Source organism: Halogranum gelatinilyticum (assembly GCF_900103715.1).
Lineage (GTDB): Archaea > Halobacteriota > Halobacteria > Halobacteriales > Haloferacaceae > Halogranum > Halogranum gelatinilyticum.
Genome location: NZ_FNHL01000001.1, coordinates 1,153,152 through 1,207,516, shown reverse-complemented (window position 1 = coordinate 1,207,516; position 54,365 = coordinate 1,153,152). Strand labels below are relative to the sequence as shown.

The 54,365-nt window shown below is 66.4% G+C and carries 61 protein-coding genes (2 of these 61 cut by a window edge); 23 read left to right on the top strand and 38 right to left on the bottom strand.

All coding sequences use genetic code 11. The features are described 5' to 3' along the window. The 4 genes from BLR57_RS06245 to BLR57_RS06230 all read left to right on the top strand — a co-directional run. A protein-coding gene (locus BLR57_RS06245; protein WP_089695260.1) for an adenylosuccinate synthase crosses the window boundary here: on the top strand, positions 1-718 show its 3' portion. Its footprint begins 614 nt before the window's first position; 718 of the gene's 1,332 nt are visible here — the last part of the coding sequence; its start codon lies beyond the left edge, outside the window; the stop codon is at positions 716-718. 81 nt (positions 719-799) lie between these two features. Then, on the top strand, positions 800-1,195 hold the full coding sequence (locus tag BLR57_RS06240) for a hypothetical protein (protein ID WP_244509912.1): 396 nt from the start codon (positions 800-802) through the stop codon (positions 1,193-1,195). 98 nt (positions 1,196-1,293) lie between these two features. After that, entirely contained in the window at positions 1,294-1,476 is a 183-nt protein-coding gene (locus BLR57_RS06235) for a methytransferase partner Trm112 (protein WP_089695258.1), read from the top strand. A 44-nt stretch (positions 1,477-1,520) separates the two neighbouring features. Continuing rightward, positions 1,521-2,111, top strand: a complete 591-nt coding sequence (locus BLR57_RS06230; RefSeq protein ID WP_089695255.1) for a DUF7524 family protein — start codon at positions 1,521-1,523, stop codon at positions 2,109-2,111. Between the two features lie 49 nt (positions 2,112-2,160). On the opposite strand, the gene BLR57_RS06225 is transcribed toward BLR57_RS06230, so the two are convergent. The 4 genes from BLR57_RS06225 to BLR57_RS06210 all read right to left on the bottom strand — a co-directional run bounded on the left by BLR57_RS06225 (position 2,161) and on the right by BLR57_RS06210 (position 5,729). After that, a complete protein-coding gene (locus BLR57_RS06225; RefSeq protein WP_089695252.1) occupies positions 2,161-3,378 on the bottom strand; it encodes a DR2241 family protein in 1,218 nt (405 codons plus the stop codon). 2 nt (positions 3,379-3,380) lie between these two features. Beyond that, positions 3,381-4,259 (bottom strand): CbiX/SirB N-terminal domain-containing protein, encoded by an 879-nt coding sequence (locus tag BLR57_RS06220; RefSeq protein ID WP_089695248.1) that lies wholly within the window; start codon positions 4,257-4,259, stop codon positions 3,381-3,383. A gap of 137 nt (positions 4,260-4,396) precedes the next feature. Beyond that, positions 4,397-4,654, bottom strand: coding sequence for a hypothetical protein (locus BLR57_RS06215; RefSeq protein ID WP_089695246.1), 258 nt, complete (start codon positions 4,652-4,654; stop codon positions 4,397-4,399). A 160-nt stretch (positions 4,655-4,814) separates the two neighbouring features. Next, positions 4,815-5,729: a DMT family transporter gene (locus BLR57_RS06210; protein WP_089695243.1), complete on the bottom strand. Its 915-nt coding sequence runs from the start codon at positions 5,727-5,729 to the stop codon at positions 4,815-4,817. A 95-nt stretch (positions 5,730-5,824) separates the two neighbouring features. On the opposite strand from BLR57_RS06210, the gene BLR57_RS06205 reads away from it, so the two are divergent. Together BLR57_RS06205 and cysS are read left to right on the top strand one after the other, a co-directional pair. Beyond that, the gene (locus tag BLR57_RS06205; protein ID WP_089695240.1) at positions 5,825-6,352 is read left to right on the top strand and encodes a DUF7523 family protein; all 528 of its coding nucleotides are present in this window, start codon (positions 5,825-5,827) and stop codon (positions 6,350-6,352) included. Positions 6,353-6,416: 64 nt separating this feature from the next. Next, positions 6,417-7,904 carry a cysteine--tRNA ligase gene (cysS, locus tag BLR57_RS06200; RefSeq protein WP_089695237.1) on the top strand — a complete coding sequence of 496 codons (1,488 nt, stop codon included), beginning with the start codon at positions 6,417-6,419 and terminating at the stop codon, positions 7,902-7,904. A gap of 24 nt (positions 7,905-7,928) precedes the next feature. On the opposite strand, the gene BLR57_RS06195 is transcribed toward cysS, so the two are convergent. The 3 genes from BLR57_RS06195 to BLR57_RS06185 form a co-directional block, all read right to left on the bottom strand. Then, positions 7,929-8,582 (bottom strand): hypothetical protein, encoded by a 654-nt coding sequence (locus BLR57_RS06195; RefSeq protein WP_089695234.1) that lies wholly within the window; start codon positions 8,580-8,582, stop codon positions 7,929-7,931. A 131-nt stretch (positions 8,583-8,713) separates the two neighbouring features. Further along, a complete protein-coding gene (locus tag BLR57_RS06190) occupies positions 8,714-9,022 on the bottom strand; it encodes a DUF8036 family membrane protein (protein WP_089695231.1) in 309 nt (102 codons plus the stop codon). 190 nt (positions 9,023-9,212) lie between these two features. Further along, entirely contained in the window at positions 9,213-9,497 is a 285-nt protein-coding gene (locus BLR57_RS06185) for a DUF357 domain-containing protein (RefSeq protein WP_089695228.1), read from the bottom strand. Positions 9,498-9,663: 166 nt separating this feature from the next. Between BLR57_RS06185 and BLR57_RS06180 the strand changes: the two genes are divergently transcribed. Further along, positions 9,664-10,752: an NAD(P)/FAD-dependent oxidoreductase gene (locus tag BLR57_RS06180; protein ID WP_089695223.1), complete on the top strand. Its 1,089-nt coding sequence runs from the start codon at positions 9,664-9,666 to the stop codon at positions 10,750-10,752. Positions 10,753-10,920: 168 nt separating this feature from the next. Further along, a complete protein-coding gene (locus BLR57_RS06175) occupies positions 10,921-11,205 on the top strand; it encodes a DUF7545 family protein (RefSeq protein ID WP_089695219.1) in 285 nt (94 codons plus the stop codon). A gap of 38 nt (positions 11,206-11,243) precedes the next feature. Here BLR57_RS06175 and BLR57_RS06170 read toward each other — a convergent pair whose 3' ends face one another. After that, entirely contained in the window at positions 11,244-12,044 is an 801-nt protein-coding gene (locus BLR57_RS06170) for a ZIP family metal transporter (RefSeq protein WP_089695216.1), read from the bottom strand. A gap of 159 nt (positions 12,045-12,203) precedes the next feature. Then, a complete protein-coding gene (locus tag BLR57_RS06165; protein ID WP_089695212.1) occupies positions 12,204-12,959 on the bottom strand; it encodes a mechanosensitive ion channel family protein in 756 nt (251 codons plus the stop codon). 251 nt (positions 12,960-13,210) lie between these two features. Between BLR57_RS06165 and BLR57_RS06160 the strand changes: the two genes are divergently transcribed. The 4 genes from BLR57_RS06160 to BLR57_RS06145 all read left to right on the top strand — a co-directional run bounded on the left by BLR57_RS06160 (position 13,211) and on the right by BLR57_RS06145 (position 17,243). Beyond that, on the top strand, positions 13,211-13,513 hold the full coding sequence (locus tag BLR57_RS06160) for a MazG nucleotide pyrophosphohydrolase domain-containing protein (RefSeq protein WP_089695209.1): 303 nt from the start codon (positions 13,211-13,213) through the stop codon (positions 13,511-13,513). Between the two features lie 50 nt (positions 13,514-13,563). Beyond that, positions 13,564-13,851: a DUF7967 family protein gene (locus BLR57_RS06155; RefSeq protein WP_089695206.1), complete on the top strand. Its 288-nt coding sequence runs from the start codon at positions 13,564-13,566 to the stop codon at positions 13,849-13,851. Between the two features lie 195 nt (positions 13,852-14,046). Beyond that, the gene (locus tag BLR57_RS06150; RefSeq protein WP_089695203.1) at positions 14,047-16,140 is read left to right on the top strand and encodes an acetate--CoA ligase family protein; all 2,094 of its coding nucleotides are present in this window, start codon (positions 14,047-14,049) and stop codon (positions 16,138-16,140) included. A 23-nt stretch (positions 16,141-16,163) separates the two neighbouring features. Continuing rightward, positions 16,164-17,243: a phosphotransacetylase family protein gene (locus tag BLR57_RS06145; protein WP_089695200.1), complete on the top strand. Its 1,080-nt coding sequence runs from the start codon at positions 16,164-16,166 to the stop codon at positions 17,241-17,243. 313 nt (positions 17,244-17,556) lie between these two features. Here BLR57_RS06145 and BLR57_RS06140 read toward each other — a convergent pair whose 3' ends face one another. Beyond that, on the bottom strand, positions 17,557-18,591 hold the full coding sequence (locus tag BLR57_RS06140) for an NAD(P)-dependent alcohol dehydrogenase (RefSeq protein WP_089695197.1): 1,035 nt from the start codon (positions 18,589-18,591) through the stop codon (positions 17,557-17,559). Positions 18,592-18,683: 92 nt separating this feature from the next. On the opposite strand from BLR57_RS06140, the gene BLR57_RS06135 reads away from it, so the two are divergent. After that, complete coding sequence (locus BLR57_RS06135) at positions 18,684-19,055, top strand: hypothetical protein (RefSeq protein ID WP_089695192.1); 372 nt, start codon at positions 18,684-18,686, stop codon at positions 19,053-19,055. On the opposite strand, the gene BLR57_RS06130 is transcribed toward BLR57_RS06135, so the two are convergent. Then, complete coding sequence (locus tag BLR57_RS06130) at positions 19,056-20,159, bottom strand: M24 family metallopeptidase (RefSeq protein WP_089695189.1); 1,104 nt, start codon at positions 20,157-20,159, stop codon at positions 19,056-19,058. 110 nt (positions 20,160-20,269) lie between these two features. Here BLR57_RS06130 and BLR57_RS06125 point away from each other — a divergent pair, with 110 nt between their 5' ends. Further along, positions 20,270-21,313 carry a DUF7544 domain-containing protein gene (locus BLR57_RS06125; protein WP_089695186.1) on the top strand — a complete coding sequence of 348 codons (1,044 nt, stop codon included), beginning with the start codon at positions 20,270-20,272 and terminating at the stop codon, positions 21,311-21,313. Between the two features lie 41 nt (positions 21,314-21,354). Here the strand turns inward: BLR57_RS06125 and BLR57_RS06120 are convergent, their stop codons facing one another. Together BLR57_RS06120 and BLR57_RS06115 are read right to left on the bottom strand one after the other, a co-directional pair. Next, complete coding sequence (locus BLR57_RS06120) at positions 21,355-22,131, bottom strand: DUF8054 domain-containing protein (protein WP_089695180.1); 777 nt, start codon at positions 22,129-22,131, stop codon at positions 21,355-21,357. Between the two features lie 60 nt (positions 22,132-22,191). Continuing rightward, positions 22,192-23,523 (bottom strand): MFS transporter, encoded by a 1,332-nt coding sequence (locus BLR57_RS06115; RefSeq protein ID WP_089695176.1) that lies wholly within the window; start codon positions 23,521-23,523, stop codon positions 22,192-22,194. A 155-nt stretch (positions 23,524-23,678) separates the two neighbouring features. Between BLR57_RS06115 and BLR57_RS19295 the strand changes: the two genes are divergently transcribed. Continuing rightward, positions 23,679-23,840, top strand: a complete 162-nt coding sequence (locus tag BLR57_RS19295) for a hypothetical protein (protein ID WP_170830569.1) — start codon at positions 23,679-23,681, stop codon at positions 23,838-23,840. A 76-nt stretch (positions 23,841-23,916) separates the two neighbouring features. After that, a complete protein-coding gene (locus BLR57_RS06110) occupies positions 23,917-24,147 on the top strand; it encodes a DUF7543 family protein (RefSeq protein ID WP_089695173.1) in 231 nt (76 codons plus the stop codon). Between the two features lie 11 nt (positions 24,148-24,158). Here the strand turns inward: BLR57_RS06110 and BLR57_RS06105 are convergent, their stop codons facing one another. The 19 genes from BLR57_RS06105 to BLR57_RS06015 form a co-directional block, all read right to left on the bottom strand. Next, the gene (locus tag BLR57_RS06105) at positions 24,159-24,929 is read right to left on the bottom strand and encodes an ABC transporter permease (RefSeq protein WP_089695168.1); all 771 of its coding nucleotides are present in this window, start codon (positions 24,927-24,929) and stop codon (positions 24,159-24,161) included. After that, on the bottom strand, positions 24,929-26,017 hold the full coding sequence (locus tag BLR57_RS06100; protein WP_089695165.1) for an ABC transporter ATP-binding protein: 1,089 nt from the start codon (positions 26,015-26,017) through the stop codon (positions 24,929-24,931). The genes BLR57_RS06105 and BLR57_RS06100 overlap by 1 nt, the downstream gene beginning before the upstream one ends. A 48-nt stretch (positions 26,018-26,065) precedes the next feature. Next, a complete protein-coding gene (locus BLR57_RS06095; RefSeq protein ID WP_089695161.1) occupies positions 26,066-26,476 on the bottom strand; it encodes a hypothetical protein in 411 nt (136 codons plus the stop codon). A 78-nt stretch (positions 26,477-26,554) separates the two neighbouring features. After that, positions 26,555-27,337 (bottom strand): CBS pair associated ParBc domain-containing protein, encoded by a 783-nt coding sequence (locus BLR57_RS06090; RefSeq protein WP_089695156.1) that lies wholly within the window; start codon positions 27,335-27,337, stop codon positions 26,555-26,557. A 50-nt stretch (positions 27,338-27,387) separates the two neighbouring features. Then, positions 27,388-28,983: a DHH family phosphoesterase gene (locus BLR57_RS06085; protein ID WP_089695153.1), complete on the bottom strand. Its 1,596-nt coding sequence runs from the start codon at positions 28,981-28,983 to the stop codon at positions 27,388-27,390. Between the two features lie 161 nt (positions 28,984-29,144). Further along, positions 29,145-30,650, bottom strand: a complete 1,506-nt coding sequence (locus BLR57_RS06080) for an NADH-quinone oxidoreductase subunit N (RefSeq protein WP_089695149.1) — start codon at positions 30,648-30,650, stop codon at positions 29,145-29,147. Continuing rightward, complete coding sequence (locus BLR57_RS06075; protein WP_089695144.1) at positions 30,650-32,179, bottom strand: complex I subunit 4 family protein; 1,530 nt, start codon at positions 32,177-32,179, stop codon at positions 30,650-30,652. Before BLR57_RS06075 ends, BLR57_RS06080 begins: the two co-directional genes overlap by 1 nt. Beyond that, positions 32,179-34,215, bottom strand: a complete 2,037-nt coding sequence (gene nuoL, locus BLR57_RS06070; protein WP_089695140.1) for an NADH-quinone oxidoreductase subunit L — start codon at positions 34,213-34,215, stop codon at positions 32,179-32,181. Before nuoL ends, BLR57_RS06075 begins: the two co-directional genes overlap by 1 nt. Before the next feature lie 3 nt (positions 34,216-34,218). After that, positions 34,219-34,521 carry an NADH-quinone oxidoreductase subunit NuoK gene (gene nuoK / locus BLR57_RS06065; RefSeq protein WP_089695137.1) on the bottom strand — a complete coding sequence of 101 codons (303 nt, stop codon included), beginning with the start codon at positions 34,519-34,521 and terminating at the stop codon, positions 34,219-34,221. Then, a complete protein-coding gene (locus BLR57_RS06060) occupies positions 34,521-34,901 on the bottom strand; it encodes a hypothetical protein (protein ID WP_089695134.1) in 381 nt (126 codons plus the stop codon). The genes nuoK and BLR57_RS06060 overlap by 1 nt, the downstream gene beginning before the upstream one ends. Next, the gene (locus BLR57_RS06055; protein ID WP_089695131.1) at positions 34,898-35,158 is read right to left on the bottom strand and encodes an NADH-quinone oxidoreductase subunit J; all 261 of its coding nucleotides are present in this window, start codon (positions 35,156-35,158) and stop codon (positions 34,898-34,900) included. The genes BLR57_RS06060 and BLR57_RS06055 overlap by 4 nt, the downstream gene beginning before the upstream one ends. Positions 35,159-35,252: 94 nt before the next feature. After that, the gene (locus BLR57_RS06050; RefSeq protein WP_089695128.1) at positions 35,253-35,714 is read right to left on the bottom strand and encodes a NuoI/complex I 23 kDa subunit family protein; all 462 of its coding nucleotides are present in this window, start codon (positions 35,712-35,714) and stop codon (positions 35,253-35,255) included. Further along, positions 35,711-36,784 (bottom strand): complex I subunit 1/NuoH family protein, encoded by a 1,074-nt coding sequence (locus BLR57_RS06045; RefSeq protein ID WP_244509910.1) that lies wholly within the window; start codon positions 36,782-36,784, stop codon positions 35,711-35,713. The genes BLR57_RS06050 and BLR57_RS06045 overlap by 4 nt, the downstream gene beginning before the upstream one ends. Beyond that, positions 36,781-38,451 carry an NADH-quinone oxidoreductase subunit D gene (locus BLR57_RS06040; RefSeq protein ID WP_089695125.1) on the bottom strand — a complete coding sequence of 557 codons (1,671 nt, stop codon included), beginning with the start codon at positions 38,449-38,451 and terminating at the stop codon, positions 36,781-36,783. The genes BLR57_RS06045 and BLR57_RS06040 overlap by 4 nt, the downstream gene beginning before the upstream one ends. Beyond that, complete coding sequence (locus BLR57_RS06035; RefSeq protein ID WP_089695122.1) at positions 38,448-39,149, bottom strand: NADH-quinone oxidoreductase subunit B; 702 nt, start codon at positions 39,147-39,149, stop codon at positions 38,448-38,450. The genes BLR57_RS06040 and BLR57_RS06035 overlap by 4 nt, the downstream gene beginning before the upstream one ends. Next, positions 39,146-39,559 (bottom strand): NADH-quinone oxidoreductase subunit A, encoded by a 414-nt coding sequence (locus tag BLR57_RS06030; RefSeq protein ID WP_089695120.1) that lies wholly within the window; start codon positions 39,557-39,559, stop codon positions 39,146-39,148. Before BLR57_RS06030 ends, BLR57_RS06035 begins: the two co-directional genes overlap by 4 nt. A 200-nt stretch (positions 39,560-39,759) precedes the next feature. Beyond that, positions 39,760-40,371 carry a 5-(carboxyamino)imidazole ribonucleotide mutase gene (gene purE, locus BLR57_RS06025; RefSeq protein WP_089695117.1) on the bottom strand — a complete coding sequence of 204 codons (612 nt, stop codon included), beginning with the start codon at positions 40,369-40,371 and terminating at the stop codon, positions 39,760-39,762. After that, positions 40,368-41,648 carry a 5-(carboxyamino)imidazole ribonucleotide synthase gene (locus BLR57_RS06020; protein ID WP_089695567.1) on the bottom strand — a complete coding sequence of 427 codons (1,281 nt, stop codon included), beginning with the start codon at positions 41,646-41,648 and terminating at the stop codon, positions 40,368-40,370. The genes purE and BLR57_RS06020 overlap by 4 nt, the downstream gene beginning before the upstream one ends. Positions 41,649-41,768: 120 nt before the next feature. Beyond that, positions 41,769-43,559: a flippase activity-associated protein Agl23 gene (locus BLR57_RS06015; RefSeq protein WP_089695114.1), complete on the bottom strand. Its 1,791-nt coding sequence runs from the start codon at positions 43,557-43,559 to the stop codon at positions 41,769-41,771. Between the two features lie 166 nt (positions 43,560-43,725). Here BLR57_RS06015 and BLR57_RS06010 point away from each other — a divergent pair, with 166 nt between their 5' ends. Continuing rightward, the gene (locus BLR57_RS06010) at positions 43,726-43,977 is read left to right on the top strand and encodes a DUF8145 family protein (protein ID WP_089695110.1); all 252 of its coding nucleotides are present in this window, start codon (positions 43,726-43,728) and stop codon (positions 43,975-43,977) included. Positions 43,978-43,984: 7 nt separating this feature from the next. Here the strand turns inward: BLR57_RS06010 and BLR57_RS06005 are convergent, their stop codons facing one another. Next, a complete protein-coding gene (locus BLR57_RS06005; RefSeq protein WP_089695107.1) occupies positions 43,985-45,016 on the bottom strand; it encodes a succinylglutamate desuccinylase/aspartoacylase family protein in 1,032 nt (343 codons plus the stop codon). Between the two features lie 93 nt (positions 45,017-45,109). Here BLR57_RS06005 and BLR57_RS06000 point away from each other — a divergent pair, with 93 nt between their 5' ends. From BLR57_RS06000 to BLR57_RS05990, 3 genes are all read left to right on the top strand, one after another. After that, positions 45,110-46,441 carry an oxidoreductase gene (locus tag BLR57_RS06000; protein ID WP_089695105.1) on the top strand — a complete coding sequence of 444 codons (1,332 nt, stop codon included), beginning with the start codon at positions 45,110-45,112 and terminating at the stop codon, positions 46,439-46,441. 62 nt (positions 46,442-46,503) lie between these two features. Beyond that, positions 46,504-46,878, top strand: coding sequence for a winged helix-turn-helix domain-containing protein (locus BLR57_RS05995; protein ID WP_089695102.1), 375 nt, complete (start codon positions 46,504-46,506; stop codon positions 46,876-46,878). Further along, entirely contained in the window at positions 46,878-47,162 is a 285-nt protein-coding gene (locus BLR57_RS05990) for a DUF7521 family protein (protein WP_089695100.1), read from the top strand. The genes BLR57_RS05995 and BLR57_RS05990 overlap by 1 nt, the downstream gene beginning before the upstream one ends. 202 nt (positions 47,163-47,364) lie before the next feature. Here BLR57_RS05990 and BLR57_RS05985 read toward each other — a convergent pair whose 3' ends face one another. After that, on the bottom strand, positions 47,365-47,916 hold the full coding sequence (locus BLR57_RS05985) for a DoxX family protein (RefSeq protein ID WP_089695564.1): 552 nt from the start codon (positions 47,914-47,916) through the stop codon (positions 47,365-47,367). A gap of 162 nt (positions 47,917-48,078) precedes the next feature. Here BLR57_RS05985 and BLR57_RS05980 point away from each other — a divergent pair, with 162 nt between their 5' ends. The 3 genes from BLR57_RS05980 (at position 48,079) to BLR57_RS05970 (ending at position 51,124) form a co-directional block, all read left to right on the top strand. After that, positions 48,079-49,557: an AMP phosphorylase gene (locus BLR57_RS05980; protein ID WP_089695098.1), complete on the top strand. Its 1,479-nt coding sequence runs from the start codon at positions 48,079-48,081 to the stop codon at positions 49,555-49,557. 44 nt (positions 49,558-49,601) lie between these two features. After that, entirely contained in the window at positions 49,602-50,567 is a 966-nt protein-coding gene (locus tag BLR57_RS05975) for a ribose 1,5-bisphosphate isomerase (RefSeq protein WP_089695096.1), read from the top strand. Between the two features lie 62 nt (positions 50,568-50,629). Continuing rightward, complete coding sequence (locus BLR57_RS05970) at positions 50,630-51,124, top strand: redoxin domain-containing protein (protein ID WP_089695094.1); 495 nt, start codon at positions 50,630-50,632, stop codon at positions 51,122-51,124. Here BLR57_RS05970 and BLR57_RS05965 read toward each other — a convergent pair. From BLR57_RS05965 to BLR57_RS05950, 4 genes are all read right to left on the bottom strand, one after another. Further along, positions 51,121-51,807 carry a DUF8127 domain-containing protein gene (locus tag BLR57_RS05965; protein WP_089695092.1) on the bottom strand — a complete coding sequence of 229 codons (687 nt, stop codon included), beginning with the start codon at positions 51,805-51,807 and terminating at the stop codon, positions 51,121-51,123. The two genes, BLR57_RS05970 and BLR57_RS05965, sit on opposite strands and share 4 nt — an antisense overlap. Before the next feature lie 57 nt (positions 51,808-51,864). Then, a complete protein-coding gene (gene rbcL / locus BLR57_RS05960) occupies positions 51,865-53,112 on the bottom strand; it encodes a type III ribulose-bisphosphate carboxylase (protein WP_089695090.1) in 1,248 nt (415 codons plus the stop codon). Positions 53,113-53,178: 66 nt separating this feature from the next. Then, positions 53,179-54,102 carry a calcium/sodium antiporter gene (locus BLR57_RS05955; RefSeq protein ID WP_089695088.1) on the bottom strand — a complete coding sequence of 308 codons (924 nt, stop codon included), beginning with the start codon at positions 54,100-54,102 and terminating at the stop codon, positions 53,179-53,181. Between the two features lie 3 nt (positions 54,103-54,105). Next, positions 54,106-54,365, bottom strand: partial view of a DEAD/DEAH box helicase gene (locus BLR57_RS05950; protein WP_089695087.1) — the 3' end only. 1,726 nt of this gene lie beyond the right edge of the window; the window shows 260 of its 1,986 coding nt (coding positions 1,727-1,986); the start codon falls outside the window, past its right edge — the gene reads right to left on this strand; it ends in the stop codon at positions 54,106-54,108.

The window sequence follows — 54,365 nt, the reverse complement described above, 5'->3', positions numbered from 1 at the left end:
CGACTGCGGCGACTTCCTCTACGAGCGACGCGAGGCGGGCGACGACGTCATGTTCGAGGGCGCGCAGGGCACGCTCATCGACATCGACCACGGCAACTACCCCTACGTCACCTCCTCGAACCCGACCGCCGGAGCCGCCGCGACCGGCTCCGGTCTCGGTCCGACGGTCGTCGGCCAGGGCGAGGTCGTCGGCATCGTCAAGGCGTATCTCTCGCGCGTCGGCGAAGGGCCGCTGCCGACCGAACTCGACGGCGACGACCACGAGGAAGAGCTGGCGGACTTCATCCGCGAGAAGGGCGGGGAGTTCGGGACCGTCACCGGCCGTCCGCGCCGTATCGGCTGGCTCGACATCCCGATGCTCCGCCACGCCGCCCGCCGGAGCGGCTTCACCGGCATCGCCGTCAACCATCTCGACGTGCTGGCCGGTCTCGACGAGGTCAAAGTCGGCCACGCCTACGAACTCGACGGCGAGGAACTGAAGACGATGCCCGCGACGACCGAACGGTGGGCGGAGTGCGAACCCGTCCTGAAGGAGTTCGAGACCTGGCCCGAGGTCGACTGGGCCGCGGTGGCCGAGGAGGGCTACGACGCCATCCCGGACGCCGCACAGGACTATCTCGACTACATCTCCGAGGAGGTCGGTGCCCCGGTCTACGCCGTCGGCGTCGGCCCGGACCGCACCGAGACGGTCGAACTCGCGAACCCTTTCGACAACTGAGCGCGGCTGTCGGCTGACGGCCGAACGGTTCTCTCTTTCCCCGCCGCAATCCTCTTGCGCTCCTGACGAGTAGCTCCGGATATGTCCCTCCACGACCGACTCCGCCCGTGGCACGCGCTGATGGTCGCCGTCTTCGTCCTCGGATCCGGCCTGTCGCTGTTCCGCGCCGGCGACTACGCCGTCGCCGCCCTCTTCGAGGCCGTCGTCTCGGGACTCTTCGCGGTCGTCGTCTTCCAGTTCACCGTCGGCAACCTCTGGGGATACGCCGTCGAATACCGGAACGCGGGCGGCCGGTGGACCGACCCGGTGTTCGTCGCACCGTTCGCCGTCGCGCTCGCGCTCGCCGCCCTCGTCGCCGTGTGGACGGGCGAGCCTGTGTCCGGTGCGTGGGCGGGGTTCTGGGTCTTCGCAGTCGCCGCGGCACTCCTCGCAGTCGGCGTCTCGTTCGTCGCCGGATACCGAAATCCCGAGGCGTAGTCGAGGCGTAGATGAGGCGGACGACAGTGTCGCCCGCGCGGTCGGCCGCGCGCTCCGAACCCCTACGCTTTTGACCGTTCCGTCCGTCGCTTCGGACAATGAAAGAGTCGCTGATGGACATCATCTGCTGTCCGATGGACAAACACGACCTCGACCTCGAAATCGACGCGCAGGACGACGACGAAGTGCTCGAAGGGACGCTCGTCTGCACGGAGTGCGGCGAGCGCTACCCCATCGAGGACGGCATCCCGAACCTGCTGCCGCCGGATATGCGCGACTAGATACGCCCTGAACCTTTTTCGTCCCGCACCGTGACTGCAGAGACGTGTCACCAGCGTTGACCGTCTCTCTCAACCGCGACCGACTGCACGACGTCAGCGTCGCGCGGAGTTACACCACGGACGACGCGTTCTACGTCGAACTGGACAACGAGGGCGAAGCCGTCCACATCCATCTGCATCTCGACGACACGCTCTCCAGAGTCGCCCGCCTCGAGGCGGGTAACCACTACGTCGAGGCGGGCGGCACGGCGGCCGTCCGCGTCGACGTCGACACCGCCCGCGTCGCCGAACCCGTCTCCGGGATACTCCGGATCGTCACGGGCTACGGCGCGGAGGAGGCGACCGTCGAGGTGACGGTCGAACCCTACACGGAGGAGAACCACTCGGTACAGGTCGACGAGTCCCTCGGGACGCCGCGCGCGACGCGCCACAAATCCGAACCCGAGTCGGTCTCGCTCGCCGACCGCCTCGGCGACGCGCCCGGGACAGGGAGCGTGCCGCTCGTGGTCTTCGCGCTGTTCGCGATCACGCTCGCGATCGCCGTGGCCGTCGTCCTCAACAGCACGGCCGTCTTCATCGGTGTCGGCGTCGTCATCGGCGGCGTGCTCGCGGCACTCGCCATGCAGCTGTTGTGAGTTGTGAGTCGCCGAAAACCAAAACCGCGGTCGCCGCGAGACGGCCGCTTCAGTCCTCGTCCGCGTCGTCGGCCGCGTCGCGCTCGGCGTCGCCGTTCGTCTCCTCGTGTCCGTCGTCGACGACCGTCGGCGTCCCCGAGAGGTTGCCCTCCTCATCGAACCGCTTGGCGCGGAGGAACCGCGTCCGGTAGCGGTTCGCGCCCTTGTAGATGTCCGCCTCACGGATCTCGTCGGCGCGGCCGTCGGCGACCGCGTCGATGACGTCTTCGACCTGCTCTTTCTCGCTCTCGGTCAACTCGAACTCGTAGGTCTTCGTCTCCTCGCCTTCGAGACGCGTCCACTTGCGCGAGGCGGAGATGACGAGCGAGCAGGGTTCCCGGCAGGGGAAGACGCCGTCGCCGCCGTCGACAGCGAGTTCGGTGTCCTCGTCGTACTGCCACTCGCGGCGTTTGATACACTGTGAGTCGTCACAGCAGGCCTCGGCGACCCAGTCGACGTGTTCGTGGCCCTCGCCGCGGTTCCACGTCTTGACGACGCCGTAGATGCCCGACTGGCGGCCGATGGTCTCCTCCCAGTGGGTGACGTCGAGGTCGCCGTGGCGTTCGAGGTTCCAGTTGACCACAGTGGCCGGATAGATGACGTCGTCGACGGCCTCGAAGACCTGCCGTTGGTCGAGGTCGGTGAGGACCCAGCCGGTCTGGAGCGTCGGGGCGGTCCTCAGCGGGCGGTAGCGACCCCGGTCGTCGTGTTTGACCAACTCGCGGAGGTCGAGCGGGTCGGTGTAGCTGTCGAGTTCTTCGGCGGCTACCTCCGCGTCGTCGACGTGACGAATCTCGTACACTCGCGCGCCCTCATCGCCAAGCGTCGCCGTGATGCGAATCTCACCCCATTCGTGGGTGATGCCCTCCCGGAGCGACTCGTAGCGCCCCGGCACGTCCGTTTCGGTCTGGTCGGCCAGCTCCAGCCAGCGGAGGAACCCCCGCCGGTGGTGGTGGTCCTCGCCGACGTCGACGCCGCCTTTCAGTTTCGAGCCGCCGACGACGTGGGTCCAGAAGTACCAGTTGGTGACGTACGCCTCGTACTGTTCGGCCGCGTCCTCGAACTCGCCCTGCGAGAGCCCCGACTGTTCGCCCTCGGGCGTCCCGAAGCTGTAGCCGCCGTCGCGGTCGTAGTCCTCGTCGCCCGCGTGGACGTAGAGCCCGTCGAACTGGACGCCTGGGCCGTCCTCGGCCGCGTCGCGGAGTGCCGCGAGCTGTGTCGCCTGCATGGTTAGTCCCCCATTGCGGGCTGGCTCCGGGTCCGTTCACGGACGGTCTCGATTGCCGCGGCCACGTCGGCTCCGGCGTCGGCGGCGCGTTCGAGGACCACGTCGGCCATCAGCGGCTCCGTGCCGACCGCGCCGGCGTACCAGATGCGGTGGCCCTCGACGAGCGCGGGCACGTCGTAGCCCTCGCGGTAGTCGTCGGTCAGCCCCATGTCCTCGGGGATGTCCTCCTGGGTGTGGAAGCCGTCGGCGATGAAGAGGGGGACGACGACGACGTCTTCGGACTCGAAGAAGTCGGTCACGTCGTCGACTTCCGGCTCCTCGTCCATGTAGAGCGCGCGGACCTCGTCGAAGCGGTCCATCCCGGCGATACGGTCGGCGTGGTACTCGATTGCCTTCGCGGAGTTCTCGTTGCGCTCGGTCCCGTGGCCGACGACCGCGAGGCCGAAGCCCGGCCCGACGTCGGGGTCGCCCGTCACCGTCTCGGCGCGGCGGACGATGACGTCCGTCATCGACCCGTGGGTGCCGACCGGGCCGCAGTAGACGACCTGTTGGCCGGTGTCGCTCGCGGTGAGCGTCGTGTAGTCGGCCGAGAGGCCGTCGGAGTCCCACTCGGAGACGTCCCAGCCCTCGAGGCGGAGTTCGCGCGGGATGACCTGCTCGGTGAAGTAGCCCTCGCTGACGAACAGCGGGACGACGTACACCGTGTCGCTCTCCACCGTCCGGAGGACCTCCCGCAGATGCGGTTCTTCCTTCCAGAAGCCGACTTTGACCTCGTCGAACGCGCCCGTGGCGCGGATGGTGTCCGCGTGGGCGTGTGTCGGCGTCGACGAGTCCGGGTTGAGATGCGACCCGTGGGCGACGATGACCAGCGCTTGACTCATGGTCGAACCAAGGGACGGCCGCGTCTTAGTGACTTCGCAAAGCGAGGGAGAGAAGCGGCAGAGACCGCCGGAGCGGCGTCCGGGCGACGAGCGTTCCCCCCGGGTCGGTGTCGAGAGTGCGACACCGGGCGCACGGGTCAGGCGTCGACACAGACGCTCGTCTTGGGGACGCAGACGCGACGGGTCCGCCCGAGTCGGCGGCGGTGGTCGAGCGCGACCGTCGTCGCCACCGCGGCCACGAGCATCCCCACCGCGACGGCGGCGACGACGAGCGGATAGTCGACGGCGACGAGGACCGTCAAGACCCCACCGAACAACACCGCAGTTGCGGCCACCAGCTGGCCGAAGCCGTACACCGAGTTCGGGACCGTCGTGGTCGGGTTCGTCGGTGTCATCACAGATAGAGCGTCGACGGCCACCCGCATAACTGTCATCTGAATGTTGCTTCTGTATGCGAACTTACTGAAACACAGTTGAGTCGGCGGGACGTCAGAGAGACGGGATTGTCGGCGAGACGTCGGAGAGGCGGGACGTCGGCGGTGGTCGGAGAAACCGTCAGTCGGCGGGCTGTGGACTGCCGGAGACGAGGTTCGCGATCTCCTCGCGCTTGAGCAGGACGAAGCCCACGAAGACGACGAGGAAGCCGACGACGGTGAGCGGCGTGATGGACTCGCCGAGGAGGAAGACGCCGGCGACGGTGGCGACGATGGGGACGAGGTAGGCCACGAGCGACGTCTCCAGCGCGCCGCGCATCTCCAAGAGCGTGAAGTAGATGAAGAAGGCGACGGCGGTGGCGAAGACGCCGAGATAGAGCACGGCGACCTGTGCTTGCAGCGCGCTCGGGAGGACGAGCGACTCGCCGAGAACGAGACTCGTCGCGTGGAGGACGACGCCGCCGACGAGCATCGACCAGCCCGAGAGGGCGGCCTGCCCGAGCGTCGGCTTCGCGCGCTGGACGAGCACGCCGCCGAGCGCGACGCTGACGACCTGCCCGAGGATGAGCAGCCGGCCGGTACCGTCGCCAGCGAGCAGGTTCGCCGGGTCGGGCCGCACGATGAGCCCGACGCCGACGAAACCGACGAGGATGCCTACCGCGCCGACCGGCGAGAGCCGTTCTTGGGGCAGGATGGCGAGTGCCCACAGGCTCGTCACGATAGGACCGAGACTCTGCATGATGGCCGCAACACCACTGGGGACGGTCTGTTGGCCGACGAACAGCAGGCCGTTGCCGGCAACGAGAAAGAGGCCGCCAGCGAGAACAGCAAGAAGGTTCGAGCGGTCGGTCGGCCGCCAGTCGGTGCCGCGGGCGAGGGCGGCCGCGAGCAGCAGGACGGCGGCGATGTCGTACCGGAACGCCGCGAAGAGCACTGGGTCGAGCGACCGCAGCCCGATGTCGATGGCGGGAAACGAGAAGCCCCAGAGGGTCGCGAGGAGCGCGAAAAGACCGACAGTGGCGAAGCGGGAGTTCACGGCGGCCCTACCGGATGTGGAGGGTTAGGGCTCACGGTTGCGGCCGACTCAACCAGCCCGCCGGATTTTTCTCGGCCGCGGCGAATCGCTCGCCTATGTCACTCGCTGCCGACGCTCGCGACGCCGTCCGCGCCAATCCCTTCCTGCTCGACGCACTCCGCGCGGGCGTCGTCAACCACACCGCAGCCGCCGACTTTCTGGCCCTCGACGGCGACCGCGAGGCCGTCGCCGCCGCGCTCCGGCGGTTCGCAGCCGACCTCGACGACTACGAGACGAGCGAGCGGGACGTCCGTGTGACCATGCAGAGCCGTGTCGGCGTCGTCAGCGTCGTCGACGGTGGCGAGCACGGCGAGAGCGACGCTGCCGACGACACTGACACCGACCCCCTGCTCACGCTCGGCGGGGTTGCCGTCGCCGACGGCGATAGGGAGACGGCCGTGTTGGCGACGGGCGAGGTCGACACGGCCGGGCTGCGGGCGGTGCTCGGTCGGCTGGCCGCCGCCGACGTCTCGGTCTCGGCGGCCGCCGTCGCCGGTGATACGCTCCTCGTCGTCGTCGGCCGCCGCGACGGCGCGAACGCGCTCCGGCTGGTCGAGGACGCGCTGTCGGCCGTGGCGGGCTGAGCCGCGTCGACGCCGTCGCACACCTTCAACACATTCAAGCGACGGGCGGAGGAACCTTCTCGCGATGACACTGTCCGTGACCAACACGCTCACCAGAGAGCGCGAGGAGTTCAGGCCCGGAGACGACGACGACGTCCTGCTCTACGTCTGTGGCCTGACGGTCTCGGACGACGCCCACCTCGGCCACGCCCGCGTCTGGACCCACGCCGACGTGATGCACCGCTGGCTGGAACACGAGGGCTACACCGTCCACCACGTCGAGAACTTCACCGACGTCAACGAGAAGATCGCCGCCCGTGCTGGCGAGGACGAGCTGGGAGGGGACGAGGCGGCCGTCGCCGAACACTTCATGACGTCGGTGATGGGCGATATGCGCGGACTCAACCTCAAGCGCGCGGAGGTCTACCCCCGCGTCTCCGAGCACGTCCCCGAGATCATCGACCTCATCGAGACGCTCATCGAGAAGGGCTACGCCTACGAGTCCAACGGCTCGGTCTACTTCGACGTCACGGAGTTCGCGGACTACGGCAAGCTCTCGAACCAGCAGGTCGACGAGATGGAGGCGCAGGGCGAGGCCAGCGAACGGAGCGAGAAACGTCACGCCTCGGACTTCGCGCTCTGGAAAGCGGGTGCGGTCTCGCCCCACGACGTCGAAGAACACCGCAAAGACGGCCGCCCGGTCGACGAGAGCCAGGAGTACGGCGAGACGTGGGAGTCGCCGTGGAGCGAGGGGCGGCCCGGTTGGCACATCGAGTGCTCGGCGATGTCGATGGCGCATCTCGGCGACACCATCGACATCCACGTCGGCGGCCACGACCTCGTCTTCCCGCACCACGAGAACGAGATCGCCCAGAGCGAGGCCGCGACGGGCGAGCAGTTCGCGCGCTACTGGCTCCACACCGGTCTCTTGGAGACGAAAGGCGAGAAGATGTCGTCGAGCCTCGGCAACTTCTTCACCGTCTCGGGCGCGCTGGAGGAGTTCGGCGTGAACGTCGTTCGGACGTTCTACCTCTCCACCGAGTACGGTTCGAAACAGACCTTCTCCGAGGCGGCGATGCAGGAGGCCGAGGAGCGGTGGTCGCGGCTGGACCGCGCCTACGACGCCGCCGTCGCCGCCTGCGACAGCCTCGACGCCCGCTCGAAAGTCGAAGACGCGGACCTCCGAGCCGCGGTCGACGCGACCCACGAGCAGTTCCGCGAGGCGATGAACGACGACTTCAACGTCCGCGAGGCCATCTCGGCACTCCTGGAACTCGCCTCAGCGAGCAACCGCCACCTCGAAGACGCCGAGGAGTACGACTATCAGGCCCTCCGCCGGACGGTCGAGACGTTCGAGGAACTCGGCGGCGAGGTCTTCGGCCTGACGTTCGGCGATTCGTCCGCAGAGGGCGACGTCTCGCTCGCGGGCGACCTCGTCGAACTCGTGCTCGACGTCCGCGAGGAGGAGCGCGAGGCGGGCAACTACGAGCGTGCCGACGCGCTCCGCGACGCACTGGTCGACCTCGGCGTCGAGGTCGAAGACAGCGACGATGGGCCGACTTACCGGCTCTGAGGACGTCGGACGTCACTGCGCCCGTCAGGACTCGTTTTCTTCGGACTCGAACACCAACTGTCCGCTGTCGGCGATGCGGATCGTCCGGCCGAACGCACCCGACTTCGACGCCTGGAGCGTGAACTGACACCGGAGCGCCGGCGGGAACGGGTCGGTGACGGGGTTGACGACGACCGGGGTCAGAATGGTGCCCTCGGTGTCGACTCCCCGGTGCTCGACGACGAGTTCTCGGCGCGTGGCGTGCCGTTGGAAGTAGACGCAGAAGTCCTCCCACTGACCGGGTGGAGTCACCCGATACGTCACGTCGCCGTACCGCTGGTGGTAGTCGGTCGGCGTCGAGATTCGAGCGCGGTACCAGTCGAACTCGAAGTCGTTGTCGAGGTCGAGCGAGGCGTTGAACTGGAACAGCGTCGGGTCCGGCGTGTCTGCGTCACCGTCGTCGAGGCGTCGCTGGAGACGGAGCGCGGCGTACCCCGTCCGGTACTCGGCGGACGCTGTCTGGAAGTCCCACGCGATTCGCTCGGAACTGTCTTCGAACTGTGTCGTCGTGAGCCGGTCGTGTTGCTCCGGAACCGACCCGGCACAGCCAGCGGTCGCGGCCGTGAGTCCCGTTGCCAGCGTCGAGAGGAGTCGTCGGCGTGAGGTTCGTTCGGTTCGGCCGTCGTCTGTGGAGGGCACAGGTAGTTGTCACGTCACGCGTCCGGAAGAAAAGGCTGGGTTCGTTCGGTTCGGCCGTCGTCTGTGGAGGGCACAGGTAGTTGTCACGTCACGCGTCCGGAAGAAAAGGCTGGGTTCGTCGTTTCGGACGCTCAGTCCCAGGTGACCCACAGCAGGAACGCGAGACCGACGGCTTCGAGGACGGGGAGGACCATCATTCCCTGCCACGCGATGTCGGGCACGGCGGCGCTGGAGAACCACACCGAGAGGTCGGGGTCGACCATGTAGATGTAGAGTGCGAAGCCGTTCTCCAGGAGGAGGAACACCGAGAACAGCAGAAGCCCCAGGGTGTGCTTCGAGCGGAACTCCAGGTAGTTGCGGACCCAGACGTATCCGAGTCCCACCAGGAGCAGGAGGTTCAGGCCGTGGCTGACCCGCGCGATATCGAACCAGAGGCTCATCTCGTCTTGTCTTGCTCTTTCGCAGGTATATACACTTTCCCAACTCTCTCCAAAATCCGAGGTTCGTCAGCGAACTGTCGCGAGAACCGTCGGTACGGTTGTCGCGGTCGCGCCGGGTCCGGTCGGTCGGCAGGTCGCACGGGTCGCACGTGGTGTGGGGCGGCCCCTCGGCGACGCGGGAACGCGACGCTCACATCGTGAAGAGATGGCTGTCGTCGGGAATCGAGAAGAGTCCCATCCGGACGCCAGCGTCGAGCCAGCCGTAGCCGTAGGAGAAGGACGCGAGCGCGTTGACGAGGTCTTCAGCCTCGCGGAAATGTCGGCCGTCGCGGAGGTAGGATTCGGCCATCTCCAGCACGTCGGCGGCGGCGGCACCGAGCGGTGTCTCCGGCGGGACGACGACCTCGGCTTCGTCGAGGGCGTCGGCGAACATTTGTTCGTAGCGGTCGGTCTTCTCTGCGAGGTCCGCAGGCATACTCTGGCGGACCCGTCCGACCCTGGTAAGGACTTCGACCGGGACGCGGACAGGTGGCGACAGGGGGGAGAGACGTCGTCACGCGGCGTCGTGGCGCACGGTTCCGATGACGGAGACGCTGCCCGACAGCGCAAGGTAAATACCGTCCGCTCGCAAAATATCGTCCATGTCTGACGACGCTTCTCGCGAGACGGCCGCCACCGACGGCGGCGTCGTCGAGCACCGGAAACTCATCATCGCCGGGACAGGGATCTCGGGGCTGACGGCGGCCATCTACGCCGCCCGCTCGAACAACGAGCCGCTCGTCTTCGAGGGCACGGAACCGGGCGGACAGCTCACCCTGACGACCGAAGTCGACAACTATCCGGGCTTCCCGGAGGGCATCTCGGGTCCCGAACTCGTCAACAACATGAAGACGCAGGCCAAGCGCTTCGGTGCGGAGGTCAAAAACGGCGTCCTCAAGTCCGTCGACGACTCCAGTCGACCGTTCCGCGTCGAACTCACGAACGGCGACGTCTACACGGCCGACGCGGTCATCGCCGCCTCGGGTGCCAGCGCCCGGACGCTCGGCATCCCCGGCGAGGACGAGCTGATGGGCTACGGTCTCTCGACGTGTGCGACCTGTGACGGCGCGTTCTTCCGCGACCAGAAGATCATGGTCATCGGCGGCGGCGACGCCGCGATGGAGGAGGCCAACTTCCTCACCAAGTTCGCGTCGACGGTCTACCTCGTCCACCGCCGCGAGGAGTTCCGCGCCGAGGACTACTGGATCGACCGCGTGCAGGAGAAGGTCGACGAGGGCGAGATCGAACTCATGCTCAACACCGAGGTCACGGAACTCCACGGGACGCCGGAAGACGGCGTCGACCACGTAACGATGGTCCGCAATCCCGAGGGCCACCCGTCGGACAAACTCGACGACCCCGAGACGGAGGAGTTCGAATTCGACGTCGGGGCCGTGTTCTACGCCATCGGCCACACGCCGAACACCGAGTATCTCGAAGGAACGGGCGTTCAAATGGACGACGAGGGCTACGTCAAGACCAAGGGCGGCGACGGCGGCGGCCAGACCGCCACCGACGTCGAGGGTATCTTCGGCGCGGGCGACGTGGTCGACTACCACTACCAGCAAGCTATCACGGCCGGTGGGATGGGTTCGAAGGCCGCCATCGACGCCGACGACTACCTCGAAAACCTCGAACGCGCGGCGAAGGCCGCGGCGAACGAGCCCGCGGCAGCCGAGTCGGACGACTGAGCGTCACAGGCGTCACAGGCGACACGGTCTTCTCTCTTTGTCGATGCCTCGCCGTGAGCTTTGAGCGGCAGCCACTCGTTTCTCAGTTCGGTGTCGTGCTCCGGCGACCGCGCACGCTGTCCGCTCGATTCCCACAGACCCTTTAGGTTCCATCTCCCAGTGCAAGCTATGGTAGACACCGAGACCTACACCATCGAAGGACCGAACGGCGACACCGACAGCATCGAGCTTCCCGAGGGACTCGTCGACGTGCTCTCCGAGCAGGGCGAGGAACCGGCCTCCGTCGTCGCCGAGATCACGCTGCTCTCGTTCGTCCAGCGCGCCCACACCATCGTCCACCACGCCGAGGGTGAGGTCCCCGAGGACCTGCTGGAGATCAACGAGAAGGCCGAAGAACTGTTCGAGGAGCGCTTCGGCGTCTCCTTCGCCGAGGCGACGGGCCACGACCACTAGTCGGATAATTCGGCTGGACGAGTCCAGCCACAGCGCGCTCAGATGAACGCGAGCGGTACCATCACCGCGACGCCGACCGCGAGACCGGCTCCGAGTTCTGTTCTGCCGCCGCCGGGGACGTTCTCGCCGAGTTCCAGTGCTTCCGGGATGAACTCGGAGATGACGAGATAGACCATCGCCCCCGCAGCGAAGCCGAAGCCGAACGGGAGGAACTCCCGAGCGATGCGGACGAAGTAGAAGGCGATGACCGCGCCGATAGGTTGGGGCAAACTCGAGAAGACGGCCCACCAGACGAGTTTGGGATTCGAGACGCCCATCGAGCGGAGCGGAATCGACACCGCGACGCCCTCGGGCACGTTGTGGATGGAGATGGCGACGGTCATGAAGATCGCGAGGATGGGAACCGAGAGACCGAGTAGCGAGACGCCACCCTCCAGTCCGAGGTCCGCGAAGGCGACGCCGACGGCGACGCCCTCGGGGAAGCTGTGGACCGTCAGGATGCCGAGGATGAGGAGCAGTTTCCGGAAGTCGGCCTGCTCGTACTGTCGCGGCGAGGCCTCTGCACCCTCGATGACGCGGTGGGCGACGACGACGAGCACGACGCCAGCGAGAATGCCGAGTCCCAACTGGGCCGGCGTCCCGTTCGCGAGACCTTCCGAGACGAGTCCGAACAGCGACGCCGAGACCATGATGCCCGAAGCAAGCCCCCAGAGGACGACGTTCCACCGGTCGCTGATGTCGCTGACGAGGAAGAAAGGAATCGCCCCGAGACCAGTCGCCAGCGCGGTGATGAGACCGGCAGCGAAGACGAATACGAGATTTCCGAACTCGACTGCCATGGTCTCTCTTGACCGTCGCCGGGGATAAGTGTTATCAGTAATGTGATAGTTTTGGCGCGCCTAATATCCTGTCAGTGGGTGTGGATGCACATCGCAAAGATAGTTCGGTGGCGCGGCGCGGACACCACGCACGAAGCGTGGCCCGCACCGACAGTCGGCTCAGTCCTCGTCGACGATACCGCCGTCGGCCTGTGCCGCGCCGCCGGGACCGCCGGAGCCGCCGGAAGCGTACTGCGCGCCTTCGACCCAGCCCTCGATGTGGCCCGCGACGTAGTCCTTTCCACCCCAGCCGAGCGCGATACCGACGCCGATGGCGATGGCGGCCGCGAGCCCCCACGCCAGCGCGGTCCCGAAGGTCTCCAGCAGGGAGACGTCGATACCCATCGTGCTCAGGCCGATGACGACGGCGACGAAGTAGAGGAACATCCGGGTCCCCGCCGCGAACGCGTTGGTGTACCGCGTCTGGGTCGCCGCGCGGGTCCGCGTGATGGTGTCACCGATGAAGTCGGCGACGACGAAGCCGACGACAATCACTAGGAGACCGGCGATGAACGCAGGCAAGTAGGACGCTGCGGTCGAGATCCACTGTGAGAACAGCGGGACCGCGAGCACGTCGGCGGCCGCGAGGAACGAGATGGCGAAGACGAACCATTTCGCCAGCGACCCGAACGACTGTGAGACGGCGCGTTGGCTGCCACCCATGATACCGCCGAGCGGTGTCGCCATGACCGCCTTGTCGAGTTCGATACGGTCGGCCAGACGCGCGACGAGTCGCGCCGCGCCGCGGCCGACGAGCCAGCCGACGAGGAGGATGAGGAGCGCGCCGACGAGCCGCGGGAGGAACGCGAGCAACCCGCTGATGGTCTCTTCCAAAACGCCCGGAATCGTCACTTGCAGTGTGGTGTAGTACGGCATAACCGTCCACTAGAACGTTGGAAACGCGAATATATTCACACCATTCTCCATACAAATAAATGTACTGTGATTCGGACCTGTCGGAGCGGTGTTCGGTGTCGTCAGCGAGACCGACCTGTGAGGCGGACAGTCCGGCGCGTCGTCGACTGCTGAGTCACCTCTTGCCGAGCAGTGTGGCGATTCGGTGACTGTGGTCGTTCTATCACACCGGAACGTACTTTCCTGCGACGTGTCACCAGTCCCAACGGACGATGAAAGAACAACGACAGGTCGCGGCGTTCCTGGACGAACACGACCTACACACGCCTCCCGCGTACAGACTGCTCGACCTCGCGGCAGAGGTTGGCGAACTGGCGGCGGACGCGACGGCGTCGAGTGACTACGGTGCCTCGCCGGACGCCCTGGACGTCGAGCGCGACGAACTCGGCGACGCCCTGTTCGCCCTGCTCGCGCTCGCGGACGAACTCGACCTCGACGCTGGCGAAGCCCTCGACGAGTCGCTCGCAAAGTACGAAGACCGACTCGTGGAGACGGGGTCGGCCGGGTCCACGTAGTGTCTGTTTCTCGGTGACACTTTTCTGTGTCGTCGACGAACTCCGTAGTGATGGACTCCGACGCCCCCGCCGAGACTGTCCGAGTCTGGCTGGTCGAACGGACCTACTCGGACGACGAGCAGAACATCGTCATCCTCGTCTACGCGACGCCGGACGGAGAGCACTACCTCCGCAAGGAGCGGGCACTGACGAGCTTCGACGACGCCCGCGACACCACTGCCGCTATCGACGCCAAGCCGCGCGCACTGGGGACTGTCGACGACCCGGAGACGCGCGCCGAGTACGCAGCGAGCGCGAAACGGACTCGGGAGCAGTACGCAGCCGACGACGTGGTGTGAGGCGGCCACGGCACCCGGCACCGACGAGTCAGTCGGCTGACTACAACCTCGGCCCGTTCTTCACAAACCGGTCGGGGAACCGACCGTTCGGTGGACAAACATCCCGATTGTTCGGGCTACTGTGGTGTGATGACAAGCTCCGTGAGAGGGCGGACACACAGGAATTTATGCGCGTACGGGAGGAAGGTGCGAACGATGGGAGACCTATCCGAGTTGTTCGCACCGCGGCGGGTTGCCGTCGTCGGTGCGACAGAGCGTGAGGGGTCGGTCGGCCGCGCCATCGTCGAGAACCTCATGGAGGATTTCGACGGCGAGGTCGTACCGGTCAACCCCAAGTACGACGAGGTGTTCGGCCTCCCGGCCGTCGCCGACGTCAGTGAGAGCGATGCCGACCTCGCGGTGGTCGTCGTCCCGCCCCACATCGCCGTGGACGCGGTCCGGCAGGCTGGCGAGGCGGGCATCCAGAACGTCGTCGTCATCACCGCCGGGTTCGGAGAGACCGGGAGCGACGGAGCCGCCCGTGAGCAGGAGCTCACCGAGGTCGCCGCGGAGTACGACCTCAACCTCGTCGGGCCGAACAGTCTGGGAATTATGAGCACGCCGAACGGCATGAACGCCACTTTCGGTCCCGAGAACGCCAGCCCCGGCAACATGTCCTTCATGAGCCAGTCGGGTGCGTTCATCACGGCCGTCCTCGACTGGGCGAACGACGAGGGCATCGGGTTCAAGGACGTCGTCTCGCTGGGCAACAAGGCCGTCCTCGACGAGTCGGACTTCGTCGACGCCTGGGGCGCAGACGGTGAGACCGACGTCGTCATCGGCTACCTCGAAGGCATCGAGGAGGGCCGGAAGTTCATCGACACGGCTCGGGAGGTCACGCAGGACACGCCGATCGTCCTCGTGAAGTCCGGCCGCACCGACGCCGGGGCGCAGGCCGCCTCCAGCCACACCGGCACCATCGCCGGCAGCGACCAGGCCTACGAGGCCGGTCTCGAACAGGCGGGCGTCATCCGCGCGGAGTCCGTCCAGGAGCTGTTCGACTCCGCGCAGATGCTCGCCAACCAGCCGCTGCCCGAGGGCGAGGAGATCGCCATCATCACCAACGCCGGTGGTCCCGGCGTGATGTCGACGGACGCCGTCGGCGACTCCAGCCTCTCGATGGCGAGTTTCTCCGACGAAACACTGGAGGAGTTCTCCGAGAAACTGCCGGCGGAAGGGAACATCTACAACCCGGTCGACATCGTCGGCGACGCCGACAACGACCGGTTCCGCGACGCGCTTGACATCGCACTGGCCGACGAGAACGTCGGCATGGCACTCGTCTTGACCTGTCCGACGGCTGTCCTCGACTACGAGCAGTTGGCCGAGGACACGGTCGAACTCCGCGAGGAGCACGACAAGCCCGTCGCGGCCTGTTTCATGGGTGGCGAGCGCGTCAAGCCCGCCGCGACCATCCTGCAGGACTCGGGCATCCCGAACTACTTCGACCCGTCGCGTGCGGTGTTCGCGCTCGACGCGCTGGCCGACTTCAAGGACATCAGCCAGCGGACGTACGACGAGCCGACCGAGTTCGACGTCGACAGAGAGCGCGCCCGCGAGATTCTCGAATCCGTCAAGGGCCGCGACGACACCCGCCTCGGCGTCGAGGCGATGGGCCTGCTCGACGCCTACGGCATCGAGACGCCGCAGGGCGAAATCGTGGACTCGCCCGCGGACGCGCTCGACGTCGCCGAGAACATCGACGGCGGCGTCGTGATGAAGATCGTCAGTCCGGACATTCTTCACAAATCCGACATCGGCGGCGTCAAGGTCGGTGTCGAGGACGGAGAGGTCTACGACGCTTACGAGGACCTCATCACCCGCGCACGGAACTACCAGCCCGACGCGAACATCATCGGCGTGCAGGTCCAGGAGATGGTCGACCTCGACAGCGGCGTCGAGACCATCGTCGGCATGAACCGCGACCCGCAGTTCGGGCCGCTCTTGATGTTCGGTCTCGGCGGCATCTTCGTCGAAGTGATGGAGGACACGACGTTCCGTGTCGCGCCGGTCTCGGAGAACGAAGCCTTCGAGATGACCGAGGAGATCGACTCCGCGCCGTTGCTTCGCGGTGCCCGTGGCCGCGACCCCGTCGACATCGACGAGATCACCGAGACCATCCAGCGGCTCTCGCAGCTGGTCACAGACTTCCCGGCCATCCTCGAACTCGACATCAACCCGCTCGTCGCGCTGCCCGACGGTGCACAGGCGGTCGACGTCCGACTGACCGTCGACCCCGACGAACTATGACCACTCCCACCCACGATTCAGCCATGAACACGCTACTCGTTACCTCGACTCAGGACAGCACCGGAAAGACAGCCGTGACCCTCGCGCTCGGCCTCCTCGCACAGGAACGCGGTCTCGACGTCGGCTACATGAAGCCGAAAGGGACCCGTCTGCAGTCGAACGTCGGCAAGACGCTCGACCAGGACCCGATGCTCGCCCGCGAACTGCTCGGTCTCGACGCCGAGATGCACCAGATGGAACCCATCGTCTACTCGCCGACGTTCGTCGAAGGTGCCATCCGCGGCCAGGAGAGCGGCGACGAACTCGCCGAAATCGTCCGCGAGAACTACGACCAGCTCGCCGCCGACAAGGACCTGATGCTCGTCGAGGGTGCCGGCCGTTACACGACCGGCGGCATCATCGACCTCACCGACCCCGAGATCGCCGACCTGCTCGATGCGGGCGTCGTTCTCGTCGCCGACTACACCCAGCCGGGTGACATCGACGAGGTGCTGGCCGCTGCCGACGACATCGGCGACCGGCTCGTGGGCGTCCTGTTCAACCGCGTCTCCGACTCGGTCTACGACGAGCTGGAGACGGAAGTCGTCCCGTTCCTCGAGAACCGCGGTGTCGACGTCCTCGGCGTCCTTCCCCGCAAGCGCGAACTCGCTGGCATCACTGTCAACGACCTCGCGAAGGACCTCGGCGCGGACGTCGCGACCAACGTCCCGACCGACGCCTTCGTCGAACGGTTCCTTGTCGGCGCGATGGGCGGCGACGCTGCCCTGCGCTACTTCCGGCGGACGAAGGACGCGGCGGTCATCACGGGTGGCGACCGCTCGGAGATCCACACCGCGGCACTCGAAGCTCCCGGTGTGAAGGCACTCATCCTCACGGGCGGCCACCGGCCACCGGCCGCCGTGCTCGGCAAGGCAGAGGAGAAGGGCGTCCCCGTGCTTCTCGTCAACGCCGACACGATGTCCGTCGTCGACCGCGCGGAAGAGCTGATTCACAGCGGACGCACCCGCGACGAGGAGACGGTCGGTCTCCTCCGCGATCTGCTCTTCGAGCACGCGGACGTCGACGCGCTCGTTCCGGCGGCGGCTGCGGACGACGACGAATAGATTTCACTCCTCTTCGGTTTTTCAGGGTCGGGAGCGACGGCACTGGGCGGCAAGAAAGCGAACAGACGACGCTTTGTCGGCACGCGAGGCAGTGTGTCGTGCGACCGCAGACCGCCACGCGGTGAGACTCAGACCATGAAGTGGCTGGTCCCGTTCTCACGTTTCAACCTTCGGGGGAGCCAGCTCACGCGACGGTGAAGGTTCATATGCGAACGAGCGGCCACCGACGGTGTGCGCTGAGACGGACGGTGGAGCGTTTCGCGGTTGTGTGGGACACCGCTTCACTGGTCGACGGTCCCACCTGTTCGCTCTGCTAGTCGTCGCCGAGGCGAATCATTCCCTTTACTGTCTCTGGATTCTGTGCTCGCTGGAACGCCGCGTCGACCGCCTCGAGCGTGGCGTCGAAGTCGATGATTCCCTCGACGTCGACAGCGCCGTCCGCGAGGAGATCGATGGCGGCGGGGTACGTGTTCCGGTAGCGGAACGAGCCGAAGACGTCGAGTTCGTTGTCGATGATCTCGTTCGTGTCGAGCGGGACCTCGCCGTCCGGGGCGAGACCGACGAGGACGACCGAGCCACCGCGCCGCACGGCGTCGAACGCGCCCTGGACTGCGGGTGGCGCGCCGGAGGCTTCCACCACCACGTCGACGCCCCGACCATCGGTCGCAGCGTCGACCGCTTCGGCCAGGTTCTCTTCGCTCACGTCGATGACCGTGTCCGCACCACGTTCCTCGGCGAGTGCGAGTTTCTCCGGGACGACGTCGGAGACGATGATGTCGGTCGCGCCCGCCGCGCGAAGCACTTCCATCGCGAGCAGGCCGATAGGACCACAGCCGGTGATCAAGACCGAGTCGCCGACGCCGACGTTCGCTCGTCGGGCAACGTGGACGCCGACTGAGAGTGGTTCGACGAGCGCGCCCTCGTCCAGGGAAACGCTCTCGGGGAGTGCGTACGCGAAGTCCGCGGGCCACGCGACGTACTCGGCGAACGCGCCGTCGTCCGGCGGCGTCGCCATGAACGTCACGTCCGCACAGAGGTTGTACTCGCCGCGAGCGCAGTGCTCGCAGCGTCGGCAGGGAACCCCCGGTTCGAGTGTCACGCGCTCGCCGACACGGCTCTCGTCGACGTGTTCGCCGACGGCGACGATCTCGCCCGCGCTCTCGTGGCCGAGAACCAGCGGGCTGTCGACGACGTAGTCGCCGATGCGGCCGTGTTCGTAGTAGTGGACGTCGGAGCCGCAGATACCGACCGAAAGGATCCGGACGAGCACCTCATCGTCGTCCGGGGTTGGGCGGTCGCGCTCTTCCAGGGTCAGTTCGAGGTCGGGTGAGAGGACGGCGACACGCATAGCTATGTGCGCGACGGCACACGCCATAAACGTACGTGACGGATATGACGAGTCGCCCGTAGTTCCAAGTCCGTCGGCAGCGAAAGAGCGGTATGGCTGCCGTGAAGCGGACGCTGTTCAAGTTCCGACTGGGAGACGATGCCGAACCCGAGACCGACACACCGACGACAGACGATTCGGCTCCGCTCTCGTTCGAGGAGGAGACGGAAGCCCGTCAGGGGCCGCCCTACGCGTGGCTCGGTCTCGGTGCCGTCTCGCTCGCTGGACTGGCTGCGTCGGGATACAAACTCGTTCAGTATTGGAAGTCGGCGAAGGAGACCGCGAGGACCGAAGAACCGTGGCGCGTCGACGCGGCAGAGTCACGGGTTCCGGACGACGCTGGAACCGCCTCGCTCGTCGGCCTGCTCTTCGTCGGTGGTCTCGCCGCGGTCGGAAAGCGGCTCGAACGCGACAGTTGGGAGTGACTACCGCCAGCCGCGGTCGGTGTCGTTCAGTCGCTCACAGCCGTCGTCGGTGACGACGACGAGATCTTCGATCCGCACCCCAAACTCGCCCGGGAGGTAGACGCCCGGCTCGACGCTGAACACCATCCCCGGTTCGAGTTCGACTTCGCTGCCGGCGACGATGTACGGCTCTTCGTGAACGTCGAGACCGACGCCGTGACCCGTCCGGTGGATGAACCGCTCGCCGTAGCCAGCCGCGTCGACGACGTCGCGAGCGGCGGCGTCGATTTCGCCCGCAGTCACGCCGGGTTCGACGGCGGCGACGGCGGCGTCGTGGGCCTCCCGGACGACGTCGTGGACCTCGACGAACTCGTCGTCAGGGTCGCCCGCGAAGACGAGCGTCCGCGTCTGGTCGGAGGGATAGCCGTCGACACGTGTCCCGAAGTCGAGGACGACAGGGTCGCCCGCCTCGACGACGCGCTCGCCGTGGCTGTGGTGAGGCTTCGCCCCGTTGGGACCGGAGCCGACGATGATCTCGAAAGAGGCTCCGGAGCCTCCGGCGTCGGTGAGCCGCCGTTCGATGTCGGCTGCGAGTTCGGCCTCGGTCATCCCGACGGCGTCCTCGCCGAGGCTACGGAGTTCGTCGACGACATCGTCGGCGACGGCTCCCGCGCGCCGGAGCGCGTCGAGTTCGGCGTCGTCCTTGCGGAGCCGCAACGGCGCGACGACCTCGCTCGCGAGGCCGAACGTCGCATCCGGGAGGACCGTCCGGAGGTCCTGTGTGAACTGCGCCCACATCGTATCGTCGACGAGCAGGTGGCCCCCGGCGAGGTCGAGCTCGGCGGCGACCGCTCGGAGATGCTCGCGCGGATCGTCCTCGTCCGCCCAGGTCCGAAGCTCGGGAATCCACGACGCCTCACGGATCTGCTCGGCGTAGAGGTCGGGAACGAGAAAGACTGGCTCGCCCTCGGCGGGGACGAAGAGCAGCAGATGTCGCTCGGCGGGGTCCTCGCTGAAGCCCGAGAGATAGAACAGGTTCTGGCTGGGGAACAAGACGAGTGCGTCCCCTGCCCCCTCGCGGAGGCGCGCCTGACAGTCGCGGGTTCGGCGTTCGAACGGTGTCATAGCCGGTGGTTGCACACCGGGGTCAAAAGAGCTAGCGACGGCGACGGCGGAGTCGTCTCCCCGGTGTCGACAGCGTGTTTTTGTCTCTCCGCCGCGTCTAGTCAGGGGCTATGTCCTGGTACGCCCTCTCCGCACTCGGCGACGCCCGTGACGCGACGAAGTCACTGCTCGTGCCCGTCGACCGCGGCCGGTGGCTCCGGCTCGCTCTCATCGCCTTCTTCGTCGGCGGTGTCGGCGGCGGTGGGGGCGGCGGTGGCGGCCAGTCAGTCAACGTCTCGAACGGGGACTTCTCCGGGCAGTTCCCGGGTGGAATCCCGACGGGTGAACTGCCACCGGTCCAGTCCATCGCCGCCGTGGTCGCCGCACTCGTTCTCGTCGTTCTCCTCGTCGCGCTGATTCTCGTCGCCATCGGCTCCGTGATGGAGTTCGTCTTCGTCGAAGGCGTCCGCACGCGCGACGTCCGTATCCGCGGCCCGTTCCGTACCTACCTCCGGCCCGGTCTCCGGGTGTTCGGATTCAGAGTGCTCGCCGGGCTGGGCATCTTCCTCCTCGTCGCGCTGCCGATCGCCGGAATCGTGCTGGCGGGAGTCACACTCTCGCCCGCGTTGCTTCTTCTGGCGATCCCGATCGCCATCCTCGTCGGTATCGTCGGACTCGTCGTCGGCGTCGTCCTCCAGTTGACCGTCGACTTCGTCGTTCCGGCGATGCTCGCCGAGGACCGTGGTGTCCTCGACGGCTGGCGGCGGCTGTGGCCGATACTGCGTCGCGAGTGGGAACAGGCGGCACTCTACGTGCTCGTCCGGTACGCACTCGGCATCGCCGCGGCCATCGCCGTCGGTCTCGTCGTGGTGCTTCTCGCACTCGTCGTCGCGCTCCCGTTCCTCCTCGTCGGGGGGCTGCTCTACGCCCTCCTCGTCGCGCTCGGCGGGCCGGGACTGGCGGGCTGGCTCGCGCTCGGCTTCGTCGGTCTCCTCTACGGGCTGGCCGTCGTCATCGTGAGCCTGTTCGTGCAGGTGCCCGTCGTGACCTACTTCCGGTACTACGCGCTGTTCGTGCTCGGAGAGTTCGACGAAGGGCTCGACCTCGTTGCGACGTTCCGCGCCACCGACGAGAGCGAGAACGGCGACGGTGCGTCGCCAGCGGCGGCAGGGTGAGAAGAGAACGGGAACGCGCGCCCAGGTGCGTTCAGGAGCGTTTACTGTTCGACTTCCATGACGCGGGCGTCACACGCCGTACAGTCGTAGGTGACGACCTGTCGCGTCCGGCAGCAGGACTCGACGGTCTCTTCGCTGAACGCGAGGGGGGCCTCACAGTCCGGACAGTTCTCGACGAAGATGCGCAGTCCCGCGAGCAGATGCCCCTGCTCGATTCGGTCCAGCGCGTCCCAGTTGTCGGCGCGCCGGCGGAGAAGCGGGACGGCCGCCACGTCGGCGATGAGCGCGGCCGTCGACGGCCAGCGCGCGGCCACCTGTTCGCCGTCGAGGACGCGACAGACCGAGGTGCCGCCGTCGACGCTCGGGTCCTCGAGACCGAGCAGGTCGCCGACGCGCCGGTCGAGGTCGACGCGGACGCGGTCGATCTCGGTCCGCCACGCCGTCTCGAACTCATCGGTGATGCGCAGATCCTCACCAGCCGGTTCGACGGCACCGACCGCGAGGAGCTGTGCCTCCACGTCGAGGTCGGTGTCGAGCGTCGCCGTCGGCGTCTTGTCGAACTTCCGGAGGAGCCAGTCGGGGAAGTACTGTTTCGTCAGCGTCGGCGTCCCGGGGACGAGATAGCCACGGAGGTAGATCGCGAGCAACGAGACCGACGCGACGACGAAACCGACGAGCGGTGTAGCGACGACGCTGGCGGCGACAGCGAGGACCGCTGCGATGACGACGTTGACAGCGGTACAGGGAGTACAGCGGTTCTCACCGGTGTACTCCGGCTGTCTGAACCGGGCGAGACCGGTTCGTTCAGTCAGTGACATGGTTGAAGAGAAATGAGTCGAGACACAAATACGTATCGCCGGTTCGGACGGCGGCCGACGCTACTCGGCGTTGCCGTCGGCATCGCGCTCCGGCGGCGTCAGTGCCGCACGGTCGCCCGAGAGCAGCAGGGCGACGATGGGGAGCATCAGGAGCCCACCGGCGACGAACGGCGACCAGAAGCCGACGGCCGTGTAGAGTCCTCCGGCGAGCGCCGGGCCGAACGTCCGCGCGAGACTACCGGCACTCTGTGTGAGACCGAACGCGCCGCCCTGGTCGTCGGCACTGGCCGCCCGCGAGACGAGCGTGTTCAACGAGACGTTCGTGACCGCGTTGCCGACGGAGAGCGGCGTGAGGACGATGAGTAACGCGACGACGCCCGGCGGCAACGTCGGTAATAGGTCCGTGACGGGACCGACTGCGGGCAGGAACGCGCCGAGCCGCGGGGCGAACGGGACGGCCGCGAGCGTGAGTACCTGAATCGCCGCACCGCCGATGGCGAGGTGGTACTCGCCGAAGCGTTCGGTCAGCGGACCGATGAACCCGCCCTGGACGACCGCGAGGACGACGCCGATGTAGGTCAGGAGGATCGCGTTCTGCGTCGCACCGTAGCCGTACTGGTCGTTCGTCAGGAAGATGAACTGGCTTTCCAGTGCCGAGAAGGCGAAGGAGACGAGGAAGAAGGCGACGACGAGCGTCCCGAGACCCTTCGTCGTCAGCGCGTCCTTGAGCATCGCCAGCCGTGACTCCCGCTCTTGCTCCGTCGCGGGCGTCCGCTCGCTCGGCGGCCGCGACTCGGGGAGGACGAAGAAGGCGAGAACCAGATTGCTGGCGGTGATGACGGCTGCGGCGAAACTCGGCAGCGTGAACTCGGAGACTGGGACGGCGGCCGGGAGCAGGCTCCGAGCCGCCTCGACGACGGGCGCGCTGGCGAAGAAGCCGCCCAGGGCGGGCCCGAAGACGAACCCCAGCCCGAACGCTGCCCCGAGGAGCCCGAGCCCTTTCGCGCGGTCTTCGGGTGGCGTGATGTCGGCGATGTAGGCCTGTGCGGTGGCGATGTTGCCACCCATCGCCCCGGCGAGCATCCGCGCGGCGAAGAGCACCGCGAGCGACCCTGCGAGACCGAACATGGTCCACGCGATGACGCTGCCCAGAAGCGAGAGGAGGAGGACGGGACGGCGGCCGCGGGCGTCCGAGAGCCGCCCCAGGAAGGGAGCCGCGAGGAACTGCATGGCCGAGTAGGAGGCGATGAGCAGACTGCCGACGAACTCCGTCGCGCCGAAGTTCAGCGCGTAGAGCGGGATGACGGGGATGAGGATTCCGAAGCCGAGCAGGTCGATGAAGACGATACCGAAGACGACGGCGAGCGCCCGGCGTGAGTTCTCGACTGGCACGTTCGTGCCTTCGGTGGCGCGCGAATAACGCCATCGGTCCCGGCCGTCTCGGAGGTCCTGTCGCCGCCGTCGGTGTGGCTGTCAGCCCCCTCAATCGGCCGTTGAGGCCTCGTAAGCACAGCTTAGTTAATAGCGTATGTTCCGTGGTAGCATACATGGACTTCGTGGACTTCGAATGGGAGCACGACGACGACGGCTTCGAATGCCACAGCTGTGGCACCGTGGCGACGACGGTCAGCGTCGACTACGACCGACTCGGCTACGCGGTCTGTCCGGCGTGCGGCGGCACCGAGAGCCCGCTCGCCGAGCAGGCCTGAGCCCGGGCGTCGCTGTCAACGCGGCAGAAACGCAGGAAACACCAGAAGCCTTTATCCGCCGGTTCCAACCCCGCGTATGACGTGGACAGAGTCGACACTCGACGAGACGACGACGGAGTGGGAACGCTCCGACGGGAACGCGACCATCCGACTGCGACGCCGTCACGACGGGAGCTGTACGGTCCGGCTCGACCGCCTGTTTCAGGCCCCGGACGGCCAGCTCTACCGCCACGAACGCGCCGACAACGAGGAACTCGCCCGCGCGCTCGTCGACTCGTGGCAGTCCGAGTTCGACGTCGAGAACTGAACTGAACTGAGCTAATACTGGCCGAGTGCTCCGTCGCGCCGCGCGCGGTCGCTGGCGCGCAGGAAGACCAGATAGCCCACGACGCTGTAGCCGACCGCCGTCGCCACGAGCGTCGCCAGCTCACTCGGCGCGAACGCCCAGAGACGAACGCCTCCCTGCATCGCCTCCTGCAGCAGATGACTTCCCTGTGCGAGCGGCAGAGCCGCCAACAGCGGATACTGGTCGATGGGGGCCGCGATGAGGATGATGAAGCCGAACTGCGTCAGCTGGAAGACGTTCTCGATGCGTTTGTAGACGAGTGCCAGCCCGCCGAAGACGAAGCCCACGCCGACGGCGGAGGCGAGCGTCAGGAGGACGACCGGGACGACGGTGACGACGTCGACCGTCAGCGACTGCCCGGTCGTCAGGAGCATCAGTACGAGGATCGTCGCGCCGTAGAACAGGCTGACGAGGAGGTTGACGCCGACGCGGACGGCCATCACCTGCCCGAAGCCGTACGGCGACATATAGAGCTGTTCGAGCGTCCCCCACTGGGCCTCGCGGGTGATGGCCCACGAGAGGCCCGCGAAAGCGGTGAAGGCCATCGTATAGAGGAAGAAGCCGACGACCAGCCCCGCGAGGCTGTCGTCGATGGCCGCCCCCGCGACGGCCTGGCCGCCGAAGAAGATGAGCGCGAAGAAGATGTAGAGACCGACGATCTGGGAGGCCGTGTTCAACGGATAGCGCGTCAAGAGGATGAACTGCTTGCGGGCGACCGCACGGACGAGCGTCGTCGTCCGCATCAGGGCTCACGCTCCCTGCGACTCTCCGTCGCCCCGTGCTCGCCGTTCGCGGCAGCCCCGGCGGCAGCACCCGACTCGCCCCGCCGCTCGGTCAGTCCCAGGAAGGCGTCTTCGAGGTCCGGTTCGAGGGAGGTCACGTCGTGGACGACACAGCCCGCGTCGAGCACGTCGCCGAGGAGCGCGTGCAGTTCGCTCCCGTCGGCGAGCGTCACCTCGAACGTCACGGTCTCGCCGGGACCGTTCGCGGGCTGCCAGCCGGTGACGTCGTACGCGCTGTCGAGCCGCTCGCGCAGCGACGCCGACGGCTCGCCCGCGAGTGCGATCCGGTAGCTCTGGGTCCGGAAGAGACCGACGAGGTCGTCGACGGTGTCGTCGGCGACGACGCGCCCCTCGTTGACGATGACGACCCGGTCGCAGACGGCCTCGATGACGTCCATGTCGTGACTGGAGAGGACGACCGTCATCGCCTCGTCGTCGGCGAGTCGCCGGAGTTCCCGGCGGAGGTCGACCGAACTCTCCACGTCGAGACCGAGCGTCGGCTCGTCGAGGAAGGCCACGTCGACGTCCCGCGAGAGGGTACAGGCCAGGGCGACCTTCTGTTTCATGCCGCGTGAGAGGTCGTTGACCGCGACGTCGGCCTTGTCGGTCAGGCCGAACTGTTCGAGCAAACGGTCGTGACGGTCGCGGACGTCCTTCGGTGACTGTCCCGAGAGACCCGCGAAGAAGTTGAGGTTCTCGCGGACGGTGAGTCGCCAGTAGACGTTGCGCGCGCCTTCGAGCATCGCGCCGACGTGTCGGTAGGCCGTCGCCGGGTCCGCGTGGACGTCGACGTCGCCGATGTGGACGGTGCCAGTGGAGGGAACGACCAGCCCGAGCATCGACTTGATGAGCGTCGTCTTGCCCGCGCCGTTCGGGCCGAGCAGGCCGACGACGGTGCCGGGTTCGACGTCGAGCGAGACGTCGTCGACGGCGACGAGGTCGCCGTAGCGTTTGGTGAGGTTCCGCACCGAGACGGCGGGCGTCGCGTCGGCCGTCGGCGGCGACTCACCTCCCTCGCCGCGGTCGGTCGTCGTGGAGGGCTGTGACATTGTCGTCTCTGCGGGTGGACCGCGGTTAACGCTTCTGTCGGTCGCCTCTCACGCGGCCGGGTCGCTGGTCCCACTGACGACTCGCGTCCGAACGACATAGCCCGCGGTGGCGACGACAGCGGCGACAGTGTAGCCGACGCTGAACAGCGACAGGCCGCCGAGACAGAGGACGACGAGTGCCCACAGGGACGCTTCGAGGTTCCCGAGACGCTCCAGGCCGTCGTAGTAGACCCAGAAGGCGGTCGCCAGAAACAGGACGACGACGAGTTGCAGTCCGGTGTCCCGAAGCTCCCGCGGCGACGTGACGAGCAGGAACCCCACGAGGACGATGACGAGACCACACCAGCCGACGAGTGTCCGTCGAGACAGCGCGGAGAGACCGTCGCGGGCGACGGTTCCGACGAGGCCGACGACGAGACCGAGGAGGAGGAACCGAGCGAAGTCGATAGCGAGGGCCATTGGCTGAGGCAGTCGCTCGGCTGTCACCTAAACGGTTCGACTAGTCAGCTACTGGAACGAAACGGGCCGACTGCCCGCTCACTGGAACCGCTTCGTCTTCTCGACGAGCGGATGACGGGCGTAGTCGACGACGGAGATGTCTTCGATGGAGTGCAGTCCCTCCTTCTCGGCGGTTCGCTCCATCCCGAGTTCGACATCGGCGTCGACGACGATGACGGACGCCTCCATCTCCTCGATACCGAGGCGGTGCGCCGCCATCACGCGGTGGTGGCCGTCGGCGAGCAGGAGTGTCCGTTCGTTGTCGATGACGACGAGCGGTTCGGCGAGACCGCGTTCGAGTTCGTACTGTCGCCCCTCCAGTTCGTCGGCGTAGACCCGCGCCTGCGTCGGGATGAGGTCCGCGAGTTTCACTTTCCGCTTCTCCTGGGTGACGTTGATACCGTGAATCTGCTCGAGCGTCCGCATCAGTTTGCCGACCTTCTCGGGCGTGGCTCGTTCGATCTGTGAACGAACTACATCCGTGTTCGAGATGATGCCGACGAGATTCGACGCGTCGTCGACGACGGGCAGTTTCTGGATGCCCGACCGGAGGATGACGCGGGCGGCGTCGGTGACCTTCATCTCGGGGTGAGCGACGACGAGGTCGTTCGTCATCACGGTGAAGATCGGTGCCTCGTCGTCCGCCAAGAGGAGGTCGCGGGCGGTCACGAACCCCTCGACGCGCCGTCCCTGACAGACGGGAAAGCCGTTGTGTCCGTCGCTTTCGACGATACGGCGGGCGACGTCCGAGACCGTATCGTCCGGGGAGACGGTCTGGACGTCTCTCGTCATATACTCTTTCACTGTGGCTTTCCCGCTCATTGTCGCCGCTACGTCGCTCGGTAGCAAAAGGTTGGTGTCCGTCCCACGAGTCACGCGTCCGGCTCTCCCTGGTCGACCGCGCTCGTCTCGTCGGTGCTGCCATCCTCCTCGTCCGTCTCGAAGTCGTCTGCTTCCGCCGGCTCCGCCTCTGTCTCCGGGTCGCTCGCCGGTTCGCTCTCCACTGCCGACAGGTCGAGTCCCGGCACCTCCCGTGCGAGGTCGTCACCGAGTGCCGGGGCCGCGGGTGCGTCGGGAAGCGTCTCGAAGAACCGCCCGGAGATACTCTCGCGGACGACGTCCGCGAGCGAGTCCGACGAGTCGCCACCGACCTCGCCGAGGATGCCGAGCGGAATCTGTGCCCCCGCCATGTCGGCGTGGCCGCCCGCGCTGCCGATCTGGTCGAAGGCGTCTCTGAGCGTCTCGCCGAGGTCGAGGTCCGCGCCGCGCGCTCGGCCGGAGGCGTAGACGGTGCCGTCCATGAAACCGTAGACGAGCGTCGTCGTCACCCCCTCCATGTTCAGGAGGCGGTCGGCGGCTTGGGCGAGCGCGTCGCGGTCGCGGATCTCGCCGACGGACGAGGCCAGTGCCTCGCCGCGGACCTCCCGGTTCCGGATGGCTCGGGCGATGGTCTCGAAGGTGTCGGGGCTGACGCTCGGTGCCTCGACACGGTCGAGCACCCCCTCGTCGGCGTACTCACGGAGGAACGCGGCGGCCTCGAAGTCGCTCGCGGAGACCTCGCGCGTGAACTCCTTGGTGTCGACGCGGATGCCGTAGAGCAGTGCCGTCGCCACCGTCCGGTCGGGCGTGATGCCGAAGAAGCTCAGATATTTGGCCAAGAGCGTGCTCGTCGCCCCCACGTCGCTCCGGAGGTCGACGAAGCGCGCCTCGACCGGTGCTCGCGGCGGATGGTGGTCGACGACGATGTCGATGACGGTGTCGGTCGGAAGCCCGTCGTTGACGCCGGGCCGCGAGTGGTCGACGAGCGCGACACCAGCGTAGTTCTGGACGGCCGTCTCGCGGTTGAGCCGCGTCATCCCGATGTCGAGTAGGTTGACGAGCGCGCGGTTCTCCTGGTGGCTGATGTCGCCGAAGTAGCAGGCGTTGGCGTCGACGCCGACCGACTCGGCGACCTTCGTCAACGCGAGGGCACTCGCGATGGCGTCGGGGTCGGGGTTGTCGTGTGTGACGACCGCCAGCGGGCCGTCGAGGTTTCGGAGGACGCCGAGCAGTTTCCGCATCCGCTGGGCGTCGTCGCCGGTGGTGACGTCGAGCAGACGGTCGACGAGCGTCCGTTCGAGGTCGACGACGCGGTCGGCGACGGCGGCGATGGCCGCCTTCGTCTCCTCGTCCGCGCCGGTGCCCGTCGTCGCCATGATGAACGCGTCGGGATACCGCTCGCGGGCCGCGAGTGCCGCTCGTCGGTTGCGGTCGGGGTCGGCGTCGGCGACGATGACGACGTCCGTGTGATCCGGGTAGGCACTCGGGTCCGTCGGGTCCGCGTTGGTCGCGCGGACCCGCTCGTCTCTGAGGGCGGTGACGCGACTCTGCTCGTCGGTGATGACGTGGACCCGGCCGCCACGGTCCGTGATCTCGTCGACGATGTCGTGCCCGACGGAGCCACAGCCAAGCACCAACCGGCTGACCATATCTCTCGGTCGTTCTCGTGAGTGAAAGGCCTACCGTCCCACGCTTCACGGGTGACGGGGCGACAGCGACGGTGAGGGTACCACACGCGGGGGTTCGGCGTCGCTGTGCGGTGCTCGGGGGGTGAAAGAACGGAGAAACGGTGAGAAATCCGGAAGTCGGTCTACGCGAACAGTGCGGCGGCGACGGACTGCGCCGTCTCGATGACCGGCGCGATGCCGGGCAGGAGCACGAGCGTTCCGAGTGCCGCGACCATCACCGCAGCGTAGAGACCGACCGGGCGGCCCTGCAGTTCGAACTCCCCGTCGGGGTCTTCGATCCACATCGCCTTGACGACGCGGGAGTAGTAGAACAGCGACAGCGCGCTGTTGACCGCGCCGACGGCGGCGAGCCACCAGAAGCCGGCACCGATGGCACCGGCGAACAGGAAGTACTTCGAGAAGAACCCGCCGAACGGCGGCAGGCCGGCGAGGCTGAACATGAACACCGTCATCGCCGCGCAGGCGACGGGTGCCTGTTTCGCCAGGCCGTTGAAGTCCTCGAAGGTCCGGCCGACGTCCCAGTACTCGGTCAGGGCGATGAACAGGAACGCACCCGTGTTCATGAAGCCGTAGACGAGCAGGTGAGCCATGCTGGCTCCGAGGACGTTGCCGTTCTGCGCGCTCCCCGCGGAGAGTGCCGCGAGACCGATGAGCGCGTAACCCGCGTGGCCGATCGAGGAGTAACCAAGCATCCGCTTGACGTTGTCCTGGGTCGCGGCCGCGAAGTTACCGAGCGTCATCGTGACGACGGCGAGGATGCCGAAGAGCAGCACCCAGTCGATACCCGCCGGGATGACCGAGAGCGCGAACGCCTCGGTGAAGACGCGGAAGGCGACGGCGAAGCCGGCCGCCTTCGACGCCGACGAGAGGAACGCGCTGATGGGTGCGGGTGCACCCTCGTAGGCCTCCGGTGCCCAGAAGTGGAACGGGACGGAGGCGGTCTTGTACGCGAAGCCACCAGCGATCATCAGCACGCCGAGACCGGCGACGCCGACGTACTCGGTGTTTTCGAGCCCGGCGGCGACGCCGCTGAACGTCAGCGCGCCGGTCGCCGCGTAGACGAGGCTGATACCGAACGCGAAGACGGCCGAGGAGACCGCGCCGATGAGGAAGTACTTCAGGCCTGCCTCGACGGAACCGCGGTTCTTCTTCAGGAACGCGACGAGCGCGTACGAGGGCAGCGAGGCGAGTTCGAGTGCCACGAACGCCACCGCAAGCGAGTTCGCGGCGGCCATGAGGCCCATCCCCGTCGCGGCGAACAGGACGAGCGTGTAGAACTCGGCCTGGTGCTGGTCTTCACGCAGATAGTCGTAGCTCGCGATGGAGACCATCGCGACGACGCTGGCGAAGATGGCCATGAAGAACAGGGCCATCCCGTCGACGACGAGCGCGTCACCGTAGAGGGTGATCTCACCGCCCGTCGACACCTGGCCGGTACCTTCGACGAGGAACGCGGCCGCGAAGGCCAGCGACGAGAGCGACCCGACGACGGAGGTCCCAGCCAGCAGCGTGCTGTTGGTCGAGTCCGAGTCGATACTGTCGAAGACGAGCAGGACGAGCGCCGTCAGGCCCAGGATGAGGACCGGGGCGAGCGCCGTCCACGTGGGCAGTTGCGACTGCAGCAACATCACAGCCCACCTCCCGTCTGGAGAATCGGATTAACTGCGTCCGTGATCATCTGGAAGAACAGCTCCGGTGCGACACCGAGCGCGATGACGAGCAGTAGCAGGACTGCCAGCGGGAGCGTGTCGTGCAGGGCGGCCGGACCGACCTCGTAGTCGGTCTCCAGCCGGAACTGCCCGAACAGCGTCCGCTGCATCGCGAGCAGCAGGTAGCCGGCGACGATGACGATACCGAACATCGCCGCGGCCGTGAACAGCGGCGCGTAGGGGAGCACCGTCGACCCGAAGGAGCCGACGAAGATGAAGAACTCACCCGCGAAGCCGGCCATGAGCGGCAGCCCCATGTAACCGAACGCGCCGGCGATGAAGATGCCCGTCGTGACGGGCATCCGGTCGGCCATGCCGGACATGTCGCCGACCATCCGCGTGTGCGTCGTGTTGTAGATGACGCCGACCGCCATGAACATCAGCCCCGAGATGAGACCGTGGGCGATCATCTGGAAGGTCGCACCGCCGACACCGAATTCGGTGTAGGCGATGAGACCGAGGATGACGTAGCCCATCGACGAGACGGAGGAGTACGCGACGATGCGCTTCAGGTCCTGCTGGGCCAACGCGAGCATCGCGCCGTAGATGACGCTGAGGACTGCGATGGCGGCGATGGGAATCGCGAGTGCCGAGGCGGTCTCGGGCAGCATCGTGAAGTTGAACCGAAGCAGCGCGTACGTCCCCATCTTCAGGAGCACCCCGGCCAGCATGACCGACGCTGGCGTGGGTGCTTCGACGTGAGCGTCCGGCAGCCACGTGTGTAGCGGGACGATGGGCACCTTGACCCCGAAGCCGAGGAACATCGCCACGAAGGCGACGAGCTTCAGCGTCGCGGCGTCGATGCCGTAGAACGTCCCGAGTTCGTCGGCCCGGAGCGCCTGTGCGATCTCCGGCAGTCCCAGCGACGTGATCGAGTCACCGAGACCGAAGACCAGTGCCATGAAGCCGATGAACATCACGAGCGATGCGATGTTCGTGTAGACGAAGAACTTGATCGCGGCGTACTTGCGGCGCGGGCCGCCCCAGACGCCGACAAGGAAGTACATCGGGATGAGGACCGCTTCCCAGAAGATGAACCACATGAAGAAGTCCAGCGCCGTGAAGACGCCGAGGAGGTTCGCCTCCATGAACAGGAAGAGGCCGTAGAACTGCGACTGTCGGTCGTCGATGGGCGTCCACGCGCTGACGATTGCCAGCGACGTGAGCACCGTCGTCAGGACGACCAGCGGCATACTAATGCCGTCGACACCGGTGTGCCACGACAGTTCGTAGCCCGCGAGCGTGAGCCACTCGAAGGTCTCTTCGAACGCGAGCGACCCGCCGAGCAGGGCGTTGCCGGTCGCGTCGAACTGGCTCCACATCAGGAGGCTCCCGGCGATGGGAACCAGACTGAGTCCGAACGCCAGCTTGCCAGCGACCTTGTTCGGTGCGACGAAGGTCACCAGCGCGGCGACGAACGTGAACGCGATTAGTGCTTCAATAATCATCAGAACCACCCTCCGAGCAGACCGAAGACGACGAGCAGTGCCGTCAGCCCGAGCGTCAGGAGCGTCGCGTAGTTACTCACGACACCCGTCTGGACGCGCTTCAGGCGACTGCCCGTGAACAGGGAGACGCTGGAGACGCCGTTGACGACGCCGTCGACGACGCCCTGGTCGAACGTGTCCGCGGCGCGCGAGATGGGCATCGTGACGCCCTCCGCGAGCCAGACCTGGTACTCGTCCTGGTAGTAGTTGTTGTAGAGCAGCGTCTTGATGCCGCCGAGCTTGTCGGTGTGTTCGACCGGCTCGGGGACGTTGTACAGCGAGTTGGCGAGGAGCACGCCCGCAAGGGCGACTCCCAGCGAGACACCACCCGAGACGAGCGCGGTCCCGAGTTCACCGCCGACGAGGTAGCCGGAACTGTAGCCGGCGAAGTCGTGGATGAGTTCGCCGTAGTGCTCGCTCGTCAGACCGGCGGGACCGTGTTCGAGCCACTTGTGTAGGAACTCGATCTCGGCACCCGTCAGCTTCGCGACCGGCACCATGTTGATGAAGCCAGCCGCGACGGCGAGGACGCCGAGGACGGCCAGCGGACCCTTGACGTTCCAGCCGACGCTGACGGGGTCACGCGCCGTGTCGCTGCGGGCGTCACCGTGGAAGGTCAGGAAGACCATCCGGAAGGTGTAGAACCCGGTGAAGAACACGGCGAGCAGGCCCATCGCCCACGCGGCGAGCAGCAGCGGGCTGCCGCCGAGACCGTGGATGAGTGCCTCGTAGAGCACCTCGTCCTTGGACCAGAAGCCCGAGAACGGGAAGATGCCGGCGAGCGCGAGCGAGCCGGCGAGGAACGTCGCGTAGGTCACGGGCATCTTCTCCTTGAGGTTGCCCATGTCCCACATGTTCTCGTTGTGGTGCATCGCGATGATGACCGACCCCGCACCCAGGAACAGCAGTGCCTTGAAGAAGGCGTGCGTCATGAGGTGGAAGGTCGCGGCGATGTAGCCGCCCGAACCCAGCGCGAGCATCATGTAGCCGTACTGGGAGATGGTCGAGTACGCGAGCACCTGTTTGATTTCGCGCTTGACGACGCCCATCGTCGCCGCGAACAGGGCGGTGAAGCCGCCGATGAACGCGATGATGGCGAGCGTCGTCGGGGTCAGCGCGTAGAAACCGTACATCCGCGCGACGAGGTACACACCGGCTGCGACCATCGTCGCGGCGTGGATGAGCGCGGAGACGGGCGTCGGACCCTCCATGGCGTCCGGCAGCCACGTGTGCAGCGGGAACTGCGCGGACTTGCCGACGACGCCACCGAGGACGAGCAGGCCGACGATGGTGAACCACGTCTGGGCGTCGAAGCCGAACGTGTTCACCGTCAGGTTACCGGCGAGTGCCTCTTCGGCCATCGTCGGGAACGCCTCGGCACCGGCGAACTGCGCGGTGCCGAACGTGGCGAACACGGCGACGACGCCGATGAGGAAGAAGTAGTCACCGAAGCGGGTGACGAGGAACGCCTTCTTCGCCGCGCTCGGCGGGCCGGACTGGCGGAACCAGAAGCCGATGAGCAGGTACGAGCAGAGCCCGACCAGCTCGAAGAACATGAACGCCATGAGCAGGTTGTCGGCGACGACGAACCCAAGCATGGACGCCGAGAACAGGCCGAGACCGGCGTAGTACCGGGGAAGGCCCGTCTGGCCGTCGTCGTTCATGTAGCCGAGCGAGAAGACGTGGACGAGCAGCGCGACGAGCGTCACGATGACGAGCATCATCGAGCTGAGCGGGTCGATGAGGACGCCGAAGTTCAGCTCGAAGCTGCCTTCGATGGCCGCCCACGTGTAGAGATGTTGGTTGTAGTACTCGCCGCCTGCGACGGTGATAGCCGCCCAGACGGAGAGGAGAAACGCCCCTGCGGTCGCTGCGATTCCGGGCAACGCACCGCCCTTCGGCAGCAGGTCCCGACCGGAGAGCGCGACGCCCACCGAGATCAGGAACGACAGGAACGGCAGGAGAACGATCGCCGGAACGTAGTCGAATGCTGCCATAACTTACCACCTCATGGTCGTTGCTTTCGTCACGTCGATGTCGTTGAAGTTGCGGTACAGCACGAGGATGATACCGATACCGACGGCGACCTCCGCGGCCGCCAGCGCCATCGTGAACAGGCTGAACGTCTGCCCCGTCACGTTCCCCCACTGGTAGGAGAAGGCGACGAGGTTGATGTTCGCCGCGTTCAGCATCAGCTCGACGGACATCAGGAACAGCAGCGCGTTGCGGCGCGTCAGGATGCCGAAGAGACCGATACAGAACATCAGCCCCGAGAGGAGCAGATACCACTCTGCGGGCACCATCAGTGCTCACCCCCAGTGTCGTCGGCACCGCCGTCGGTCCGGACGACGTTGTCCGCCGCAGCACGAGCCTTGCTCGTCGTCTCGCTCAGGAACGAGCCGTCGTCGCGCTTCGCCAGATAGACGGCGGCGTCGATAGCGACGTCGAGCGCGACGGCCATCACGAGGAACGTGACGAGGAAGCTCTCGCCCGCCACCGCGCCGAAGTCAAGGTCGAACATCGCGTAGCCGATACTGGCGACGATGCTCGCGTCGGCCGGGAACCCTTGCGGGGCGCCGAAGCTCGTCTGCAGGAACACGGCAGCCAGGACGACGAACAGTGCGAGGGCAGCGAGGCCCGGCAGCAGGTTCAAGTCGTCGTTCAGCCGCGGTTTCGTTGTCATGTACTACTCACCTCCGGTTCTGTACGCGTCAGCATCACGGCGAACGTAATGAGGATGAGAACCCCGCCTACGTAGACGAGGATCTGCATGGCGGCGAGGAACTCCGCCTGCAACATCACGTAATGCACCGCGACGCTCAACAGCGCGCCCCCGAGCAGGAGTGCGGAATGCCAGACGTCCCGCACGAGGACGACGCCGAGGCTGCAGCCCACGGTGACGAGGGCGAACAGCGCGAACGCGATGGTTTCATAAACCATTGTTTGTGTCTCCTTGAGGAATCCCTTTGAACATTTCGAGAGCCGTCAGCGGCATTCGAGGCCTCTGGCGGTCGAAATCCTGGGATTCTCGATGTTATTGGTAGTCGACCTCGCCTTCTCCCTCGCCGATCCACGCGCCACGGTCGGGGTTGCGCGAGTTGAGGGGGTCGATGTCCTTGTACCACGGGACGTTCTTCAACTGTTCTTTGTTGTACACGAATTCGTTCTTCGTGTCTGCAGTGAACTCGAAGTTCTGCGTCAGGAGGATGGCGTCGACGGGGCAGACCTCCTCACAGAGTCGGCAGTAGATACACTGGCCGATGTGGAGGTTGTACTGCTCGCCGTTGCGCTTGTCGTCCTGAACGATCTGAATCGTGTCGTTCGGACAGACGTTCTCACACTGTCGACACCAGATACACCGCTCCTGGCTGAACTTGTGAACACCGCGGAACCGCGGGCTCACTTCGGGCGCGACGTCCGGATATTCGACCGTGAACGTCTCGCCGTCCAGTGCGTGCTTCATCGTCGTTGCCATCCCTTTCAGTAGTCCGATCATACAATCACTCCCACGATGATGGCCGTGAGCACCAGGTTAGCGAAGGACAGCACGAGCATGCCCTTCCAACCGATCTCGATGAACTGGTCGATACGGAGCCGCGGTAGCGCCGAGCGGGCCCACTGCGTGAACAGGTAGAAGGCCCAGATCTTTGCGATGAACCAGACGATGCCGAGACTCGCCGGACCCGGACCGTCCGGGCCGCCGAGGAACAGCGTCGCCGCGAGTGCCCCACCCAGGAAGATGTGGATGAACTCCCCGAGGTAGATGAGCACGAAGTAGACCGACGAGTATTCCGTCTGGTATCCGGCGACGATCTCGGTCGGTGCTTCCGGAACGTCGAACGGGTTCCGGCCGACCTCCGCGAGGTTCGCGACGACGAACAGCACGAACGCGAAGGGGTTGACGAACGCGAACCACTGGGGGATCGCGACGCCGCCGACGACCGCCAGCGTGTTGGTGGTCTGTTCGGCGACGATTGTACTCATCTGCAACGACCCGGTGAAGATGACCACGGACGCGGCCGTGACGATCAGCGGGATCTCGTACGCGATGTTGGATGCGACCGCACGGAGTCCGCCGAGCAGCGAGTACTTGTTGTTCGAGGCGTAGCCCATCATGACGAGTCCGAGCGACGCGATGGAGCTCGCCGCGAAGGCGAACACCAGGCCGGTCTCGGGGTCGGCGAGATGGATTCCCGAACCCATCGGAATCACTGCAAAGCCGAGCAGTGCCGAGAACGGGATGATGAGCGGGCCGAGGTCCCACGCGGGACGGTCGACGCCGTCGGGAACGATGAGTTCCTTCGACAGGAGTCGGACGGCGTCGGCGACGATGACGAGCAGGCCGAACGGGCCGACCCGGTTGACCGCGATACGGTCGGTGAACGCGGCAGTGATTTTCCGCTTCGCCCACGGACCGGCGACTGCCGTCTGCACCAACAGCAGGTTGGCGATGAGGAACGCGCCGATCAGGCTCGCGACGATGGCTCCGAGCGTCCCGTCGATGCCGAGCAGATTGGCGATGGTGTCGACGAGCGGGGTCTGTGACTGGAGCAACGCGCCCGTCACCGGTCCACCTCACCGAGCACGATGTCGAGGCTGCCGAGCGCGGCGATGAGGTCGGGGACGTACTCGCCCTGTGCCATCTCGGGAAGCGTTTGCAGGTTCGAGAAACACGGGCTGCGGATCTTGAACCGGCCAGGCTTGTCGGTCCCGTCCGACCGGATGTAGATGCCGAGTTCGCCCTTCGCGCCTTCGACGGCGCGGTAGACTTCGGTGTCGTCCTCGGGCTTGAGCGTCCGGGGGACGTTGGCCTGGATGGTCCGGTCCTCCTCGGGCCAGTCCTCGAGCAGGTCGACACACTGGTCGATGATCTTTGCGGACTCCTCGACCTCACGCAGGCGGACGAGCAGCCGGCTGTAGTTGTCACAGCCGTCCTCGACGACGACGTCCCAGTCGAGCTCGTCGTAGTAGCCGTAGGGGTCGTCGCGGCGGAGGTCGTAGTCGACGCCGGAGCCGCGGGCGACCGGTCCGGTCGCGCCGTAGCTCTTGGCGACATCCTCGGGGAGGATGCCGGTGCCGACCGTCCGCATCTGGAGGATCTCGTTCGCCGAGATGAGGTCGTGGTACTCCTCGAGTGCCTCCGGCAGGTCGTCGAGGAAGTCCCGAATCTTCTCGAAGAACTCCTCGCGGGGTTCCGGAAGGTCCCAGACGACGCCGCCGAGGCGGAAGTAGTTGAACATCAGCCGCTGACCGGTGAGGTCCTCGAGGATGTTCTGGGCCTTCTCCCGGTCGCGGATACCGTACATGAAGATGGCCGTGAAGTCGCCGTAGACGTCGAGTGCGAACGTCGAGACCGCGAGCATATGCGCCGCGATGCGACACAGCTCCGCGCCCATCGTCCGGATGATCTGTGCGTACTCCGGTACCTCGATGTCCGCGAGGTCCTCGGCCGCACGCGCGTACGCCCACTCGTTGAGCAGGCCCGCCGAGATGTAGTCCCAGCGGTCCGGATACGGCATGATCTGGTGGCGGTAGGTTCCCTGCTGGCAGATCTGCTCCTCACAGCGATGGAGGTAGCCGATGTCGGACTCGACGTCGGCGACCTGCTCGCCGTCGAGCGTCGTCTTCAGGTGAAGCACACCGTGGGTCGCCGGATGGTGCGGCCCGATGTTGAGGAACATCGTGTCGCCGCCCTCGCCCGTGTGGTCCTCGTGCAGGGGGTTGGCGTTCTCACGGAGCGGGACGACCTGGGGTCGGTCCTGCTCGTAGTCCATCGAGAGGGGATGCCCTTGCCACGTCTCCGGAAGGAGGATGCGACGCAGATCGGGGTGGCCCTCGTACTCGATGCCGACGAGGTCGTATGCCTCCCGCTCGTGCCAGTCGGCCGTCCGGTAGACCGGTTCGGCCGTCTGACTGACGGGGTTCTCCTTGTCCGTCGGGACGACGACGCTCACTTCCTGCGTGGGGTCGTCGTACTTCTTCAGATGGTAGATGGACTCGTAGCGGTCCTCGCGCTCTTCGGCCGTGACGCAGGAGAGGTGGTCGAACCCCGCCTCGTCGCGGAGGGTGAAGAGGACGTCCTGCACCTCGTCCGGCCGGATGACGAAGCCCGGCGCGTTGAGATGCTCTTCGCGGGCGAGGACGTGTTCGCCGAGCAGGTCTGCGATCTCGTCGCCGAGTGACTGCCCTTCGAGGGCGGCCTGCTCGGGGTCCTGTGGTTCTTCGAGGCTCATGGTGAATCAGCCCAGTTGTAACGCATGACGAGGTCGTCCTCGTCGATCTCTTTCGCGAGTTCGTCGACGATCTCGTCACGAGAGAGGTCGCCGAACTGTTCGAGCTCGTACGGCTTGACCGTGACCGGGCTCGACTCGCCGTTGGCGATGCGTTCCTGCAGCTTTGCGACGCCGTAGACCAGCGCCTCCGGGCGCGGCGGGCAGCCGGGGACGTGGATGTCCACCGGGATGACCTCCTCTGCGCCCTTGACGACGTTGTAGCCCTCCTGGAACGGGCCGCCCGAGATGGTACACGAACCCATCCCGATGACGAACTTGGGTTCGGGCATCTGGTCGTAGACGCGCTTCATACGCGGCGCGAACTTCGACACGATGGTCCCGGGCACGATGATGACGTCCGCCTGTCGCGGCGACGCACGGGGGACACCTGCCGCGAAGCGGTCGAGGTCGTGCTTCACGGCGTAGGTGTGCATCATTTCGATACTGCAGCAGGCGATCCCGAACTGCAGCATGAACATCGAGGACCCGCGGACCCAGTTCATGAACTTGTCGAACTTCGTGAGTATGAACGGCGAAGAGCCGAATGCCTCACGCAGTTTCGAGTTGAACCGGTTGTCCTGACCGGCCATCCGGGCGTCCCGGGTGTCGGTCAGTACTTTCGAGTCGTCCGTAACGAATGGCTTGTCTTGACTACTCATGTTTGTCTCTCTGTCTTTCGACGCTCGGCCAGGGGACTTGCGACCCACTTGACCGCGCCGTTACGCCATGCCCACACGAGACCGACGACGAGGATTCCGACGAAGACGAGCATCGGAAGCAGAACCTGCGAGAGGCTCGCTCCTTGCTCCAGCGCGGAGCGATAGATGACCGTCCACGGGAAGATGAGGACGGTCTCGATGTCGAAGACGACGAACAGCAGCGCAACCATGTAGTACTGGATGTTAAACTGGATGCGCGCCGTTCCCGTCGGAATCTCACCGGACTCGTAGATGGCGCTTTTACCTTGTTCTGGCACACTCGGACGGAGCAGCGCCGAAACCGCCATCATACCGAGCGGAATTCCGACACTGACTACCCCTAATGCGCCGACAGCTATCCATGGATTCATACCGGGTTCTCCGTAACGTGCGGGGGTTAGAAGCGCTTCCCTATAAGCGTTGATTCTTCCCCGTTTGGGCGATTACGGCGGCTTCGGCCGCTATCTCGACGGTCTTCACACGTCGCTGCGAGAAACAGTCAGTCCAGTCGAGAGATGAGGGGGCTGAAGGGGACCGACGGGGGTGGGATAGACACTACTTCAGAGCCGTCTTACCGACGTTCACGGAACGTCTCGTGGCCGAGGTCGTGGAGGTCGCGCGAGACCTCGGCGACGCCACCGACGAGATCCTCGTGGTACTCGACGAGTGCCGCCCGCACCTCGTCGTGCTGTCGGGCCAACACCTGCGCCGCCGACAACGCCGCGTTGAACGACTTGCCCGCGTCGACGGCGACGATGGGCGCGCCGGTCGGCATCCCGATGACCGAGTCGACGGACTTCTCCTGCACCGGCACGCCGATCACGGGAAGGGGATAGGCGATGGAGGCGGTCATGTTCGGCAGGTCCGCCGACTTGCCGCCCGCACCGGCGATGACGACGTCGAGTCCGCGGGCCTCGGCGGTCTCTCCGTAGGCGTACATCAGCTCGGGCGTCCGGTGCGCCGAGACGACGTAGCTCTCGTACGTGAACCGTTCCTCTGGCGGGTCGTCGAAGTCGGTCTGTTCGGCGAAGCCCAACTCCTCGAGGGCGTCGTAAGCCCCCGACATCACGTCGAGGTCCGAGTCGGACCCCATGATGATTCCCACGTCGGGCGTCGTCTCGGGGTCTCTGTCTGCCGCTGCCTCTGCTTCCAGTCGGTCGATGAGGTCTTGAACGCTTGTCATGGGTCGAACGTCAGTGAGTCGATGTGGTCGCGGGCCGCTGCAAGGAGGTCGTCGACGGCGACGTCGGGGACGTCGTTTCCGCCCGTGTCGCCGCCGCCGTCGGCGACGTCGTGGCCGTCGGTGCTGGCGAGGCTCTCCGCGTCGCCGACGGCGGTGATGTGGCCCATCTTTCGCAGGGGCCGCACCTCGTGTTTGCCATACCAGTGGAGGCTCACGCCGTCGGCAGCGAGGACGCCGTCGACACCGTGGAGTTCGGCGGGCTGGTTCTCCTCAATATCGCCGAGGATGTTCGCGCTCACCGTCGGCGCGCGGAGGGCGGTTGACCCGAGCGGCCAGCCGAGGACGGCGCGGGCGTGCTGTTCGAACTGGGAGGTCATCGCGCCCTCGATGGTCCAGTGGCCGGAGTTATGAGGACGAGGAGCGATCTCGTTGACGAGAATCTCGCCGCCGCTGTCTCGCGGGCCCTGCCCGCTCGACGGGTCCGAGTCGCGTGGCGACCCGCTCGTTTCGAAGAGTTCGATACCGTACACCCCGCGCCCCTCCAACTGGTCGAGCACGTCGTAGGCAACCTCCTTCGCGCGTTCGGTCACGGCGTCGCTGGTGCGGGCCGGGACGACTGTCTCGCGGAGAATCTCCGCCTCGTGGACGTTCTCGCCGAGGGGGAAGACGCGGGTCTCGTCGTCGCCGACGACGCCGATGACCGACACCTCGCGGACGAAGTCGACGAACGCCTCGGCCATCGCGGGGGCGTGGCCGATGTCGGCGAGCGCGTCTTCGGCCTCGTCGACCGAGGTGACGGGCACGTTGCCGCGGCCGTCGTAGCCGCCGGTGCGGGCTTTGAGCATCACGGCACCGAACTCCTCGACGGCGTCGCGGAGGTCGTCGGCGTCGTCGACCTGCCGGAACTCGGGGATGGGGATGCCCGCCTCGCCGAGCGTGTCCTTCTGGACGAGTTTGTCCTGAATCATCCGCAGGGTGTCGGGCGAGGGGTGGACGGGGATGTCGTACTCCTCGCTGACTTCCTCCAACACGTCGGGGTCCGCAAGTTCGATCTCGAAGGTGAGGGCGTCGACGCGGGCAGCGAGGTCGTGGACGGCGTCGGCCTCGTCGAAGCTCCCGAGGACTTGGTCGCGGGCGACGAGGCTGGCCGGGCAGTCGGGTGTCGGGTCGAGGACGACGACTTCGACGCCGAGCGGAGCGGCCGCCTCGGCCAACATCCGTCCGAGCTGTCCGCCGCCGACCACGCCGAGCGTCGGGCCGGGTACGGTGGCTGTCACGGTCGGCCGTTTCGGACGAACCTGCATAAGAGTTACCACCCACTGTGCCGAGCTATGCGAGAACGTGCGTATCTTGGCCGTCGGAAGACGTCTCCGGACGAGAGAACGAATGTGCCGGTGTCAGACCACGGCGCGTGCGTCGAGGCGGCGCGAGTCGAACTGCTGGCCGGCAGGCTCCCGGACGCTCGCCTGCTCAGCGGGGAGCTGTGACTCGTCGACGAAGACGACGATCTCCTCGTTCCAGAGCTTGAAGTCGTGTTGGTAGACCGTGTAGCCGGGGAGTGCCGATTCGAGTTCCGAGCGGTTCCAGTCGTAGGCGACGACCACCGGCGGTGCGTCCTGTGCCATCTCAGTCGCCGTAACTTCCGGGGGCGTACTGGTCACGTTCGCGCCGTAGCGTTCGGTGTACCACGGCAGCGGCAGTCGGCTGTGCCAGTTCGGCCCGGCCAGCGGGTTCGACTCGTCTTCGACGTAGAACAACACGCTGCCGGTCCGGGGATGTTTGGTCCCGTAGAACAGCACGTCCTCGCCCTCGTTGGCCTGTGAGACGCGCCGGACCTTCTCCAGCGTGTCCTTCAGGTCGTTCTCGGGCTGTGCCCACTGGAGGACCTCCGTGTTCTCCCGGTCGGCACTGTCGACGTAGGCGACGTTGGCTCCGGCGACGCCGACGACCGCCGAGAGGACGACCAATGCGGCGATTCCCGTGCCGACGGCGTCCTCGAGTGCGACCGACTGGCGGGCCGTCCGGTAGACGTAGCCCGCACCGACGGCGGCCGGGATGGCCAGCGGGACGATGATGTGAATGGCCGCCCACGGTGCCTGGATGTCCGTCGCCACGGGGTAGCCGATGAGACTCGCGATTCCCCAGTAGGTCGCGAAGGCGACGAGGTCGCGCGACCGCCCGGAAGTGTAGCCGTCGACGACGACGCCGACGAGCGCGAAGACCGAGAGGACGCCCGCGCCGTAGACCATCGTCTCGAGGATGTCGAAGAGATAGGGCAGATAGTCGTGTGTCTGGTGGGTACCGGAGGCCCACTGGCCGTAGAACTCCTGCCACGCGCCGACGGTCGCTCGGTCGACGACGTCGAGGAACAGTGCGGGGTCGCCGAACGCCTGCCAGAGGTCGGGCCGCGGGGCGTAGAAGAAGACGATGACGAGGAGGAAGGCGACGACGCCGCCGACGGTGTGCGTCCCGGCCCAGAACAGCCCGGTCTTGACGTCGCCGGCCCACGAACTCAGCCCCGTCTTCGCGGAGACGGAGTAGTCGCGGAGTGTCTGTTTGACCGACGTCCCGGCCTGCGCGCGCCGGAGCAGTCGGTGGTCGAAGAGGACGAACGCCGCACCCGCATAACAGACGATGTAGAGCAGTCCGTTCTCTTTTGACGTCAAGCCGAGTGCGAGCGCGGCTCCGGCGGGCCACAGATACCGGAGGTCGCCGCGGTCGTAGCCGTAGACGAAGAAGCCCAGCGCGGCCAGCGAGAACGCCGCGACGATCATGTCGTTCCGCATGAACCGCGAGTAGTAGACGAAAAGCGGGTTACACGCGAGAAACAGCGAGAGCGCGACGGTCTCGGAGTTCCGGAGGCGACTGCGGAAGAGCAGCGCGGTCAGCGGGAGGAGACCGCCGACGAGCGCGACGACGAGCCGCGCGCTGAAGTCGGTCGGTGGGAGGTAGGTGAAGACGTAGTCGTTGACGATTGGGAGGAAGGGACCGTGGATGATCGGCCGGTAGTAGAACTCGCCCGTCTCGTGGTAGCGGAGGATCCAGTAGCCGACTCGTCCCTCGTCCCAGTGCATGATGCGGGTGCCGAGGCCGACGAGTCGGGCGACGAGGGCGAGGAGGGTGACGCCGACGACCGCGAGGGCCGTGCGGTCGGCGAAGCGCGAGCCGACCCTGTCGTCCGTGCTCATGTGACTCTGTGCTCTACCGGACGTTACAACTCTTGTGTTCCGGCGTCGCCGACGGCTGTTCGCCGGGCAGCCACACACCGGTTTTCGAATGTTCGGGGCGAGTCGTCGACGGTCGCGGACTTCCGCCGACAGCAACGTTTTGTCTCCGGCGGCCAAGTGACGGCTGATGGAAGTCCCTGCGGACGCAGCCGAGGTCTGTCCGGTGTGTGACGTCGCCTACGATTCGGTCTCCGAACACGACGCCGGGGTCATGGTAAACCTCCTCGACAACAGGATGTACCGCCGGGTCTGCTTCGAGCCGGTCGCGGGAGCCGAGGCACCGCGACTCCGCTTCTACCACCACACCCACGAGGAGGTCGGGGCCGACGACGTCGCCGTCGAGACCGCGAGCGAGGGTGGTCCGGAAGTCCGTCGCTGACTGGCGTTCAGGCCCAGGGCCGCTCGGAGAACTCGCCGTTCTCGATCTCGCGTTCGATCTCCGCCAGCGTCGCGTCGTCGACGCCGACCAGGTGACACAGCGGATGGCCGGGCGCGGCGACCGGGTTCTGGAGCACGCCGACGACGAGACCGGTGAAGGGCGCCTCGATCCGTTTCTCCTCTGTTTTGAAGTGGTCCGAGATTGTGCAGATGGTGTCGCCCTTGTAGACGAGTGGGACCTGGCCGTACTGCATCTCGACGAGGCCGCCGCGGTCCGCGCGGAGCCAGGTCTTCTCGGCTTCGGCGTCGATGACCCGCGTCCAGCCCGGCCAGATGACCGGTTCGTTGGGGAGGACACCGAACTCCGCCAGCACGCTCTCGACACCCTCCAGTGCTCGCTCGATGAGCGCGGGCTGGAAGCGGTGGGCGCGGCCCATCTCGATGGTGATGGTCGGCGTCCCGTTGGTGGTGGCGACGGTCCGCAGCGACCCGGCGTCGGCCTCCCCCGACAGGATGACGTTCGCGCCGAACGCCCGGGCGACGCGGGCAACCTCCGGGTTCGCCATGTCGGCGCGCACGTGGTACATCGTCGTCCGGTTGCGGGTCGACGTATGGAAGTCGAGCGCGACGTCGCACTGCTTGACGAAGCGGTTGTAGATGACGTTCGCCATCCGCTCGGCCGTGTTCGCCTGCTCCTTGCCGGGGAACGAGCGGTTGAGGTCGAGGTCGTAGATGGGGATGTACCGCTGCTGGGCGAGGTAGCCGGGGACGTTGCAGACGTGGATACAGACGAGTGTGCCGTGAATCTCAGCGGGGTCGTACGCGTCGGCGACCTCCTGGAGCACCTTCACGCCGTTGAGTTCGTCGCCGTGGAGGGCCGCGGTCATGCAGACGGTCGGCCCGGCGTGTTCGCCGTTGACGACGGTGACCGGAATCTCGACGGGGTCGCCCATGTACGTCTCGCTTATCTCGTAGCGGATGTGACGTACCTCGCCGGGCTTGACCTCGGCGTCGTAGCGGAAGGGTTCAGCCTGTGACATTGCCAGCCGTTCGGCGAGTCACGGCTTGAAACTTGGTGTGAATCGAGCTACCGCGGGGCGTGGGCTTTTGCTCTCTGCGGCCGACGACCGACCATGCCGCGGCTGGAAGACCCGCTCGTCGTTGGTGGCGTCCACGTCCCGAACCGCCTCTACCGCGCCCCGTTGCTCGAATGTGCTGGCAACGGTCCCGACGCAGTGGACACGCTCGTCGCCGACCTCGAACCCGCCGCGAAGGCGGGCGCGGGGCTCGTCTGTCAGGGCGCGACCATCGTCCGCGCGGAGGGGGGCTGTGCCGCACCGAACATGACCGCCCTCGCCGACGCAGACTTCGCCGCCGACCTCCGGAGACTCACCGACGCGATTCACCGCCATGGGAGCACAATCGCCATCCAACTCGAACACGGCGGCCTGCGAAGCATGGAGACGTGGCACGCCGCCTACCGGCGCGAGCATCCCGACCTCCAGCAGCTCGCCGTCTCCCGGCCGCCGCGACTGCTCCGCCTGCTCGACCGGGCCGGGTTCCTCGCGTACGACGCTCACGTCATGAGCACGGAGGAGGTCTACGAACTCGCCGCCGACTTCGGCCGGTCGGCCGCGCTCGCCGTCGACGCAGGCTACGACATCGTCCATCTCGCGGGCGCGAATATGGGCATCGTCCACCAGTTCCTCTCGCCCTTCTACAACCGCCGCGACGACGAGTTCGGCGACGGCGTCCGCTTCCTCGAAGTCGTCCACGACGAGATCCGGGAACGCGCTGGCGACGTCCCCTTGATGACGAAGGTGCCCGCCGAGACGTCGGCACCGCCGTTCGTCCGGCAGCGGCTGGGCCGAGCGGAGGCGGTGACAATCTGCGAGCGACTGGCCGACGTCGGCTACGACGCGCTCGTTCCGGTCACCGGCTCCGTATTCTGGGACATGAGCATCGTCAAGGGTGAGTTTCCGGCGCGGGCGTGGAGCGACGAGCGGTTCCGCGACGGCTACGCCGAGAGCTTCGGCGGGACGGGCCGTGCCGCGCTCGTCGCACTCGGCAACTGGGTCGAGTCGCTGTGGTACGATTTCGAGCCTGCGTGGAACGCCGGGCTGTGTCGCGAGGTCCGCGAGCGGGTCGACGTGCCGGTGCTCGCCGAGGGAGGCATCCGCGAGCGCGGCGAGATGGACGAGCTGTTGGGACGTGACTGCGACATGGTCGGGATGGCCCGGCCCTTCTACGCCGAACCCGAGTTGCCAGCGCGGCTCTTGGACGAGGAGGGGTCGGTGGCGGCCGACACTCGTGCGGTCTGTGAGAACTGTAACAACTGCACCGTACCGCAGGCGGCGGGTGAGTCAGGTGTCTGTCGGACGCCGTCGGTGTTGGCTCGGGCTGGCGAGTTGCGGAACGCACACGCCTACGACCGGGCGAACGCCGAGGAGAGCGGCCGAAAGTGACAAACGGGGACGCCTCCGGCTGACCGCAACAGTTAGCAGGCCTGCGTTTCAACGTGCCGACAATGTTGCGTGAGCAGTCCCCCAAGGACGAAGCGGACCTCCAGTCCGTGCTCGACGCACTCGACGACCCGCCCTCACGGGCGATGATTCGAGCACTCTCCGAACCGATGACTGCAAGTGAACTCTCCGACGCCTGTGACGTGCCGCTCTCGACGACGTACCGGAAACTGGACAGTCTGACCGACGCCGGACTGCTGGTCGAGTCGACCGAACTGCGGACCGACGGCCACCACACCACCCGCTACGGGGTCGCGTTCGACTCGGTCACCATCGCGCTCGCCGAGGACCGGAGCTTCGACGTCACGCTCGAACTGAAGGCCGGGGCACCGGAGGACCGCCTCGCCTCGATGTGGGCCGAAGTCAGGAGGCAGACCTGATGGTCGCCAGTACGACCATCGCGACGGCCATCGTCGTCGCCAAGACGGGCATCCTCGTCCTCGGCGGGCTCATCACGTTCTTCAGTTACAAGGCCTACCGCCGGACCGGCGCGCAGGCACTGAAGCTGCTCGCCATCGGCTTCGGTATCGTCACCCTCGGCTCGCTGCTCGGTGGCGTGCTCGACCAGGTGTTCAACATCGAGCTCACGACGAGCATCCTGATGGACTCGCTTCTCACCCTGTTCGGGTTCGTCGTCATCTTCTACTCGCTGTACGCCGAGTGACAGTGTCCTCGGCAGCGACGATTTGACCTCGGGGGAGACGGTGCGAGGCGAAAACAGTGACTCAGCGGTCGGAAGCATCGGAGTGACTTCGGAATCAAAAACGTCGGCACTTGGCCGGAGAAAACGTCACAGCGGCTGCGTCGAACAGATCGGCGCGGCGTCGAACGGATCGGCGCGGACCCGTGTCGACCCCTCGGGTGGTTTACCCGAGGACGTAGTCGAGCATCGGGTATTTCTCGATGAGCGGTTCACCGTCGATCTCGTACTGCTCGATGTAGCTGTCGAGACCGAGGATGCGGCCTGCACCGAAGGCGGCGACGGCGAGGAACACCAGCATGTAGGTGAAGTCGCCGTTGATGACGCCGTGGGCGACGTCCCAGTTCCCGAGGTAGAACATGAGCATCATCACGGCACCCCAGAACGCCGCAAAGCGGGTCAGGACGCCGAAGACGAGTGCCAGTCCGATGGCGAGTTCACCCCACGGAACGGCGACGTTGACGAAGGCCAGGAGTAGGTCGTTCGTCGCGAACAGTTGCAGGAAGCCGACGGCCGGGCCGCCGTTCTCGGGGACGGCGAACATGAGGTAGCCGCGTGCGTTGAACGCTTCCGGGCCGAGGACCTTCTCGACGCCAGCGTACGTGAACGCGAACCCCATCATGAGCCGGAGTGCGAGGACGAACCACGCACTGAGGCTGTGGGCTTTCCCGGTGACAGTCAGACCGCCGATCTTGCTTTGGAATGTGTTAGTGCTCATCTTGTTCACCTTGTACAGATGAGACGACGCCCGGTGACAGCATATAAAGAGAGCGTGGTTCTCGTTGGGCGAGAAACGGACGACACTAGCCTGGTGCATGGGCTTTTCGCGAATTCGACGGTTCGCGGGGAAGTATTTATACATCGACAGACTATGTCTCGCATGAAGCTGGCCGCCCAGTATATCGACATCGGCTCGCGCGCGCCGACCGTCCTCCTCAACACCGTCGACGCCGCCGAACTCGGCGTCCACCCGCTCGACCGGATTCAGATCGAATACGACAGCCGCACGGCCATCGGCATCGTCGAGTTCACCGACGAGCTGGTCGAGCCGGGGACGCTCGGCGTCACGCGACGGCTCGGCTACGTCACCGGCGACGTCGACGTGATTCCCGCGCCACAGCCCAACGCCGTCCACTACATCAAGAAGAAACTCGACGACATCGAGTTGGACAAACACGAGTTACACAGAATCGTCCTCGACATCAAACAGGACCGCCTCTCGGACGTCGAACTCGGCGCGTACGTGACGGGGACGTACACCAACGGGCTCTCCTTGGAGGAGACGATGTATCTCGCGGAGTGCATGGCCGAGGTCGGCGACGCCATCCAGTGGGACGACGCCGTCGTCGCCGACAAACACTCCATCGGCGGCGTCGCGGGCAACCGCGTCACGCCGATCATCGTCCCCATCGTCGCCGCCGCGGGTATCAAGATTCCCAAGACCTCCTCGCGGGCGGTCACCTCCCCCGCGGGGACGGCCGACACGATGGAAGTGCTCTGCGACGTGGAGTTCTCGCTCGACGAGATCAAGGAGATCGTCACGGAGACGAACGGCTGTCTCGTCTGGGGCGGCTCGGTCAACCTCTCGCCCGTCGACGACAAGATCATCCGCGCGGAGACGCCGCTCTCTATCGACCCCCCGGGACAGATCATCGCCTCGGTCCTCTCGAAGAAGAAGAGCGCGGGGTCGACGCACATCGTCATCGACGTCCCCTACGGCGAGGGGGCGAAAGTCGAGAGCCTCGCGGCGGCCCGCGAACTCGCGGAGGACTTCAAACGCGTCGGCGACCATCTCGGGATGCACATCGAGTGTACCATCACGCGCGGCTCCCAGCCCATCGGCCGCGGTATCGGTCCGGTTCTCGAAGCGCGGGACGTGCTGGACACGCTCGCCGGAAACGGTCCCGAGGAACTGCGACTGAAGAGCCTCCGGCTGGCCGACATCCTCCTCGAGAGCTGTGGCTGTGGCGGCGAGGCGGCCGAGATTCTCGACTCGGGACGGGCACTCGCGACGTTCCGTGACATCCTAGCTGCGCAGGGCGGCGACCCCGACGTGACCGTCGACGACCTCGTCCCCGGCCGTCACGAACTCCCCGTCGCCGCCGACCGCGCGGGCGTCGTCACCCACGTCGACAACCGCCTCGTGAGCGACATTGCCCGGCGGGCGGGCGCGCCGCGAGACAAGGCGGCCGGGATGGTCCTCCACTGTCGCGTCGGCGACGAGATCGTCCCCGGCGACCCCCTCTTCACCGTCCACGCCGAGAGCGCGGAGAAGCTGACGGATGCCGAGCGGTTGGTCGACAAGAGCGAGGCGGTCCGGGTGCGGAGCCGGGACGAGGCACTGGTCGAGCGGGTGTGAACATCGGGCTCCGGTTTTTATGCCTCGGCGTCGTAGAATGTGTCATGGACCCGCACATTCGGGTTCGTCCCGAGGTCCGGCGCGTCGCCGACGACATCGGGACGATGGAGATTCGGGGCGCGGCGAAGATCGCCGACGCCGCGGCCTCAGCCCTCCGAACGCAGGCGGTCGAGAGCGAGGCCGAGACGCCCGAGACGTTCCGCGCCGAACTCCGCGCTGCCGCACGCGCCCTCCACGACACCCGGCCGACGGCGGTCAGCCTCCCGAACGCCCTCCGATACGTCCTCCACGGGATGGAGGGCGCGACGGTCGAGGACCTTCGTTCGAACACTGTCGCTGCCGCCGACCGGTTCTGTGACCGGCTCGAACGGTCGCAGACGGACCTCGGCGCGGTCGGTGCCAACCGCCTGAAGGACGGCGACCGCATCATGACCCACTGCCACTCGACGGCCGTGCTCGCGTGCGTCGAAGCAGCCGTCGAGCAGGGCAAGGAGCTGACGGCCATCGTCAAGGAGACCCGCCCGCGGAACCAGGGCCACATCACCGCCGAACGGCTGCACGAACTCGGCGTCCCCGTGACGCTCATCGTCGACAGCGCGGCCCGGCGGTATCTTAACGACGTCGACCACGTGATGGTTGGAGCCGACTCCATCGCCGCCGACGGCAGCGTCATCAACAAGATCGGGACGAGCGGGCTGGCCGTCAACGCGAGAGATAGAGGAACGCCCGTCGTCGTCGCCGCCCAGACGTTCAAACTGCATCCGGGGACGCTGACCGGCCAGAGCGTCGACATCGAGATGCGCGACGAGTCGGAGATCATCTCGCCCGAGGAGAAAGCGGCCATCGGTGACCCCACGGTCGTCAACCCCGCCTTCGACGTGACGCCGCCGCGCTACATCGACGCCATCGTCACCGAACGCGGCCAGTTCCCGCCGGAGAGCATCGTCATGCTCATGCGCGAACTGTTCGGCGAGCAGACGACCGAGCCGTGGCTGGAATCGGGCCAGTAGTCGACGCAGACGGCGAGTCCCGTCGGGGGAACCGTGAAATACCGACCGCCCCAGTGAGAGATATGGTCGACATCGGAGACACCGCACCAGACTTCACCGTCCCGAAAGCGGGCGGTGACGCGTACAACGACCTCGAACCGTTTACCCTCAGCGACGCCGTCGCCGACGGGCCGACCGTCCTCTCGTTCTATCCCGCGGCGTTCACCAGCGGCTGTACGGACCAGATGTGCGCGCTCCGGGACACGATGCATCTGTTCGACGACCTCGACGCGCAGGTCTACGGTCTTAGCGTCGACCTCCCGTTCGCACAGAACATCTGGATTCAGCAGGAGAACCTCAACTTCCCGATGCTCTCGGACTGGGACCACGAGGTCATCCACGAGTACGACGCCGTCCTCGAGGATATGTACGGGATGGTCGAGGTCGCCGAACGAGCGACGTTCGTCGTCGACACCGACGGCGTCGTCACGTACGCGTGGGTCCGCGAGGGTGACGAGAACCCCGACTTCGACGAACTCACGGAAGAGGTTCGAGCGGCGGTCGAAGACGCGCGTTAGCGGCGACCGGTGACCACGGTCCACAGTCCGAGACCGACGAGGACGCCGACGGCCGAGATGGCCGTCTCGATGGCCGTTCCGGTTCCCCGTCGCCGCTCGAAGGAGTCCTCGCCGTAGAACCGCCCCTCCTCGGCGTAGACGACGTAGTAGTTCCCGTCGTCGACGAGCAGCTGGTACGCGTCGGGGATGGCCGTCCGGCGGGTGACCGGGCCGTCGCGGACGACTTCTTGCGCGCCGTCTGAAGCAAAGGCCAGTGGCTCCGAGACGACACCGAGTGCGGTCTCGCGCGTCGTCTCGTTCAGGTGCATTCGAGCCCCGTCGTCGGTCCCCGTGTACTCGACCGAGTAGAACGCTCCGTCGACGTAGACGTAGTCGTAGGTCGCGTAGGGGCGGTCCTCGTCCGTCGGAATCGACCCGCCGTGGTCGAGAACGTGCTGTTCGAGCGCGCAGCCCCGGTCCTCCGTGAGGAAACAGGCCATCTCGTCGTCGAGGCTGCGGCCGTAGAGATCCAGTGGGAGGTCCGGCGTGCCGTCGTCTCTGAACTCCACCGCTGCGGCGTGGTACTCGTAGCGGTTCGGGTCGTCGAAGTGGAGCACCCCGTCGAGGTAGAACGGGTTGAACACGAGGAGGAGGGCGAGGCCGACGACGGCGTACCGCTGCTGTTTCGCGGAGACCGAGACCATACGCTCACAAACGGGTATCCCCTCAAAAATCGTCGGATTGTGGGTATACGCGACAGTCTACCGTGGCGTCTCCGTCCCCCACTTCTCCAGTGCCGTCGCGAGTTCGGCGTGGTCCGCGGCGTACTCGTCCATCGGCACGCCCGCGACCGTCGCGTCGACGGCCTGTCGGAACGCGGCCGCACCCGCACGGGTCCCCTCGGGGTGGCCGTGGATGCCGCCGCCGACCTGGATGCACATATTGGTGCCCGTCGCGTCCATCAACGCCGGGACGAGGCCAGGGTGGAGGCCGCCCGAGGCGGTCGGCAGCACGTCGGTCATGCCGTAGAGGTCCGAGCGCAGCCACTCGTTGATACCCACGGTGTCCTCGTTCGCGAGTTTGCCGAGTCCCGCCGTCCCGGTGTGGAGCTGGTCGACGCCACAGAGCCGCGACACCTGTGCGAGGACGCGCATCGAGACGCCGTGGTCGGGCAGGCGGTCGAAGGCCGCGTGCATCGCGCGGTGGGCGTGGATGGCGAGGCCGAGTTCCTCACACCGCTCTCTGAGCGTTTGGACGGCCGCCCAGCCGCAGGTGACGACGTCGACCATGACGTACTCGTTGCCCTGCGAGGCGACCTCGTCGGCGCGTTCGAGCATCTCGTTCGTCTCGGCGGTGACGTTGACGAGGTAGCTCTTGACCTCGCCCGTCTCGTCTTGGGCCTTGTCGCGCATGGCGAGGCTCTCGGTCAGCCGGTCCGAGAAGGGGTTGAACGGCTGGTCGGTGAGGTTCTCGTCGTCCTTCAGCAGGTCGACGCCGCCGACCCACGCCTCGTAGCCGACCTCGGCGTGTTTGGCCGTCGAGAGACCGACCTTCGGCTTCGGGACGGTCGCGAGGATGGGCCGGTCCTCGACGCCGAAGATCTCGCTCCGGACGCCCGAGCCGAACTGGGGACCGCGGTAGCCCGAGACGATGGCTTCGGGCCACTCACAGTCCTCCAGCCGGATGGTGTCGACTGCTTTCATCCCCATGATGTTCCCTGCGATACAGGAGAGCACCTGCGGCATATTGCCGGCCTCGAACAGGCCCGCGGGGTAGGCGACTTTGATGGTATCGCCGTCGATTGCGAATGTGGTCGCGCCCATGTCGGTGAAGGTGTCGTCGATGTGGAGGGCTGCCCACGTGCCGTTGGAACTCTCGGAGGCGACGCGGCTCGCCGCAGCCTCCATGCTCATCCCGTCGGCGGGGGCGATGCGGAACGTACAGACGAGGTCGGTCTCGGTCGGCGTGTAGGACAGGTCCAAGAAGTCCTCGTACGTGATTCCGGACATAGCGTGGGATACGTTACCGAGGCAGATAAATCGGCGGGCAGAACTGTCGTCCGATGTCGACTGTCCTCAGAGGACGACACTCGGGACGTAGAGCGCGAGACAGACGAGTGCCATCCGTCTTGAAATTCCCTGTCGCCAGTAGAGAAGCCCGATGACGACGAGCGAGACCGCGAGCATGTAGGTCGTCGTTCCCGAGAGGGCCGCGAGGTCGGTGACGACGACGTCGGCGACGAGCGCGCCCACGCCGAGCGAGAAGACGGGGTCCGTGATGTTCGAGCCGAGAAGTGAGCCGACCGAGATACCGCCTTCGCCGCGGTGGGCCGCGATACCGGCGACGACGATCTCGGGTGCGGTCGTCCCGAGTCCCGTCAGCAGACCGATGGTATACTCCGAGACGCCGGCGACGCGAGCCAGCGCGACGCCGTTCGTCACGAGCAGCTGACCGCCCACGACGACGAGTGCCAAGCCAGCGACGACCCACGGTAGCGACCGTCCCGGCCGTTCGAGTTCCTCGTCGACGACCTCTTCGGTGATCTCCTCGCCGCCCTCGTTGGTGTAGAGGATGTAGACGAAGTTGACGTACGCGAGCATCATCAGGAAGCCCTCCGAACGCTGGATGCGGCCGTCGTCGAGCGTGAGCAGCATGACGACCATCGCGAGCGTCATCGCCCCGCCGTAGACGAGGACGTTCCGCCGTTCGGCGACGATGGGCGAGATGAGCGCGACGATGCCGACGGCCAGCGTAATCTGGGCCGTCTCGGAGCCGACGATGTTGCCGACGACGATGTCGCCCGCGCCGTAGAAGGCGGCGTAGACGGAGGTCGTCATCTCCGGCACCGAGGTACCCACGGAGATGACGGTGACGCCGACGAAGAACGCCGAGACGCCGTAGAACCGCGCGATGTCGGCGGCGGCCGCGACGGCACGCTCCGCGCCGACGACGAGCGCGACGAGACCGACGAGCAACAGACCGAGTTCGGCGTAGACCACGGGTTAGAGTCGGCTTCGTATCCGCGCCAACTCGGGGACGTCGAGGTCCAAGAGCGTCGCCAGTGCCTCGGCCGCACCGAGGAGCCACTCGGCGCGTTCGACTCTCGATTCGAGGTCGCCGGGACCGATACGGTAGGTCTCGACGATGGTCTCCATCGACTCGCCCTCGGTCCACTCGTAGAGGATACGGGCCGTCTTGACCGTCTCCAGCCACCGCTCGAACGTCTCGGCCTCGTGCATCCCGACGGTGAACTCGGCGTTGT

Excerpts from the sequence above, each read along its gene's own strand:
- BLR57_RS06235 (WP_089695258.1), top strand. The coding sequence starts at position 1,294 with ATGAAAGAGTCGCTGATGGACATCATCTGCTGTCCGATGGACAAACAC.
- BLR57_RS06050 (WP_089695128.1), bottom strand. The coding sequence starts at position 35,714 with ATGATCGGACTACTGAAAGGGATGGCAACGACGATGAAGCACGCACTG.
- BLR57_RS05985 (WP_089695564.1), bottom strand. The coding sequence starts at position 47,916 with ATGAGCACTAACACATTCCAAAGCAAGATCGGCGGTCTGACTGTCACC.
- BLR57_RS06215 (WP_089695246.1), bottom strand. The coding sequence starts at position 4,654 with ATGACACCGACGAACCCGACCACGACGGTCCCGAACTCGGTGTACGGC.
- BLR57_RS06085 (WP_089695153.1), bottom strand. The coding sequence starts at position 28,983 with ATGGTCAGCCGGTTGGTGCTTGGCTGTGGCTCCGTCGGGCACGACATC.
- BLR57_RS06080 (WP_089695149.1), bottom strand. The coding sequence starts at position 30,650 with ATGTTGCTGCAGTCGCAACTGCCCACGTGGACGGCGCTCGCCCCGGTC.
- BLR57_RS06125 (WP_089695186.1), top strand. The coding sequence starts at position 20,270 with ATGTCCTGGTACGCCCTCTCCGCACTCGGCGACGCCCGTGACGCGACG.
- BLR57_RS06100 (WP_089695165.1), bottom strand. The coding sequence starts at position 26,017 with ATGTCACAGCCCTCCACGACGACCGACCGCGGCGAGGGAGGTGAGTCG.
- BLR57_RS06090 (WP_089695156.1), bottom strand. The coding sequence starts at position 27,337 with ATGAGCGGGAAAGCCACAGTGAAAGAGTATATGACGAGAGACGTCCAG.
- BLR57_RS06130 (WP_089695189.1), bottom strand. The coding sequence starts at position 20,159 with ATGACACCGTTCGAACGCCGAACCCGCGACTGTCAGGCGCGCCTCCGC.
- BLR57_RS06220 (WP_089695248.1), bottom strand. The coding sequence starts at position 4,259 with ATGAGTCAAGCGCTGGTCATCGTCGCCCACGGGTCGCATCTCAACCCG.
- BLR57_RS06170 (WP_089695216.1), bottom strand. The coding sequence starts at position 12,044 with ATGGCAGTCGAGTTCGGAAATCTCGTATTCGTCTTCGCTGCCGGTCTC.
- BLR57_RS06105 (WP_089695168.1), bottom strand. The coding sequence starts at position 24,929 with ATGCGGACGACGACGCTCGTCCGTGCGGTCGCCCGCAAGCAGTTCATC.
- BLR57_RS05980 (WP_089695098.1), top strand. The coding sequence starts at position 48,079 with ATGAAGCTGGCCGCCCAGTATATCGACATCGGCTCGCGCGCGCCGACC.
- cysS (WP_089695237.1), top strand. The coding sequence starts at position 6,417 with ATGACACTGTCCGTGACCAACACGCTCACCAGAGAGCGCGAGGAGTTC.
- BLR57_RS06185 (WP_089695228.1), bottom strand. The coding sequence starts at position 9,497 with ATGCCTGCGGACCTCGCAGAGAAGACCGACCGCTACGAACAAATGTTC.
- BLR57_RS06095 (WP_089695161.1), bottom strand. The coding sequence starts at position 26,476 with ATGGCCCTCGCTATCGACTTCGCTCGGTTCCTCCTCCTCGGTCTCGTC.
- BLR57_RS06030 (WP_089695120.1), bottom strand. The coding sequence starts at position 39,559 with ATGAATCCATGGATAGCTGTCGGCGCATTAGGGGTAGTCAGTGTCGGA.
- BLR57_RS06120 (WP_089695180.1), bottom strand. The coding sequence starts at position 22,131 with ATGTCACTGACTGAACGAACCGGTCTCGCCCGGTTCAGACAGCCGGAG.
- BLR57_RS06190 (WP_089695231.1), bottom strand. The coding sequence starts at position 9,022 with ATGAGCCTCTGGTTCGATATCGCGCGGGTCAGCCACGGCCTGAACCTC.
- BLR57_RS06140 (WP_089695197.1), bottom strand. The coding sequence starts at position 18,591 with ATGCGTGTCGCCGTCCTCTCACCCGACCTCGAACTGACCCTGGAAGAG.
- BLR57_RS05970 (WP_089695094.1), top strand. The coding sequence starts at position 50,630 with ATGGTCGACATCGGAGACACCGCACCAGACTTCACCGTCCCGAAAGCG.
- BLR57_RS06205 (WP_089695240.1), top strand. The coding sequence starts at position 5,825 with ATGTCACTCGCTGCCGACGCTCGCGACGCCGTCCGCGCCAATCCCTTC.
- BLR57_RS06180 (WP_089695223.1), top strand. The coding sequence starts at position 9,664 with ATGTCTGACGACGCTTCTCGCGAGACGGCCGCCACCGACGGCGGCGTC.
- rbcL (WP_089695090.1), bottom strand. The coding sequence starts at position 53,112 with ATGTCCGGAATCACGTACGAGGACTTCTTGGACCTGTCCTACACGCCG.
- nuoK (WP_089695137.1), bottom strand. The coding sequence starts at position 34,521 with ATGGTGCCCGCAGAGTGGTATCTGCTCCTCTCGGGGCTGATGTTCTGT.
- BLR57_RS06040 (WP_089695125.1), bottom strand. The coding sequence starts at position 38,451 with ATGAGCCTCGAAGAACCACAGGACCCCGAGCAGGCCGCCCTCGAAGGG.
- BLR57_RS06035 (WP_089695122.1), bottom strand. The coding sequence starts at position 39,149 with ATGAGTAGTCAAGACAAGCCATTCGTTACGGACGACTCGAAAGTACTG.
- BLR57_RS06160 (WP_089695209.1), top strand. The coding sequence starts at position 13,211 with ATGAAAGAACAACGACAGGTCGCGGCGTTCCTGGACGAACACGACCTA.
- BLR57_RS06055 (WP_089695131.1), bottom strand. The coding sequence starts at position 35,158 with ATGGTTTATGAAACCATCGCGTTCGCGCTGTTCGCCCTCGTCACCGTG.
- BLR57_RS19295 (WP_170830569.1), top strand. The coding sequence starts at position 23,679 with ATGGACTTCGTGGACTTCGAATGGGAGCACGACGACGACGGCTTCGAA.
- BLR57_RS06110 (WP_089695173.1), top strand. The coding sequence starts at position 23,917 with ATGACGTGGACAGAGTCGACACTCGACGAGACGACGACGGAGTGGGAA.
- nuoL (WP_089695140.1), bottom strand. The coding sequence starts at position 34,215 with ATGGCAGCATTCGACTACGTTCCGGCGATCGTTCTCCTGCCGTTCCTG.
- BLR57_RS06015 (WP_089695114.1), bottom strand. The coding sequence starts at position 43,559 with ATGAGCACGGACGACAGGGTCGGCTCGCGCTTCGCCGACCGCACGGCC.
- BLR57_RS06240 (WP_244509912.1), top strand. The coding sequence starts at position 800 with ATGTCCCTCCACGACCGACTCCGCCCGTGGCACGCGCTGATGGTCGCC.
- BLR57_RS06060 (WP_089695134.1), bottom strand. The coding sequence starts at position 34,901 with ATGACAACGAAACCGCGGCTGAACGACGACTTGAACCTGCTGCCGGGC.
- BLR57_RS05995 (WP_089695102.1), top strand. The coding sequence starts at position 46,504 with ATGTTGCGTGAGCAGTCCCCCAAGGACGAAGCGGACCTCCAGTCCGTG.
- BLR57_RS06150 (WP_089695203.1), top strand. The coding sequence starts at position 14,047 with ATGGGAGACCTATCCGAGTTGTTCGCACCGCGGCGGGTTGCCGTCGTC.
- BLR57_RS06005 (WP_089695107.1), bottom strand. The coding sequence starts at position 45,016 with ATGTCACAGGCTGAACCCTTCCGCTACGACGCCGAGGTCAAGCCCGGC.
- purE (WP_089695117.1), bottom strand. The coding sequence starts at position 40,371 with ATGACAAGCGTTCAAGACCTCATCGACCGACTGGAAGCAGAGGCAGCG.
- BLR57_RS06000 (WP_089695105.1), top strand. The coding sequence starts at position 45,110 with ATGCCGCGGCTGGAAGACCCGCTCGTCGTTGGTGGCGTCCACGTCCCG.
- BLR57_RS06135 (WP_089695192.1), top strand. The coding sequence starts at position 18,684 with ATGGCTGCCGTGAAGCGGACGCTGTTCAAGTTCCGACTGGGAGACGAT.
- BLR57_RS06145 (WP_089695200.1), top strand. The coding sequence starts at position 16,164 with ATGAACACGCTACTCGTTACCTCGACTCAGGACAGCACCGGAAAGACA.
- BLR57_RS06175 (WP_089695219.1), top strand. The coding sequence starts at position 10,921 with ATGGTAGACACCGAGACCTACACCATCGAAGGACCGAACGGCGACACC.
- BLR57_RS06010 (WP_089695110.1), top strand. The coding sequence starts at position 43,726 with ATGGAAGTCCCTGCGGACGCAGCCGAGGTCTGTCCGGTGTGTGACGTC.
- BLR57_RS06075 (WP_089695144.1), bottom strand. The coding sequence starts at position 32,179 with ATGATTATTGAAGCACTAATCGCGTTCACGTTCGTCGCCGCGCTGGTG.
- BLR57_RS06155 (WP_089695206.1), top strand. The coding sequence starts at position 13,564 with ATGGACTCCGACGCCCCCGCCGAGACTGTCCGAGTCTGGCTGGTCGAA.
- BLR57_RS05990 (WP_089695100.1), top strand. The coding sequence starts at position 46,878 with ATGGTCGCCAGTACGACCATCGCGACGGCCATCGTCGTCGCCAAGACG.
- BLR57_RS05965 (WP_089695092.1), bottom strand. The coding sequence starts at position 51,807 with ATGGTCTCGGTCTCCGCGAAACAGCAGCGGTACGCCGTCGTCGGCCTC.
- BLR57_RS05975 (WP_089695096.1), top strand. The coding sequence starts at position 49,602 with ATGGACCCGCACATTCGGGTTCGTCCCGAGGTCCGGCGCGTCGCCGAC.
- BLR57_RS06165 (WP_089695212.1), bottom strand. The coding sequence starts at position 12,959 with ATGCCGTACTACACCACACTGCAAGTGACGATTCCGGGCGTTTTGGAA.
- BLR57_RS06225 (WP_089695252.1), bottom strand. The coding sequence starts at position 3,378 with ATGCAGGCGACACAGCTCGCGGCACTCCGCGACGCGGCCGAGGACGGC.